This window comes from Pedobacter glucosidilyticus (assembly GCF_002483235.1).
Taxonomy (GTDB): Bacteria; Bacteroidota; Bacteroidia; order Sphingobacteriales; family Sphingobacteriaceae; genus Pseudopedobacter; species Pseudopedobacter glucosidilyticum_B.
On record NZ_DLHN01000035.1, the window covers coordinates 1 to 57671 of the forward strand.

43 protein-coding genes (1 of these 43 running past the window's edge) are annotated in these 57671 nt (G+C 34.6%); 39 read left to right on the forward strand and 4 right to left on the reverse strand.

Going from position 1 to position 57671, the window contains the following annotated elements:
- Nucleotides 1–219: 219 nt before the first annotated feature.
- Entirely contained in the window at nucleotides 220–936 is a 717-nt protein-coding gene (locus tag B2745_RS14520; protein WP_304068124.1) for an RluA family pseudouridine synthase, read from the forward strand.
- 381 nt (nucleotides 937–1317) lie between these two features.
- On the opposite strand, the gene B2745_RS14525 is transcribed toward B2745_RS14520, so the two are convergent.
- Together B2745_RS14525 and B2745_RS14530 are read right to left on the reverse strand one after the other, a co-directional pair.
- Nucleotides 1318–2337 carry a patatin-like phospholipase family protein gene (locus B2745_RS14525; RefSeq protein ID WP_304068126.1) on the reverse strand — a complete coding sequence of 340 codons (1020 nt, stop codon included), beginning with the start codon at nucleotides 2335–2337 and terminating at the stop codon, nucleotides 1318–1320.
- 61 nt (nucleotides 2338–2398) lie between these two features.
- The gene (locus B2745_RS14530) at nucleotides 2399–2893 is read right to left on the reverse strand and encodes a CAP domain-containing protein (protein ID WP_304068128.1); all 495 of its coding nucleotides are present in this window, start codon (nucleotides 2891–2893) and stop codon (nucleotides 2399–2401) included.
- 355 nt (nucleotides 2894–3248) lie between these two features.
- On the opposite strand from B2745_RS14530, the gene mraZ reads away from it, so the two are divergent.
- The 22 genes from mraZ (at nucleotide 3249) to B2745_RS14640 (ending at nucleotide 31877) form a co-directional block, all read left to right on the forward strand.
- On the forward strand, nucleotides 3249–3710 hold the full coding sequence (gene mraZ, locus B2745_RS14535; RefSeq protein WP_026903812.1) for a division/cell wall cluster transcriptional repressor MraZ: 462 nt from the start codon (nucleotides 3249–3251) through the stop codon (nucleotides 3708–3710).
- A complete protein-coding gene (rsmH, locus tag B2745_RS14540; protein WP_304068131.1) occupies nucleotides 3703–4608 on the forward strand; it encodes a 16S rRNA (cytosine(1402)-N(4))-methyltransferase RsmH in 906 nt (301 codons plus the stop codon). The genes mraZ and rsmH overlap by 8 nt, the downstream gene beginning before the upstream one ends.
- Nucleotides 4605–5018, forward strand: coding sequence for an FtsL-like putative cell division protein (locus B2745_RS14545; RefSeq protein WP_304068134.1), 414 nt, complete (start codon nucleotides 4605–4607; stop codon nucleotides 5016–5018). The genes rsmH and B2745_RS14545 overlap by 4 nt, the downstream gene beginning before the upstream one ends.
- A complete protein-coding gene (locus tag B2745_RS14550; RefSeq protein ID WP_304068137.1) occupies nucleotides 5002–7107 on the forward strand; it encodes a penicillin-binding protein in 2106 nt (701 codons plus the stop codon). Before B2745_RS14545 ends, B2745_RS14550 begins: the two co-directional genes overlap by 17 nt.
- Nucleotides 7107–8567 (forward strand): UDP-N-acetylmuramoyl-L-alanyl-D-glutamate--2,6-diaminopimelate ligase, encoded by a 1461-nt coding sequence (locus B2745_RS14555; protein ID WP_304068140.1) that lies wholly within the window; start codon nucleotides 7107–7109, stop codon nucleotides 8565–8567. Before B2745_RS14550 ends, B2745_RS14555 begins: the two co-directional genes overlap by 1 nt.
- Entirely contained in the window at nucleotides 8567–9850 is a 1284-nt protein-coding gene (gene mraY, locus B2745_RS14560; RefSeq protein ID WP_304068142.1) for a phospho-N-acetylmuramoyl-pentapeptide-transferase, read from the forward strand. The genes B2745_RS14555 and mraY overlap by 1 nt, the downstream gene beginning before the upstream one ends.
- A 173-nt stretch (nucleotides 9851–10023) precedes the next feature.
- Nucleotides 10024–11430, forward strand: a complete 1407-nt coding sequence (murD, locus tag B2745_RS14565) for a UDP-N-acetylmuramoyl-L-alanine--D-glutamate ligase (RefSeq protein WP_304068145.1) — start codon at nucleotides 10024–10026, stop codon at nucleotides 11428–11430.
- Between the two features lie 11 nt (nucleotides 11431–11441).
- Nucleotides 11442–12623 (forward strand): FtsW/RodA/SpoVE family cell cycle protein, encoded by a 1182-nt coding sequence (locus B2745_RS14570; RefSeq protein ID WP_304068147.1) that lies wholly within the window; start codon nucleotides 11442–11444, stop codon nucleotides 12621–12623.
- A gap of 193 nt (nucleotides 12624–12816) precedes the next feature.
- Nucleotides 12817–13917 (forward strand): undecaprenyldiphospho-muramoylpentapeptide beta-N-acetylglucosaminyltransferase, encoded by a 1101-nt coding sequence (murG, locus tag B2745_RS14575; RefSeq protein WP_304068150.1) that lies wholly within the window; start codon nucleotides 12817–12819, stop codon nucleotides 13915–13917.
- A 4-nt stretch (nucleotides 13918–13921) separates the two neighbouring features.
- Nucleotides 13922–15277, forward strand: coding sequence for a UDP-N-acetylmuramate--L-alanine ligase (murC, locus tag B2745_RS14580; RefSeq protein WP_304068323.1), 1356 nt, complete (start codon nucleotides 13922–13924; stop codon nucleotides 15275–15277).
- Nucleotides 15270–16139 (forward strand): cell division protein FtsQ/DivIB, encoded by an 870-nt coding sequence (locus tag B2745_RS14585; RefSeq protein WP_304068153.1) that lies wholly within the window; start codon nucleotides 15270–15272, stop codon nucleotides 16137–16139. The genes murC and B2745_RS14585 overlap by 8 nt, the downstream gene beginning before the upstream one ends.
- Before the next feature lie 2 nt (nucleotides 16140–16141).
- Nucleotides 16142–17497, forward strand: a complete 1356-nt coding sequence (gene ftsA / locus B2745_RS14590) for a cell division protein FtsA (protein ID WP_149074791.1) — start codon at nucleotides 16142–16144, stop codon at nucleotides 17495–17497.
- A gap of 126 nt (nucleotides 17498–17623) precedes the next feature.
- Nucleotides 17624–19270: a cell division protein FtsZ gene (ftsZ, locus tag B2745_RS14595; RefSeq protein ID WP_304068155.1), complete on the forward strand. Its 1647-nt coding sequence runs from the start codon at nucleotides 17624–17626 to the stop codon at nucleotides 19268–19270.
- Between the two features lie 159 nt (nucleotides 19271–19429).
- A complete protein-coding gene (locus B2745_RS14600; RefSeq protein WP_026903799.1) occupies nucleotides 19430–20671 on the forward strand; it encodes an aminotransferase class I/II-fold pyridoxal phosphate-dependent enzyme in 1242 nt (413 codons plus the stop codon).
- Between the two features lie 264 nt (nucleotides 20672–20935).
- On the forward strand, nucleotides 20936–21121 hold the full coding sequence (locus B2745_RS14605) for a hypothetical protein (RefSeq protein WP_026903798.1): 186 nt from the start codon (nucleotides 20936–20938) through the stop codon (nucleotides 21119–21121).
- A gap of 100 nt (nucleotides 21122–21221) precedes the next feature.
- Nucleotides 21222–21755, forward strand: coding sequence for a dihydrofolate reductase family protein (locus B2745_RS14610; protein WP_304068158.1), 534 nt, complete (start codon nucleotides 21222–21224; stop codon nucleotides 21753–21755).
- A gap of 139 nt (nucleotides 21756–21894) precedes the next feature.
- Nucleotides 21895–22500 (forward strand): RNA polymerase sigma factor, encoded by a 606-nt coding sequence (locus B2745_RS14615; protein WP_304068161.1) that lies wholly within the window; start codon nucleotides 21895–21897, stop codon nucleotides 22498–22500.
- A gap of 194 nt (nucleotides 22501–22694) precedes the next feature.
- Nucleotides 22695–23837 carry a FecR family protein gene (locus B2745_RS14620; protein WP_304068164.1) on the forward strand — a complete coding sequence of 381 codons (1143 nt, stop codon included), beginning with the start codon at nucleotides 22695–22697 and terminating at the stop codon, nucleotides 23835–23837.
- A 29-nt stretch (nucleotides 23838–23866) separates the two neighbouring features.
- Entirely contained in the window at nucleotides 23867–27457 is a 3591-nt protein-coding gene (locus B2745_RS14625; protein ID WP_304068167.1) for a SusC/RagA family TonB-linked outer membrane protein, read from the forward strand.
- A 54-nt stretch (nucleotides 27458–27511) separates the two neighbouring features.
- Nucleotides 27512–28936, forward strand: coding sequence for a RagB/SusD family nutrient uptake outer membrane protein (locus B2745_RS14630; protein ID WP_304068170.1), 1425 nt, complete (start codon nucleotides 27512–27514; stop codon nucleotides 28934–28936).
- Between the two features lie 14 nt (nucleotides 28937–28950).
- Nucleotides 28951–31392: a zinc-dependent metalloprotease gene (locus B2745_RS14635; RefSeq protein ID WP_304068173.1), complete on the forward strand. Its 2442-nt coding sequence runs from the start codon at nucleotides 28951–28953 to the stop codon at nucleotides 31390–31392.
- 8 nt (nucleotides 31393–31400) lie between these two features.
- A complete protein-coding gene (locus B2745_RS14640; RefSeq protein ID WP_304068176.1) occupies nucleotides 31401–31877 on the forward strand; it encodes a DUF3347 domain-containing protein in 477 nt (158 codons plus the stop codon).
- An 84-nt stretch (nucleotides 31878–31961) separates the two neighbouring features.
- On the opposite strand, the gene B2745_RS14645 is transcribed toward B2745_RS14640, so the two are convergent.
- On the reverse strand, nucleotides 31962–32387 hold the full coding sequence (locus tag B2745_RS14645) for an OsmC family protein (protein ID WP_304068178.1): 426 nt from the start codon (nucleotides 32385–32387) through the stop codon (nucleotides 31962–31964).
- A gap of 245 nt (nucleotides 32388–32632) precedes the next feature.
- On the opposite strand from B2745_RS14645, the gene B2745_RS14650 reads away from it, so the two are divergent.
- Both B2745_RS14650 and B2745_RS14655 read left to right on the forward strand, forming a co-directional pair.
- Nucleotides 32633–34261, forward strand: a complete 1629-nt coding sequence (locus B2745_RS14650; protein WP_304068181.1) for a phosphodiester glycosidase family protein — start codon at nucleotides 32633–32635, stop codon at nucleotides 34259–34261.
- Nucleotides 34262–34265: 4 nt separating this feature from the next.
- Entirely contained in the window at nucleotides 34266–35036 is a 771-nt protein-coding gene (locus tag B2745_RS14655; protein ID WP_304068183.1) for a hypothetical protein, read from the forward strand.
- 29 nt (nucleotides 35037–35065) lie between these two features.
- Here B2745_RS14655 and B2745_RS14660 read toward each other — a convergent pair whose 3' ends face one another.
- Nucleotides 35066–36295, reverse strand: coding sequence for an ROK family transcriptional regulator (locus B2745_RS14660; protein ID WP_304068185.1), 1230 nt, complete (start codon nucleotides 36293–36295; stop codon nucleotides 35066–35068).
- 233 nt (nucleotides 36296–36528) lie between these two features.
- Here B2745_RS14660 and B2745_RS14665 point away from each other — a divergent pair, with 233 nt between their 5' ends.
- The 14 genes from B2745_RS14665 to B2745_RS14730 form a co-directional block, all read left to right on the forward strand.
- Nucleotides 36529–38376 carry an FAD-dependent oxidoreductase gene (locus B2745_RS14665; protein ID WP_304068187.1) on the forward strand — a complete coding sequence of 616 codons (1848 nt, stop codon included), beginning with the start codon at nucleotides 36529–36531 and terminating at the stop codon, nucleotides 38374–38376.
- 58 nt (nucleotides 38377–38434) lie between these two features.
- Complete coding sequence (locus B2745_RS14670; RefSeq protein ID WP_304068189.1) at nucleotides 38435–39715, forward strand: MFS transporter; 1281 nt, start codon at nucleotides 38435–38437, stop codon at nucleotides 39713–39715.
- Between the two features lies 1 nt (nucleotide 39716).
- The gene (locus tag B2745_RS14675) at nucleotides 39717–40400 is read left to right on the forward strand and encodes a GDSL-type esterase/lipase family protein (protein WP_304068191.1); all 684 of its coding nucleotides are present in this window, start codon (nucleotides 39717–39719) and stop codon (nucleotides 40398–40400) included.
- Nucleotides 40401–40421: 21 nt separating this feature from the next.
- Nucleotides 40422–41360, forward strand: a complete 939-nt coding sequence (locus tag B2745_RS14680) for a DUF4434 domain-containing protein (protein WP_304068193.1) — start codon at nucleotides 40422–40424, stop codon at nucleotides 41358–41360.
- 14 nt (nucleotides 41361–41374) lie between these two features.
- Entirely contained in the window at nucleotides 41375–42547 is a 1173-nt protein-coding gene (locus tag B2745_RS14685) for an AGE family epimerase/isomerase (protein WP_304068195.1), read from the forward strand.
- 247 nt (nucleotides 42548–42794) lie between these two features.
- Nucleotides 42795–45068, forward strand: a complete 2274-nt coding sequence (locus tag B2745_RS14690; protein WP_304068197.1) for a GH92 family glycosyl hydrolase — start codon at nucleotides 42795–42797, stop codon at nucleotides 45066–45068.
- Between the two features lie 65 nt (nucleotides 45069–45133).
- The gene (locus B2745_RS14695) at nucleotides 45134–48163 is read left to right on the forward strand and encodes a SusC/RagA family TonB-linked outer membrane protein (RefSeq protein ID WP_304068199.1); all 3030 of its coding nucleotides are present in this window, start codon (nucleotides 45134–45136) and stop codon (nucleotides 48161–48163) included.
- A gap of 19 nt (nucleotides 48164–48182) precedes the next feature.
- The gene (locus B2745_RS14700; protein WP_304068201.1) at nucleotides 48183–50063 is read left to right on the forward strand and encodes a RagB/SusD family nutrient uptake outer membrane protein; all 1881 of its coding nucleotides are present in this window, start codon (nucleotides 48183–48185) and stop codon (nucleotides 50061–50063) included.
- Nucleotides 50064–50096: 33 nt separating this feature from the next.
- A complete protein-coding gene (locus B2745_RS14705) occupies nucleotides 50097–51908 on the forward strand; it encodes a hypothetical protein (RefSeq protein WP_304068203.1) in 1812 nt (603 codons plus the stop codon).
- A gap of 86 nt (nucleotides 51909–51994) precedes the next feature.
- Nucleotides 51995–53125 carry a glycoside hydrolase family 10 protein gene (locus B2745_RS14710; protein ID WP_304068205.1) on the forward strand — a complete coding sequence of 377 codons (1131 nt, stop codon included), beginning with the start codon at nucleotides 51995–51997 and terminating at the stop codon, nucleotides 53123–53125.
- 192 nt (nucleotides 53126–53317) lie between these two features.
- Nucleotides 53318–54520 (forward strand): glycoside hydrolase family 10 protein, encoded by a 1203-nt coding sequence (locus tag B2745_RS14715; protein ID WP_304068207.1) that lies wholly within the window; start codon nucleotides 53318–53320, stop codon nucleotides 54518–54520.
- Nucleotides 54521–54527: 7 nt separating this feature from the next.
- Nucleotides 54528–55928, forward strand: coding sequence for a DUF5009 domain-containing protein (locus B2745_RS14720; protein ID WP_304068209.1), 1401 nt, complete (start codon nucleotides 54528–54530; stop codon nucleotides 55926–55928).
- 338 nt (nucleotides 55929–56266) lie between these two features.
- Nucleotides 56267–56602: a hypothetical protein gene (locus B2745_RS14725; protein ID WP_304068210.1), complete on the forward strand. Its 336-nt coding sequence runs from the start codon at nucleotides 56267–56269 to the stop codon at nucleotides 56600–56602.
- 96 nt (nucleotides 56603–56698) lie between these two features.
- Nucleotides 56699–57671 carry the 5' portion of an ammonium transporter gene (locus tag B2745_RS14730; protein ID WP_304068212.1) on the forward strand. The gene runs 335 nt beyond the window's last position, so the window shows 973 of its 1308 coding nt (coding positions 1–973); its start codon is at nucleotides 56699–56701; its stop codon lies beyond the right edge, outside the window.

A 57671-nucleotide genomic window follows, 5' to 3' on the forward strand; every position in this document is an offset into this window, starting at 1 on the left:
GGTTAGTTGGTTAGTTGGTTAGTTTTTAGGAAAAAGAATACAAGTTAGAGATATTAAATGGAATTGCAAAAGGTCTCTATACGCATATCTCAAATCTCACATCTTTATTTTATGGAATTGAAAGGGTCTCTATACGCACATCTCAATACTCAAATCTATTTGCAAGGGTCTCTATACGCACATCTCAACACTCAAATCTAAAATATCATATCTAAAAAAATGTCTGAATACCCATATCTAAATTATACAGTTACGGATAAAGATGTTCTTTACGAGGATAATCATCTCATTGCTATTTATAAAAAAGCTGGATGGATTGTTCAGGTAGATGATACCGGAGATTTGTCTTTAGATGATATGGTAAAGAAATATATTGCCGAAAAATATCATAAACCTAATGGGGCTTTTTTAGGGGTTGTACATCGTTTAGATAGGCCGGTAAGCGGAGTCATACTGTTCGCAAAGACTTCTAAAGCCTTAGATCGTATCAATAAAATGTTTAAAGAGCGGCAAATGCATAAAACGTATTGGGCTGTGGTTAGGCAAAAACCTAGTAAAATGGAAGGTACTTTGGTTCATTGGCTAGTAAAAAATCCTAAAAAAAATATTACTACAGCTTATGACCACGAAGTTAAGGGTAGTCAAAGAGCTGAATTAAACTTTAAGGTATTGGGTTTTCTGGATGGTTACTATTTAATTGAAGTGGATCCTATTACTGGCAGGCCTCATCAAATAAGGGTACAATTAGCTACTTTAGGTAGCCCCATTGTAGGCGATAATAAATATGGCTACCCACGTGGCAGTCGTAAAAAGAGCATTTGTTTACATGCCAGACGACTTCAATTTATACATCCGGTAAAAAATGAACCTGTGGATATTTTTGCTCCTTTACCTAAAGATGGTTTTTGGGATAAGTTTGAAAGTTTTAATAAATAACTTTTAGTTTGTTATTAACTGTGTTTTAAATACTGTCTGGTTTATTAAAAATACCTTGAGTTTATAAAGCAGTGTAGTTATCTTATACTTAAGCTATAGTATACCTATATTTAGTACTTGCTATAAGGTTGCTATAAAGTTGCTGTAAGGTTGCTATAACCTTGCTGTATATAAACTTAGATTTGGTTGAAGAAGTTGGTGATGGTAAATTGTTAAAAACATTTACAATGCTAAAGCTATAAAAATAATATGTTATTCGATAATTTTTTAGCAAAAAATCATAAAGATATTGCTAGGCAAAACTCATAGATGGGTTTGAATTCGACTAGACATCTAATAAAAAAATATCTATTTTAAAGACGAAATTTATATGAAATGGCTTTAATTAGCTTCTTCTTTAAGTTTTATTAAAGTATCTGCAATACGGTCTAACAATAAATTTCGCTCGCTAATTAATCTGTCGCCCAAAGCCATTAGCTTTTTAATGTTTTTAGGTGTGGCGGCATCCATTCTTTCATCAACACTTTGCAAGTCTTTAGGCTCTAGCCTGATGTATTGATTGGAGATACCTAAAAAGGAAAAAATCTGCATCATATAAAAATGACTGGTTTCGCTAGCACCGCTCATCATCATATCTAATAAGGCTGGCACTACAAATAGTGCCTTAGTTTGGCTCAGCTCATCGCTATCATAAGATTTTTTAGAAACCCCAGTTCCTAAAGATAAAATATGGATGTTTTTTGGAATCTCTTTTTCGGGTGTTTTTTGTATTTCAACAAAGGCACTCATGGTTGGGTTAGTAGCAAAAACACCACCATCCAATAATGGATATCTCACGCCTGCTAATGAATAAATCTCGGCAACGCTAAAAAAGGTTGGTGCCGCTGATGTGGCTCTACAAACATCTCTTAAATAAAAATCTCTGCTATCACCTCTTTCTATAGCTGTTTTTTGTCTGAAAAAATGTGCTTTTCTCAGTTCTATATTATAAGCTGTAATAATACAGGGTTTTATCAGCTGACTTAGCTTAACATCACCAAAGTAATCTTTTAAAATTTTCTCCCAAGCTATATTATTATATTTTTCGGTTACCCAACCAATTTGAGCCAATATCTTTTTAAAGCCTTTATTCTGGAATATTGCAGCTCCATGTTTAATATAAAGGTCTAAAGCTTCTTTAGCGCTAAATTTAGGTTTTGTTGGGTCTGCTTCAGAAGGGCAAAGTAATAAGCCGGTTAATATTCCGCCGGTACTGGTACCTGCAAAGAAATCAAAATATTCTACTATAGATGCTTCAGGGTTGTGGGTCTTTTTTTTTAACCTTTCTTCTAAGCTCACCAAAATCATTCCCGGGATAATCCCTTTTATGCCTCCACCATCAATAGATAAAATTACTTTCATAATTACAATTTAAGCTAATAGGCTAAATGTAATAAACAACAATTAATAATCAATTGTGTTGCTATGGATTTTTGAATAATTGTGTAGTCATTAAGCCATATTTGGAGGCTACAATGCCAACGCCCATTCTTCCTAATTTAGGGTTTAAGATATTGGCTTTATGTTTTGGTGAATTCATTAAACCTTCATGAATTTCTTTAATGGTTGATGCATAAGCGATATTTTCTGCTGCCGCTCTAAATACGATACCCGCTTTTTTCATCCTGTCAAAAGGGTTTTCTTTATCAGGATTTATATGAGAGAAGAAATCTCTTTTAGTCATATCTAGGCTATGTGCTCTGGCAACTAACTGAACTTGTTCATCGTAAACTAAAGGTGCTAATCCGGCTTTTTTTCTTTCTCTGTTCACCAGTTGATGTAATTCTTGTTCTAAACTTTCTATATCAGCAGGCTTGGTGATGCTTGTATTTGCTTTAGCTGGAAGTGTGTTTTTTGAAAAGCTACAAGATAAAACAACTGGAATGATGAATGCTATTTTAAAAATTTGAGATAACATACAGGGAATTTTTTCCTGATAACGTTTAACTTATATCATTTATTTCGTTCAAAACTCGGCTTTAATTTAAGTTTCATTTGTAAAGCTCTCCCACTTTATCCTACTTTTTAGATAAAAATTGGAAAAATCTCCCACCTGATAATTTTGTGGTTATTTAAATAACTGATAATCAGTATGTTTTTAGGTAAGAAGTTAATGCTTTACTGAGGATTTATAAGATAAATAAGACTGTAAAATGCCTGAAAAATCATTTTATAAGCCTTTTCTAAGGTGTTGAAAACTTTTTGTGGTAAAAAGTGGTAAGAAGTGGAACTTATGTTTATTTTTACATTAAGAAAAACTATATACACTTAGCATGTCTCATCTGATTGGAGAATTTGATTGTAAGCTTGATGCCAAAGGACGCCTGATGGTGCCTTCTGGTTTGAAGAAGCAATTGCCTGCGGCAGATGCGGAGGGCTTGGTGATAAATCGTGGTTTTGAAAAGCATTTAGTTATCTACTCTAAAGCCGAGTGGGATAAAGTAACTGCTGAGTTAGCGCAGTTAAATCAGTACGAAGAAAAGAACAGAAAATTTATTCGCTATTTCACTAGAGGGGCTACCGAGCTTTCTTTGGATGCTTCTGGGCGAGTTCTGCTTCCAAAATCTTTATTAGAATACGCTGATATAGGTGCTGAAGTGGTGTTGTCTTGTCAGTTTAACAAAATAGAAGTTTGGGCTAAAGATGCTTACGATGCGCAGTTGGATGACGAGCCAGAAAATTTCTCAAGCCTTGCCGAAGAGGTAATGGGTAAAGGAAGGAGGATAGATGGATAACGTTTATCATGTTCCGGTAATGTTGAGAGAATGTATTGAAGGTTTAGCTATTGAGCATGAAGGTGTTTATGTGGATGTAACTTTTGGTGGTGGTGGCCATTCAAGGGAAATTATGAAGCACTTAGGTGATGATGGGGTTTTGGTAGCTTTTGATCAGGATGAAGATGCAAAGCAGAATATCATAGCTGATGATAGATTTGTTTTTGTTGACCAGAACTTTAGATTTCTAAAAAATAATTTAAGAGCACACGATTTAATTCCTGTTAATGGAATTTTGGCTGATTTAGGTGTTTCTTCTCATCAATTTGATGTTCCTGAACGCGGTTTCTCCATCCGTTTTGATGGTGATTTGGATATGCGTATGGATCAATCATCCGGTTTAACCGCAAAAGAAATTGTAAATACTTATGAAGAAGAAGATTTGCATAAAATCTTTGGGATTTATGGTGAGATACAAAATGCAAAATCTTTAGCTAAAACTATTGTTACAGCCAGATTGAATCATCCTATCGAAACTATCGCACAGTTGAAAAGTGTAATTCAAAAACTAATTCCGAGAGGAAAAGAGAATAAATATCTAGCTCAGGTTTTTCAGGCGCTAAGAATCGAGGTTAACCAAGAAATGGAAGCCCTTAAAGATTTTTTAGAGCAAACAGCAGAAGTTTTAAAGCCGGGGGGAAGGTTGGTCGTGATGTCTTACCATTCTTTAGAAGATAGGTTGGTAAAGAATTTTATGGCTAAAGGTAAGTTTAGTGGCGAGGTTGAAAAGGATTTTTTTGGTAATGAAATTAAGCCTTTTAAGGTTTTAACAAAAAAGTCGGTTACGGCAAGTGAAGAAGAAATCAAATTAAATAACAGAGCAAGAAGTGCAAGGTTAAGAATTGCAGTAAAACAATGATCAATAAAATTAGAGAACCTAAAGTAGAATCTGTAGAGGAAGAAATTCTTCCAAAACAGAAAGAGGAGCCAAAAGAGGTTGCTCCAAGCTTTATAAGCTCTCTTTTTACAAAAGGTGTAGTTTCTAAAGAAGGTGCTACAGAAGCCCTTCCGTTTATTGTTTTTTTGGCTTTTCTAGGGATGATTTATATCGGAAATAGGCATACTGCGGAAAATAATATTAGAAAAATAGATAAGGTTAGTAAAGAAGTGAAAGAGTTAAGTTGGGATTTTAAGACGCTTAAAGCTGACCTCATGTTTAAAAGTAAACAAACAGAGGTGGCAAGTAGGGTAGATTCAGTTTTGGGTCTTAAAGTTTCTTTAGAGCCACCCATAAAAATAAAAATTAGTCCTGATGAATATAAGAACTAACATTCTTCTGCGTGTTTATGCAGCTTTCGGGGTTATTGTTTTGTTTGCATTTGCTGTAATCGCTAAAATGGTTCATGTGCAAGTGGTACAAGGCGATAAGTATAGGGCTATGGCTGATAGTTTAAGTACTAAGTATGTAGAGGTTGAGGCGGCTAGGGGTAATATTTATTCTGCAGATGGTAGTTTATTGGCAACATCGGTTCCTGAATACGAAATCAGGATGGATTTACTGGCTGGCGGCATAAAAGAGGATAAGGTTTTTTACGAAAAGGTAGATTCTTTAGCCTATCGTTTAGCGGCACATTTTAAGGATAAACCAGGTTTTAAATATGCTCGTCTTTTGCGTGATGCCAGAGAAGAAGGTGAACGTTATTTCTTGATTAAAAGAAATGTAAGCTATCAGGATTTAAAAGCGTTGAAGAAATTTCCAATATTTAATTTGGGTAGGTATAAAGGCGGGATGATTGCTGTACAGCAAAACAAAAGAATTTTCCCTTTCAGAGATTTAGCAGCCAGAACTATAGGTTATTATAACGCAAATGCAGGGGCGGCAGTAGGTTTAGAAGGTGCGTATGGAGATTATATCAATGGCGAAACAGGGAAAAGACTAGTACAAAGAATTGCAGGTGGCGTATGGATGCCTATTAACGAGGATGCAGAAATAGCACCAAAAGATGGTGCAGATATTATTTCTACCATCGATATCAATATGCAAGATCTTGCGCAAAATGCACTAAAAAAACAATTGATAAAAAGCGAGGCTGATTTTGGTTGTGTAGTGGTGATGGAGGTAGAGACCGGAAAAATTAAAGCTATAGCAAATTATACCAGGGATGGTGAGGAGCTAGAGTATAAAGAGAAGTTTAATTATGCCATTGCACAAAGTGCCGAGCCTGGTTCAACTTTCAAATTAGCCTCGTACATGATTGCTATGGAAGACGGCAAGTTTGATTTAAACGACCGTGTAGATACAGAGGGAGGAAAATACAAAATTTATCGTCATACGATTAAAGATTCTCATGAAGGTGGTTATGGTGTTATTACCATGAAACAAGCTTTTGAGGTTTCATCCAACGTAGCTATTGTAAAGCAAATTTACAACCATTATAAAGATGAGCCTGAAGAGTTTACCAGTAAGCTTCATGATTTAAAGCTTGGTGAAAAAATGGGTTTACAAATTCCTGGAGAAGGTAAGCCTTTAATCAAAACACCAGAAAGTAAATCATGGAGTGGCTTAACCTTACCTCAGATGGCTTATGGCTATGAGCTAAAAATGACTCCGGTAGAAATTTTAGCACTTTATAACGCGGTAGCTAACAATGGTAAAATGATAAGTCCAATGTTTGTGCAAGAAATTAGAAGATTGGGGTCTACTGTTGAGCAATTTAAACCTCGGGTAATCAATAATAAGATATGTTCTGATGCCACTTTAGAAAAGCTTAAAGTGATGTTAGAGGGCGTAGTGATTGATGGTACCGGAAAGGCTTTAAATAATCCACTTTATAAAATAGCCGGTAAAACCGGAACAGCGCAGGTGGCAGATGGTTCTAAAGGTTATAAAGGTAAAAGACAATATCAAGCATCTTTTTGTGGCTATTTCCCCGCAGAAAAGCCTAAATACTCCATGATAGTGGTTGTTCAAAACCCAACTAAAGGTTCTTATTACGCAGCAGATGTTGCAGGGCCTGTTTTTAGGGAAGTTGCTGATATGGTTTACGCTGGCGATATCCAAATGTACTCTGATATCAAAGCACCAAAATTAGTAGGCAATACTAGACTGCCAAAAGTAAAAGGAGGGCATAAAAAATCGGCACAAAAAGTTTACGGCGCTTTTGGTATTAAACCTTATTTCGCTTCTGCGACAGAAAGTGATATCGATACTAATAATGGCATTACTTATAAAGAAGTAAGAATGAATCGTGGTGTAGTGCCAGATGTAGTTGGAATGGGTTTGAGAGATGCTTTATACGTTTTAGGAAATTCGGGCTTAAAGCCAGTAGTTAAAGGAAGCGGTGAAGTTGTAATACAGTCTTTAGCAAGCGGAACACCTATCATAAAAGGAACTAAAATTTTAATCGAGTTACAATAATGGCAGTTTTAAAAGACATATTGTATGGTGTTGCTTTGGAGCAAGTAATTGGCTTAACGGAGGTTGAGATAACACAAATTGCTTTCGACTCTAGAAAAGTAGCACCTCAAACGCTTTTTGTTGCTATTAAAGGAACTCAAACAGACGGGCATCAATATATCAGCTTAGCTATAGAAAAAGGTGCTGAAGCAATTGTTGTAGAAACCTTGCCAGAAGATATCATAGATGGTATTACCTATTTAGTTGTAGCCAATTCTGCTCAAGCTTTAGGTGTGATGGCTGCAAATTTTTATGATCATCCATCATCAAAACTAAAACTTGTAGGTGTAACAGGTACTAATGGTAAAACAACGGTTTGCACTTTGCTTTATCAGTTATTTAGAGATTTAGGCTATAAAGTAGGTTTGATATCTACGGTAGAAAATAAGATAAATGATGCCATTATTCCATCAACTCATACCACGCCAGACCAAGTATCACTACAATCTTTAATCAACCAAATGATAGATGCTGGTTGTGATTATTGTTTTATGGAAGTAAGCTCGCATGCGGTAGCACAACATCGTATAGAAGGATTAAACTTTGCTGGAGCTGTTTTTACAAATATCACTCATGACCATTTAGATTTTCATCTAACTTTTGATAATTATCTAAAAGCAAAAAAAGCATTTTTTGATGGATTAAGTAAACCCGCTTTCGCTCTTACCAATATTGATGATAAAAATGGGGAGGTAATGCTTCAAAATACCAAGGCGTATAAAAAAAGTTATGCTTTAAAAACCTTAGCTGATTTTAAAGCTAAAGTGATAGAAAACCAATTCTCTGGTTTGCACCTGGATATTGATGGGCATGAGGTCTACATGAAAATGGTAGGCTCTTTTAATGCTTATAATTTATTGGCTGTTTACGCTACGGCCATGTTGTTAGAGCAAGACAAAATAAAGGTTTTAACCATTTTAAGCAGGCTAAGTGGTGCAGAGGGCCGGTTTGATTATATCATGGCGCCAAATAAAGTAGTGGGTATTGTGGATTATGCGCATACGCCTGATGCTTTGAGAAATGTATTGTCTACTATAGATAATATCAGAAATGGAAATGAATCTATCATCACCATTATTGGCTGTGGCGGAGATAGGGATAAAACTAAACGCCCAGTAATGGCACAAACAGCTTGTGATTGGAGTCATAAAGTAATTCTTACTTCAGATAATCCACGATCAGAAAATCCTGAAGACATTATTAAAGATATGCAGGCAGGGGTTACGCCAGTTAACCAACGTAAAGTACTCACCATCCTAGATAGAAGAGAGGCTATAAAAACTGCTTGTCATTTAGCTCAGCCTGGTGATATTATTTTATTAGCTGGTAAAGGCCATGAAAAATATCAAGAAATAAAGGGTGTAAGGACTGATTTTGATGATAAAAAAATATTGTTGGACCAATTTAACCTACTTGCTTAATGTTATACTACTTGTTTAATTTTTTGGATAAACAATTTGATTTCCCTGGTGCAGGTGTATTTCAGTTTATCTCTTTTAGGGCAAGTATGGCCATCATCTTATCCTTAATTATTACTACCGTTTACGGAAGTAGATTGATTAAATATTTAAGATATAAGCAAGTTGGGGAAACGGTAAGAAACCTAGGTTTAGACGGGCAAATACAAAAACAAGGTACCCCAACTATGGGTGGCTTAATCATTATTGCTGGGGTATTAATCCCAACTTTGTTATTTGCCAAGCTAGAAAATATATACATCATTTTAATGATTGTAACTACCATTTGGATGGGAGCAATAGGTTTTTTAGATGATTATATTAAGGTATTTAAGAAAAATAAAGAAGGGCTAGCTGGTAGATTTAAAATAGTTGGACAAGTGGGTTTATCCATCATTGTAGGCTGTACCATGTATTTCCATCCTGGAATTTTGGTAAGACAAACTGTTACAGGTGCCTTGCCGGCAGGAAGTTCTACTACCCAAACAGAAACTGTTTACAATCAAGAAGGAAAGAAGCTGATAAAAGTAGAAAAATCAACAGGTGTACATTACGCAAATGATGTAAAATCTACCATTACCAATATCCCTTTTTATAAAAATAATGAGTTTGATTATGCCAAAGTCTTAAAATTTATGGGCGATGGCTATGAGAAATACGCTTTTCCGGTGTTTTTGCTATTCGTTATCGTGATTATAACGGCGGTCTCAAACGGTGCTAACATCACAGACGGTATAGATGGATTGGCAACCGGAACATCAGCAATTATAGGGATTACCCTGGCTTTACTAGCTTATGTTTCTGGTAACATGATTATTGCAGATTACCTCAATATTCTATACATCCCAAACTCTGGAGAGCTGGTGATTTTTGCGGCGGCTTTTGTAGGAGCTTGTGTGGGTTTCCTTTGGTATAATACTTTTCCTGCTCAGGTTTTTATGGGCGATACAGGAAGTTTAACTATTGGGGGTATCATAGCGGTTTTAGCTATTATGATACGTAAGGAGTTACTTATCCCAATACTTTGTGGTGTTTTCTTGATAGAAAATCTATCGGTGATTATGCAGGTTTCTTGGTTTAAATACACCAAAAAGAAATATGGCGAGGGTAGAAGAATCTTTTTAATGTCGCCCTTACATCACCACTTTCAGAAAAAAGGTTATCACGAAGCTAAAATTGTTACCCGCTTTTGGATTATCGGGATACTACTAGCCATCATCACTATAGTAACGCTGAAATTGAGGTAACTTTTTGGGAGAATAAGGATTGGGGGATAAAGGAATAAAGAACAAAGATTAGGGAATAAAGAATAAGGAACAAAGATTAGGGAATAAAGAATAAGGAACAAAGAACAAAGATCAAGGAACAAAGATTAGGGAACAAGGAATAAGGATTGAAATTTTAGAGAGTTAGAAATTAAATGAATAAGGAAAGCCATCATACAAATAAAGCAGAGCAATCTAGTGCTCCCTCTCCTTCGGAGAGGGCTGGGGTGAGGCTCGTAGTTTTAGGCGCTGGAGAAAGTGGCGTTGGCGCTGCTATTCTAGCCCAGAAGCATGGTTTTGATGTTTTTGTATCTGATTTTGGTGCTATTGCAGATCATTATAAAGCAGAGCTAAACGATTTTAATATCCCTTTTGAAGAAAATCAGCACACAGAAGATTTAATCTTAAATGCTACTGAGGTTGTAAAAAGTCCGGGTATCCCTGACAAAGCTCAAATGATCAAAAAATTAGTAGAAAAGAATATTCCAATACTATCAGAAATAGAGTTTGCTGGAAGATATACCAACGCTAAAACCATTTGTATTACTGGTTCTAATGGTAAAACTACCACCACGCTTTTAACCTATCATATTTTAAAGAAAGCAGGTTTAAATGTGGGTTTGGCCGGTAATATTGGGAAAAGTTTTGCTAAGCAGGTTGCTCAAGAAAACTTTGATTATTACGTATTAGAGATTAGCAGTTTCATGCTGGATAATATGTATCAGTTTAAAGCTGATATAGCCATTTTATTAAACATCACGCCAGACCATTTAGATAGATATAATTATGAGATGCGTAATTATGTGAATTCTAAATTCAGGATTATTCAAAATCAAAAGGAAGAAGACCATTTTATCTACTGTGCCGATGATCCTGAAACGGAAGCAGTAATTACAGATTTTGCTATTAAAGCTCAAATACATCCATTTTCTATCAAGAAAGAAGTTGCTAATGGTGCTTTTGCATCAGGGCAAACCATCACGTTTAATCTAAACCATTCAGATAAATTAACTATGTCATTTTCAGATTTAGCACTACAAGGTAGTCACAATGTTTACAACTCTATGGCTTCTGGTATAGCAGCTAAGATATTAGATCTTAGAAACGCAACCATTAGAGAAAGCATGGGAGATTTTATAAATATTGAACACCGTTTGGAGCATGTTGCCAAAATTTCCGATATCACTTTCATTAATGATTCTAAAGCAACCAATGTAAATTCTACTTGGTACGCGTTAGAAAGTGTTAATACTGATGTTGTTTTAATTATGGGTGGTGTTGATAAAGGAAATGATTATAGCATGATTAAAGATTTAGTTAAGCAAAAGGTTAAGGCTATAGTTTGCTTAGGTAAAGATAATAAAGCGATACATGATGCTTTTGAAGATGATGTAGAAGTTATTGTGAATACATTTTCTGCTAGAGAAGCGGTAGAAGTAGCTTATCACTTAGCTAAAAAAGGAAGCACTGTTTTATTGTCTCCTGCTTGTGCAAGTTTTGATTTATTTAAAAATTACGAAGACAGAGGTAATCAATTTAAAGCAGCTGTTAGAGAACTTTAATATCAACAAACATGATTAAAGATATTCTAAATCATACCCGTGGCGATAGATGGATTTGGTTGATCATCATCCTGCTATCGTTACTTTCTGTATTAGCAGTTTACAGTGCTACAGGTACCTTGGCATACAAGCGTGGTGTAGGTTCAGAGTCTTTAATGTTTAAGCATTTGTTATTTATCATCATAGGTTTTGTTTTGATATACTTTGCCCACTTACTTAATTATAGGTATTACGGTGGGATATCAAAAATTTTAATGATTATCACTATTCCACTATTACTTTATACGCTACTTTTTGGTAGCACCATGAATGATGCAAGTAGATGGATAGCAATACCAGGTACAGGTTTAACTTTCCAAACATCAGATTTGGCTAAGCTTGCTCTCATTACTTTTTTAGCTAGAACGCTTACCAAAAAGCAGGAGAATATTAAGGATGTTAAGAAAGCTTTTATTCCGATTATGGGCTCGGTTTGTTTAGTATTTATTTTAATAGGTTTAGCAAATTTATCAACAGCATTAATGCTGTTTGGGGTAAGTATATTGTTATTATTGATAGGAAGAATTAGTTTTAAGCAAATTGCTATTGTATGTGTTGGTGGTGCAGCTTTGTTGGCGGTATTGGTGTTTTATGGTCCAAGAAGAGAGACTTATAAATCAAGGATTCACGCTTATTTTAATCCAGAAATGCAACATGCTGATAAAACTTTCCAGCAAGACCAAGCAAAAATAGCAGTTGCTAGCGGGGGTATTTTAGGTAAAGGTCCGGGTAATAGTACGCAAAGAAATTTCTTGCCACACCCTTATTCAGATTTTATTTTCGCCATTATTATAGAAGAGTATGGTATGGTTGGTGGTATTCTTGTGGTGGCCCTATACTTATTACTCATGTTTAGGATTATCAAGATTGTGACCCAAGCCCCAAAAGCTTTTGGGGCCTTATTGGCTGCGGGTTTAGGTTTTAGTTTAACCATACAAGCATTGGCTAATATGGCTGTAGCAGTAAATTTATTCCCAGTTACGGGTGTGCCTTTGCCATTGGTAAGTATGGGAGGTACGTCTATATTGTTTACAAGCGTAGCATTCGGTATTATTTTATCGGTTAGTAAAGATGTAGAAGAATATAAAGCAGATTTAAAAGCAACAAATAAAGAAGAAAAAGTAATTGTTGGAGAAATACCGGCGGTAGGATAAATATTTAGTGAATGATAGATGGATTGAATGAGAGATTGACATTAATTAAATCAATAAAGTAAAATAAAATTTAGCAGAGCGATACAGAATCAATCAATCAATCAATCAAAAATCAATCAATCAAAAATAAAAAGGAATGACCAGATAGCAGATGAGTCTCCATACTCAATACTATCTACTCAATACTAAAAATATGGCAAAAAGAATCATCATCAGTGGAGGCGGAACAGGAGGACATATCTTCCCTGCTATTGCTATAGCTAATGCTTTGAGGACTTTGCAGCCAGATACAGAAATATTATTTGTAGGTGCAGCAGGAAGAATGGAAATGGAGAAAGTTCCGGCTGCTGGTTATCGCATTATTGGTTTAGATATTCAAGGTTTTCAAAGAAGTAATTTGGCTAAGAACTTATTATTGCCTTTTAAAATCATTGGAAGTGTTAGAAAGTCGCTACAAATTATTAAAGATTTTAAACCTCATGCTGTAGTTGGTGTTGGCGGTTATGCATCAGGGCCATTGCTTTATGCAGCTTCCATAAAAAAGATTCCTTACCTCATTCAAGAGCAAAACTCTTATGCAGGTATTACCAATAAATTATTAGGTAAAAAGGCAGAAAAAATATGTGTTGCTTTTGATGGGATGGATGCGTTTTTTCCTTCCGAGCGTATTATTAAAACTGGCAATCCGGTAAGAAAAGAGTCAGTTCAAATTGTAGATAAAAGAAAAGAGGCGGCAGCATTTTTTGAATTAGACGAAACCAAAAAAACAATTTTAGTTGTTGGCGGAAGTTTAGGTGCTGGCACTTTAAATAAAAGTATGATGAGTGGTTTGGCTTTATTGCAAAGCCAAGATATACAACTGATTTGGCAAACAGGTAAATATTATTACCGAGGTATTATAGATAGTTACGGCAACCAACCTAAAGACAATGGGATAAGAATTTTTGAATTTTTAAACCGTATGGATTTGGCTTTTGCGATGGCAGATGTAATTATTTCAAGAGCCGGGGCAGGAACTATTGCAGAGCTTTGTTTAGTGCAAAAACCTGTGATTTTGGTTCCATCGCCAAACGTTGCAGAAGACCATCAAACGAAAAATGCTATGGCTTTAGTGAATAAAGATGCAGCCGTTTTAATTGATGATAAACATGCTGAATCTGATTTGGTAGAGCAAACTTTAAAATTATTGAAAGATGAAGCCAAGATGAAGGTCTTGTCTTCAAATATAGCCGGGTTGGCTTTACCATCGGCAGATGAAACTATAGCAAAAGAAGTATTAAAAATTGCCTTATAGCATGATGAAATTGGAAGACATACAAAGGGTTTATCTTATCGGAATTGGCGGTATTGGCATGAGTGGTCTTGCCCGTTATTTTCATAAAAGAGGTTGTGTGGTATGCGGTTACGATAAAACAGCTACGCCACTTACACAAAGTCTTGCAGATGAAGGTATCCCGGTACGTTATGAAGATTTGGAGGAAAATATTCCAATGAATTTTCATGAACCTTCTTCTTCCACTTTAATCATTTATACACCTGCTATTCCGCAGGACAGTGTGGTGTTAAACTTCTTCAAAAGAAAAGGTTTCACACTTTACAAACGTTCGCAGGTGTTAGGTATCCTGTCTGCTGGTATGTATACCATTGCGGTAGCAGGTACACACGGTAAAACAACAACCAGTACTTTAATCACACATTTATTATTAAATGGTGGGAATGACTGTTCAGCATTTTTAGGAGGCATTAGCTCTAATTACGATACCAATATCATTATAGGTAAAAATAATGTGATGGTGGTTGAAGCCGATGAGTATGACAGGTCTTTCTTAACCCTACATCCTGATGTTGCGGTAGTAACATCCATGGATGCAGACCATTTAGATATTTATGGAGATGAAAGCCATTTGATAGAATCTTTCAAACTATTTGCAGGGCAAGTAAAAGCTGATGGTAAATTATTTGTTCGTAACGGCTTGCCATTAGCCGGAACCTCAACTTACGGTTTAACCACCCAAGCTGATGCTTATGCGCAAAACATACGGGTAGAAGCTGGCGAATTTAAATTTGATTTTAAAAATCAAGAGCTAGAAATGCCAAATCTTGTTTTAGGGTTGGCTGGTCAGCACAATATAGAAAATGCAGTGGCAGCTATACAAGTTGCCCTTTTAATGGGAATATCCAAAGAGGATATAAGAGCAGGCTTAGCCAGTTTTAAAGGTGTAAAAAGACGTTTCGAGTATATCATCAAAGAACCAAAAAGAATTTATATAGATGATTATGCGCATCATCCAGAAGAGTTAAGAGCTTGTTTTAAAGCTGTAAGAACCTTATATCCAGATAAAAAGTTAACGGTTGTTTTTCAGCCACACTTGTTTACAAGAACCAGAGATTTTGTAGACGGTTTTGCAGAAGTTTTAGCTACTGCCGATGAATTACTGCTTTTAGATATTTATCCGGCAAGAGAATTGCCTATACCGGGTGTGGATAGTGATTTCTTAGCTAAAAAAATAAATTCTGATAAAGTTATCAGATGCTCTAAAGAGCAAGCTTTACAATTGGTGAGGAGTTTAAACCCCGAATTGTTGGTTACCGTTGGAGCCGGGGATATAGATACATTGGTAAAACCTTTACATACTTTATTTACAAATGCTTAAAAAGATAAAATGGAAATTGGTAGGTGCTATATTCCTCTGGCTGTTAAGCCTGAGTGGTTTAGTGGTGCTGATGAGTTTTATCGAAACTAAGAAGGTAGAAACAGTTTGTAGAGAGGTAAAAGTAATCTTACCCGGAAATCAATATTTTATAGAGCGGGCCGAGGTTGATGAAATACTGGTTTCAAAAAATGGCTTATTAGTGGGCAGAAGATTAGGTAATATAGATTTGCAAAGTTTAGAGGATAGGTTGCAAGCCAATCCTTTTGTAGAATATGCAAATGTTTTTGCTGATATGAATGGGGTAATCCATGCAGATATCAGGCAGCGAGTGCCTATTCTAAGGATGTTAAACATTGCAGGGCAAGATTATTATATAGATCAAAACGGGTTGAAAATTCCATTATCAGAACATTTCACAGCCAGAGTATTAGCGGCTAATGGGATGATTCTAGAAGGCTTTAGTGGTAAAATAGATACCCTAAGAACGGCACTAGCTAAAGATCTTTTTAAAGTAGCTGTACATATTACCAAAGATTCTTTATGGAACGAGCAATTTGTACAGCTTTATATAAACGAGAAAAAAGAAATAGAATTAGTACCTCGGGTAGGTAAGCAAAAAATCATTTTCGGAGATGGGAATGATATTGAAGATAAATTTAAAAGGTTATTGGTTTTTTATAAAAAGGCAATACCTTACGTAGGTTGGGATACTTATTCATCAGTAAGCTTGAAATTTAAAGGTCAGATTGTTTGCGAAAAAAGCGATTCTACCATTTTAAGAAAGCAGTTTGAGCAGCAGCAATTAAAAGATAGCTTACGCAAAGAGAAAATAGCAAAAGATTCAATACAAAATACATTATAGACATGGAAAAAGGCATTACTAAACAATCCAAAGTATCACCCATTGTAGTAGGTCTTGATATTGGTACCACTAAAATTTGTGTTATCGTGGGCAGAAGAAGCGAACACGGTAAAATAGAAGTTTTAGGCTTGGGTAAGGCAGAATCTGCCGGAGTTACCCGTGGCGTGGTTTCTAATATTGCAAAAACCGTTAAAGGTATCACCCAAGCAGTAGAAGAAGGTAGTTCACAATCTAACGTTGACATTAAAATTGTTAATGTAGGTATTGCTGGGCAGCACATCAAAAGCCTGCAACATCGTGGTATATTAACCAGAAAAGACCTCAGTAATGAAATCTCTAAAAAGGATATCGATAGGTTAATAGACGATATGTTTAAACTAGCGATGAACCCAGGAGAGGAAATCATACATGTATTACCACAAGAATTTACGGTAGATAATGAGCCGGGTATAAAAGACCCTGTGGGTATGGCAGGAGTGCGTTTAGAAGCAAATTTCCATATCATTACCGGACAGGTAACGGCCATTAAAAATATCATGAAATGTGTGGTGCAAGGTGGTTTAGAAACTCAGGATTTAATTTTAGAGCCTTTAGCTTCCGCAGAATCTGTATTGAGCGAAGAAGAAAAAGAAGCTGGTGTTGTTTTGGTTGATATTGGTGGTGGTACAACTGATGTGGCTATTTTCCATGAAGGCTTGATCAGACATACTGCGGTTATTCCTTTTGGAGGTAATAGCGTAACCGAAGATATTAGAGAAGGGTGTTCTGTGATGCGTAATCAGGCTGAATTGTTGAAAACCAGATTTGGTTCTGCTTTAGCCGAAGAAAATAAAGAAAACGAAATTATCTGTGTACCAGGATTAAGGGGAAGAGAGCCTAAAGAAATATCAGTTAAAAACTTAGCTTATGTGATACAAGCCAGGATGGAAGAAATCATAGACCATGTTTATTATGAGATTAAATCATCTGGTTACGAGAAAAAATTAATAGGTGGAATTGTTATTACTGGAGGTGGTGCGCAATTAAAGCATTTATCGCAATTGGTAGAATATGTAACTGGTTTAGATTGCAGAATAGGTTATCCTAATGAGCATTTGGCAAAAAATGAAGAATTGCCTAAAAATATTTATGAGGATTTAAAAAGCCCAATGTATGCAACTGGTATTGGTTTATTGATAAAAGGTATTGAGAAAGTAGAAAGCGAATTGCAGAAAGACTATAAAGTTTCATCTTCTGCACCTGTTTCTTCTGTTGCAGAAAGCAGCTCTAAGAAAAACAGAGGCTTATTTGCTTCTTTGCTTGAAGGAACTAAGAAATTTATTAAGGATGATATTAGCGATCAGGATTTTCTTAAATAATTTTCAACAATCAGAAAGTTTTCCACACTATTAACATTTGTGGATAACTGTTGTGGAATATTTTTTAATATTACATGTAGGAATAATTCAATTTTACAAAACGCTTAAAAGCTGATAATAAAGGATATGCAGTTTGAAATGTTAAAAGAAAAATCATCAATAATCAAAGTTATTGGTGTTGGTGGTGGCGGTGGTAACGCTGTTAACCATATGTACAGGCAAGGAATTACTGGTGTAGACTTCATCATTTGTAATACCGATGCCCAGGCTTTAGAACTCAGTCCTATTCCTAACAAAGTACAATTAGGCGCAAGTTTAACAGAAGGAATGGGCGCAGGCTCTATTCCAGAAGTTGGAAAAAACTCGGCTATAGAAAATATAGACGATGTTAAAGAAATGCTTGGTGCTAATACCCGTATGCTTTTTATTACTGCCGGAATGGGCGGTGGTACAGGTACCGGGGCTAGTCCTATCATCGCAAAAGCGGCTAAAGAACTAGATATTTTAACCGTTGCTATTGTTACTACACCTTTCTCCTTTGAAGGTAAACGTAGAAGAATGCAAGCAGAAGAAGGACTAGAAGAATTAAAGAAATATGTTGATTCTTACCTGGTAATTTCTAATGATAGGTTGCGTGAGATATTTGGCAACTTAACCTTAGGTTCAGCATTTGGCCAGGCTGATGATATTTTAACCACAGCAGCCAAAGGCATAGCAGAAATTATTACAGTACCGGGTTATATAAACGTCGACTTTAAAGATGTGCGTACCGTCATGAAAGATAGCGGTGTGGCCATCATGGGAAGCTATGCGGCGGAAGGTGAAAACAGAGCTTTAAAAGCAGTAGAAGGCGCTTTATTATCACCATTATTAAAAGATAATGAAATAGAAGGGGCAAGATATATCCTATTAAATATTAGCTCTGGCGATAAAGAGGTTACCATGGATGAAGTAAGTATTATTACAGACTTTATTCAGGACCAAGCTGGTTTATCCGCAGATTTAATTTGGGGTAATTGTAATGATGCTTCTTTGGGAGATAAAATTTCTGTAACCATTATTGCAACTGGTTTCCAAACCAGAGAGGAAAGAGTACAAACACAACAAAGCGCACCTAAGAAGCAATTCTTAACTTCTGATACTCCTTTAATCAGGCCGGTGAATGAGTTTGTACAAGCTAAACCGCAGGCAGAAATACCTCAGGTAACACCAGAAGTGGCTAAGCCAAAAGAGAGCATTGTGCCTCAGGCAGATTTATTTGGTGGAATGTTTACCCAGCAAGATCAAATACCTGTAAATAAAGAAGTAGAAACCATCAGACATCAATTGATAGAAGATGAACCTGAACAGGTAGAAGCTAAAGAAGAGGAAAATGCTTTTGAATTTAACCTTAAAATAGAAGAACCAACGTATAATTTTTCTGTTCCACAAACCAATAAGGTACAAGATTCTTTTAAAGAAGAGGAACCTAAGCAAGTTATACCAGAGCCTGTGCAGCAGGTAGATGATTATAAAACAGATGACTCTATTGAAGAACAATTGAGGAAATCTAAAGAACGTATTTTAAGATTAAAAGATTTAAGTATGAAGCTAAGATCAACTAGCGGATTACAAGAATTAGAAAATGAGCCAGCTTACAAAAGAAAGCAAATGCAGTTGAAAGATGTGCCACATTCTTCTGAGTCTCAAGTATCAAGATTTACTTTAAGTAATGAAGATGGTCAAACAGAAATAAGACCAAATAATTCATTCCTTCATGATAATGTAGATTAACCTTTGCATTAACCAATTTAAAGCCATTCTGTTAAAGGAATGGCTTTTTAATTTTAATGCCATATTTTATTCATTGCACCAATAGGTTTTGTTTATCAATGAATTAAAGTAAATTTGCAGCAAATTAATATTTTAATAACATACAAAAAATACATCACATTGGATATTTTTGATAAGATAGCTAAGAATATGGGGCCACTTGGTCAACACCAAAAATGGTCTCATGGTTACTTTTCTTTTCCGAAATTGGAGGGAGAGATTGCACCTCACATGAAATTTAGAGGTAAGGAACATTTAGTTTGGAGCTTAAACAACTATTTAGGTTTAGCTAACCATCCCGAAGTAAGAGAGGCTGATGCGAAAGCTGCTGCTGATTACGGTATGGCCTATCCTATGGGCGCCAGAATGATGTCTGGAAACTCTAATAACCACGAGGAATTAGAAAAACAATTGGCAGAGTTTACAGGCTTTCAAGATGCTTTCTTGTTAAACTATGGCTATCAGGGTATGGTATCTATTATAGATACCCTTGTAGATAGAAACGATGTTATTGTTTATGATGCAGAATCTCATGCCTGTATCATAGATGGTGTACGTTTGCACATGGGTAAGCGCTTTGTATATCAACATAATGATATGGATAGCCTACGCAAGCAATTAGAAAGAGCTACAAAACTTACTGAGCAATCTGGAGGTGGTATTTTGGTTATTACAGAGGGTGTATTTGGGATGTCTGGTGCACAAGGTAAAATAAGTGAAGTAGTAGCTCTTAAATCAGAATTTAATTTCCGTTTGTTAATTGATGATGCCCATGGTTTTGGTACAATGGGTAAAACGGGTGCTGGTACTCATGAACATCAAAATTCTATAGCAGGTGTAGATGTTTATTTTGGAACATTTGCAAAATCTATGGCAGGTATTGGTGCCTTTGTAGCTTCTACAGAAGAAATTACCAATTATTTACGTTATAACATGCGCTCTCAAACCTTTGCCAAATCTTTACCGATGCCAATGGTAATGGGTTTATTAAAACGTTTAGAGCTGTTAAAAAGCAAGCCAGAGTTAAAGGATAAACTTTGGACAATTGCAACTGCCTTACAGAAAGGCTTAAGAGAAAGAGGTTTTGATATAGGTAATACAAACTCGGTAGTAACACCTGTATTTTTAAAAGGCGAACTTTCAGACGCTACAGCTATCACCATGGATTTAAGAGAAAACTATGGCATCTTCTGCTCTATTGTAGTTTATCCTGTTATTCCTAAAGGACTCATTATGTTGCGTTTAATTCCAACAGCTATGCATACTTTAGAAGATGTAGAGCGTACATTAAATGCCTTTAGTGAGGTTGGAGATAAGCTTAATAAAGGTTTATATAAAGAAAAAAAGGCTGTTGAAGCTTAAAAATGTTTAAAATATATAAATGCCTCTACCATAAACGTAGAGGCATTTTTTTGAAAATGTTTTTTTGTATTGTATTGATTATGAGGTTTTTAATTTGTTTTTGTTGATGATAAATTGTTAAAACCTTGCTGTTTGTGGAAAAAAAAGCATTTTAAGGGAAATAATTAGCTGGGATAATATTTTTTTTTACAAAAAAACATTATACATTAGCTATAAGTAAACAATATTACTAACCATCATAAATAAAAAAAGGAGTATTTTAAAATGAAACAATTTGAAGAAGTAAAAAGATTAGTAGCAGAACTAGAAGGTGATGCAGACAAATTTTACAACAAAGGTAACAGCGCTGCTGGTACAAGAGTAAGAAAAGGAATGCAAGACTTAAAAAACTTAGCTCAAGCTATTCGTTTAGAAGTTCAAGAAACTAAAAATAAAGCTGCTGGTAAATAATTAACCAATTACTTTATTTATAAAACCCAAAGACGCATGTTTTTGGGTTTTTTTGTTTGAAAGCTCTTTATTTGAGTGCATATTTAATCTTTTATTTGTAATGATGAGAAAAGTTAACCTTTATATAGCTATGAGTTTAGATGGATATATAGCTACAGAATCCGATAATATTGATTTTTTATCCATGGTAGAATCTGTTGGGGAAGATTATGGTCACCAAGCTTTTATGGATAGTATTGATACTGTGATTTGGGGTAGAAAAACATTTGATAAGATATTAACCTTCGGGGATACGCTGATGTATCCTGATAAGAAGATATATGTAATGTCTAAGCAAAGAAAGGGAGACATACAGCATATAACCTACCGAGATGATGTGGTGGTATTAATTAACGAGTTAAAGCAGCAAGAAGGGAAGGATATTTATTGTGATGGAGGTGCAGAAATTGTGGATGAATTATTAAAGCACCAATTGATTGATAGAATTATTGTTTCTATCATTCCGCATTTACTAGGAAGTGGAAAAAGCCTGTTTAAAAATGGTAGATTAGAACAGAGGCTAAAATTTAAAAAAAGCGAAACCTACCCAACAGGTTTAGTACAACTTTGGTATGATGTAAAACCAACATCATAATTTACATCCTTCTTCTTCACAATTTTAAATTATCATTAAATTTAGATTCTTTATTTAAAGTGTTGAGGATTTATGAGTTAAGATAGCCTTTATTCTGTTATTTATTCCTTAATTAGCGAGAATATTTCGATTGATGAATATGTCTCATATTATTAAAGCTTCTGGAGATGATGAGCGTGAGCTGGTTAAAGACTTGGTTAACGGAAACCAAAATGCTTTTAACCAGCTTTATCAGAAGTATAGCGGTCTTATTTATCAAAAGATATTTTTAATGACTAAGTATGAGCATATTGCTGATGAATTGCTTCAGGATATATTTCTTAAAGTTTGGTCAAATAGGGTGAGCATAAACCCAGATAAATCTTTTAAAGCCTGGTTATATACCATAGCCCAAAATGTGGTGTATGATTATTATCGTAAACTTGCGCATGATAAGAAAATGCAGGATTACTTTATAGAAAGCTTTACTAATCTTTATTCAGAAACCGAAGATTATTTATTGAATAAAGAGCGTAGTGCCATTTTAAATGCTGCTTTGGAAACACTTAGTCCTAAAAGAAGAGAAATTTTTAGGCTCTGCAAATTTGAAGACAAAAGTTATAAAGAAGTGGCAGATTTATTACAAATAAGCCCATCTACAGTAAGTAATCAGCTGGTTGCAGCAACAAAAAGTATCAAAGAGTATGTTTTTTTACATGCTCAAGAGTTTTTGATGATTTGCATCAGTTTATATCTAAAAAAGTAATTTTACTAACCATTTTATTAAGCCAGAAATAAATTTTTTGGCTATTGTATGGGTTTTTCTTGTTTTTTTAAGCTGATTTTGTCTTTTAAAAAGCTGCTTCTTCCCTCAAATCAATTTTTTTTAAAAAAATATGCAATAGCAATAGTGTATTTTTTCTTTTCGAGCGTATTTAGTTTATATCATGTTAAGATAGTATGAAATTTAAAGCACTTTACCATAAATTCTTATATAACACCATCACCAAGCTTGAGCTTGAAAAATTGATGCAACACTTTAAAAATGAAAGTGAAGCATCTCTTAAACATGAGATTAACGAGGTTTTCCAGTCAAATCAAAATCAAGCTAAACCTATAAATGAACAGCATTTGGAGCGCTTACGTTTGCAAATCATTCATAAAATAGAAAAAGATCAAATTGTTATACAAGAAACTCAGCAGTTTATAATTCCTATTTATTTAAGAGTTGCTGCAGTTTTAGTATTGATAGGCTTAGCAGCTTATTTGTTTTATCCTAAAACTCAAAACATAAATCCTATTGAGCCTGGAAAAAATGTGGCCTTATTAGAAATTAGTGGTAAAAAAATTCCTCTGGATGATGAGCGAGAAAGTGAAATTTACAAGCAGGCTGGTATTTCTATCATCCATCATAAGAATGGGTCTATTACCTATCATATCAATGAAGGGGCAGACAGTACAGAGATTGTTGCTTTACAAACCATTAGAACACCTAAAGGTGGGCAGTATAAAGTTACGCTAAGCGATGGAACAAAGGTGATGTTAAACTCGGCATCCAGATTATATTTTCCGGCAGGTTTTAGAGGCAATACGAGAAGTATAAAGTTAGATGGAGAGGCTTATTTTGAGGTGGCACATCAACCTAAAAGACCTTTTATAGTAGATGTTAATGGTATGCAGGTAAAAGTTTTGGGTACCAAGTTTAATGTGAGTAATTATCCAGAAGATAAAGGAATTAAAACTACGCTATTAGAGGGTAGTGTGGCTATAGATTATCCGGGTAACCATAAAACTAATCTTTTAAAACCCAATCAGCAAGCTTTATTTAATAAGGGTGGTTTAACCATTTCTGATGTGAATACAGAAGAATCTGCCGCATGGACAAATAATTTATTCTTATTTAACAATGTGCCGTTTGACGTAGTGATGCAAAAACTTGCCAGATGGTATAACATAGAAGTAGACTATGAGAGTTTACCAAAAAGAAATCTATACGTGAAAATTAATAGAAATGTAGAAATGCAGAAAGTTTTAGAAATGATATCACTTACTACCGATGTGAAATTCAAGTTTGAAGGGAGGAAACTTAGCATAGCACAATGAAGAATTAAAATTTAACCAAAACGTATGATATGAAACAAACCCACAAAACCTATTCACTTACCACTAAACTATGTTTGCAGTTCTTACTAGTGCCGCTATTCTTAGTTTTAGTAACGTTAAAATCAAACGCTCAAACTTATAGCTTTGATTTTAAAAATACTCCTTTTAAAACGGTTATAGCCGAAATCACATCAAAAACTAATTATCAGTTTGTTTTTGATGCAAGCTATTTACAACAAGCCAAACCTGTAACTTTAACAGTAAACAGTGCTAGTATAAACCAAATATTAGATGCTGTTTTTCAGAACCAGACTTTTAGTTACACACTATCAGAAAATACGATTGTAATGGTGCCCCAAAAAGCATCAACTAAAGAAAATTTTACCGCTAAAGGATTGGTGATAGATGAAAATAAGCAACCTATACCGGGTGTAGTTGTTAAAAATAAGAGCAGCAATAATTTTGTTCTTACTGATGCTAATGGGAATTTTTCTATCAATCTTACTGAAAGCCCGTCTACACTGGTATTTAGTTATTTAGGATACGCTACAGAAGAGCGTTCTGTAACAAAAAATCCAGCGTATGTTTCTCTGCAAATGCAGGTTAATGCAGAAGAATTAAGTGCTGTAGTAGTAAATGGTTATCAAACCATCAGCAGAGAGCGTTCTACAGCAGCGGCTACCATTTTAACAGAGAAAAAGTTAAATGAAAATATCAACGTAGATTTACTAAGTGCCATTGAGGGTAGGGTAGCAGGCTTGGTGTATAATAAAAATCCAAACGGTTTAGGTGCCGACCAACCAGAAATAAGAGGTAGAGGTACTTACTCTGTCCAGTCTGGTGATTTTGCCCCATTGATTGTGGTTGATGGTTTGCCTACAGAGCTAACGCTTGACCAAATTAACCCTTACGATGTAGAATCTGTAACGGTACTAAAAGATGGTGCAGCAGCTTCTATTTATGGTGCCCGTTCTGCTAATGGTGTTATTGTGGTAACTACAAAAAAAGCACAAGGGGCTACAAAAATTTCTGTTAACTCAGATTTCTTTATCAACACGAAACCAGATTTAGATTTGCTTGGTTTAGCATCTACAGCTCAAGTGATAGATTATGAAACACGTCTTTACAACCAAGAAAGATCTAGGTTTGCAACTACAGAAGCTATGTTTCAATCTTATGGTACGGTAGCTAATGGAAGTATCAAATATTACTCTCCATTATATCAATTATATAGAGATAGAGATGCAGGTTTGCTTACTCAAGCTGCGGTAGATCAAACATTGAACAATTGGGGGCAAAACGACTATATGCAAGAATATAGAGATCAAGTTTGGCAAAACGAATTTAGACAGCGTTATAACGTTTCTTTAAGTACCGGAAATGCCAAGAGCAACACTTTTGTGTCTTTAAATTACGATAAAGGAAAAGAACGTGTTGTAGGTAATAACAACGAAAACTATAACCTTTATTTCAAAAATAGTTTCAAGCCTAAAAAATGGTTAGATGTTACAGTTGGTTTAAACGGTCAGTATCAATTAGCTGATGATACTGATGGTTCTTACAATAATATATTTCTGCAAAACCGTTATGAGCGAATCATTGGCGAGAATGGTAACAGAGAGCAGGTAGACTATGTTAATTTTGCTGATAACTTTGCTGGCGCTACAGCTATTAATGGTGCTGTTGCCAGAATTTTAAATGCCAACCCTGCTTTTAAATCTACCCGTTTTAATGTTTTAGATGCTTTAGATGAAGGTGTTACCAATAGTAAAAGAATTGGAATAAGAGCGTTTACCAATTTGCAATTTAATATCACTAAAGCCATCAGTTATAGCACTCAATTTCAGTACGAGCTGAATGAGACAAGAAGAGAAACTTATTTAGACGTTAACTCTTACAAAGTACGTAGTGCTGCAAATGCTTTAACTAATTTTGCTAATAATACTTATACCTATGGCTTACCTGTTGGCGGAAGGTTTGAGCAGTTTAATCGAGCATCTAATGCTTATACTTTTAGAAATCAATTAAATTTAGATAAGAGTTTTGATGAAGGTACCCACGCAATTTATGCTATTGCAGGTTTTGAGATGAGACAAACTTTCACGCCAAGATCTGTTCAGGATATTCGTTATGGTTATGATCCAGTAACCTTGACTTCCACCATCATCAATGAAAATGAATTAAGTATAACAGGTTTACCAAGTTATATTTACGGAGGCAGGAAAACTTTAAGTGTTGTACCAAGAACTCAAGAAGAATCAAAAAATAGATACGTTTCTTTCTATACCAATGCAGGTTATACTTTTAAAAACAAGTATAACGTAACAGGTAGTTTCCGTATAGACCAAACCAACCTTTTTGGTGTAGAGTTTAATGATAGAAGCAGACCTTTATGGTCAGTTGGTTTAGGCTGGAATGCCAGCAATGAAGAATTCCTAAGTAACATCAGTTGGTTAGAAATGCTTAAAGTTAGAGGAAGTTATGGTATAAACGGTAGAATAGATAGAAACACCAGTAAATATGCAACTTTTAGGTTAAGAAATGATCAATTATTCCCATCGTTGCAATACCTGGACTTACTTAGCGTGGCAAACCCTATGTTAAGATGGGAAAAAACGGCTACAACAAATCTTGGAGTTGATTTTGCCTTATTTAAAAATCGTTTGTTTGGAACTATAGATTTATACAACAGATATAGCTCTGATTTAATTGTAAGTACAGAATTAGACCCAACTATTGGTGCAATTGGCAATCAAATAACTTTAAACAATGGAGCTTTAAGAAATAAAGGTATAGAGATTACTTTAGGTGGCGAATGGTTGCGTACTAAAGATTGGAAATTAAGTTCTACTTTGGTTTATGCTTATAATAAAAACATTATAGAGGATGTAAATAAAGCCATATCTACTCCGTTTTCTTATATCCAATCTCCAAGTTCTAATTTCTTCGAGAATGATGCTTTTAATAGTCTTTACGGTTTCCGTTACGGTGGTATTGTTAATGGTTACCCTTATGTTTTAGATGAGAATGGTAATCCTAGTATACAATTTGATGCTAACGGACAACCAATTGCTGGTACTATAAAATCTATTAATGATAACAGAGCGTTGGTGAATTTAGGGACATTAATCCCTAAGTTTAATGGTTCTTTCTCGCAAAGAGTGGCTTATAAACAATTTGAGCTAGGGATGTTATTTATATACTCAGGAGGTAATAAATTACGTAAAAACCCAGTTCAAGATAATGTTAACAATATTAGAGCAGCTAATATAGCCTTGAGTGATGGTACTACGCCAAGATTACCGGCAGATTATCCTATTACTACTCACATATTTAGTAATATGAATACCATCAATTCTCAGTTTAGAGCTGCTGATATAAATGTTTTCTCGGCCGATTATATCAAATTAAGAAATATTTCATTGGCTTATAGCTTACCAAAAGCAGTGGTTACAAAAGTAGGCTTAGCATCAGCTCGTTTAACCGGACAGGTTAATAATTTATGGTTCGCTAGTGCTGCTGGTGATGATATAGACCCAGAAACTTATTCATTAAATTCTGGTAGCTATAGCGTTCCGCTTCCAAAATCATTTTTATTAGGTGTAAATGTAACTTTCTAATTATAAAACAATTATGATTGATTTATCATCATAAGGAAATAAAAAATTAAACAAATGAAGAATAAAATATTAGTATTTGCATTGGTTGTCATGGCTTTACTTCCATCATGCGAAAAATATACAGATATTACCCCAACAGGTGCGGTTATCTTAAATTCAACAGAAGATTATTACAAATTGGTTTCTTTCCCTAATAGAGCTTATTTTAATGCTAATTTTCAGTATTTGGTAGACGATCAATGGATGAAAGAATCTGATGTAGTTGGAATTAATAAAAATATTAATATCATCAATTTTACTTTTGATGAGCAAGCAGACAGGGTATCTTTGCTTACAGCTTCAACCTTTTACGATAGAGCATATTTTTATATTAACCGATGGAATACCATTATCTCTGGTATTGATTTTACAACTGGTGAACAACGTATCAAAGATTTAGCTAAAGCCGAGGCTAAAATTTTAAGAGCCTTTGACCACTTTTTATTGGTTAATGTTTATGCCAAAGCTTATGACCCTACAACAGCTGCTACAGATGGTGGTATATGTATCATGGATAAATACGATTTAGAAGCAAAACCTAAAAAATCTACTGTAGAAGAAGTTTATCAATTTATTCAAAAAGATATTGATGAAGCTTTACCTTTATTAGAAGAAAATCCGGTTGATCCTTATCATCCTAATATTGCTTTTGGATATGCGTTAAAAGCTAAAGTACATTTGTTTAAAAGAGAAATTGCACTAGCTAAAGAGGCTGCTTTAAAATCTTTGAGTTATAGAGATGAGATTTTTGATTTGGTAGATTATGCTCAAAAGGGAGGTCCTAGTGCTATTGCTATTGTGCCACCTAATAACCCTGAGATTTTAAGCTATATGTACATGACTGGTAATACAGAAATGAATTTTGCATATACCAATAGCATAAGCCCCGAATTAAGAAATTTATTCGGAAATAATGATGCAAGGTTTAATTTATTCTTTGTTAATAACAGTGCTAGCTTTGTTGATGTATTGTCTGGGGCAGCCTACTACAACATAAGAGCCAATAGGTTTTTCTATGGCACAGTGGGTTTAAAAACAACAGAAGTACATTTGATGTTAGCAGAATGTTATGCTCGTGAAAATAATTTTGCTGATGCCGTTGCTATTCTTAATAAATTAAGAGCAAAAAGAATTCTGACTGGAACCGTAAATTTAGATGTTCCAACAACCAGAAAAGCAACTATGGAATTAATCGTAAATGAAAGACGTAAAGAACTACTTTTTGGTTTTCATCGTTTTTTTGATTTAAAGCGTTTAAATAATGAGCCAGAGTATGCTAAAACTTTAACCAGAAGGTATCCGGTTGTAAGAACAGATGTTCCGCAACAAACATATACTTTAGCGCCAAATTCAAGGTTATATATCATTCCGTTCCCATTAAATGCGATGAAACTTAATCCTAATTTGAGGCTTAATACAGACGAAAAATTACCCTTTTAACCCATAATTATTATATGAGATTAATCATCAGTATCGTTTTCTTTTCTTTTTTAACCCACATTGGTTTTGCACAAAGTGCAGAGACAAAAAGTGATAGTACAAAAACAAGTACCAGCACCAAAGGAAAAAAGAAATACGAAGACATTATTCCAGACAAGGCGATTACTACAGAAGGATTATTTACCGTTAAAAACTTTGACGGTAAGTACTTCTTCGAGATACCAGATAGTTTGTTTAACAGACTTATCTTAACCATTACCAGATTAACCGCTACACCGCAAGGTTTTGGTTTATTTGGTGGAGAAAAAGTAAACGAGCAAACTATTTATTTTGAAAAAGCTCTAGACAACAGGATTTTTATCAGATCAGAAGTTTATAAGCAAGAGAGTAAAGATTCTACTCAGGCTATTTACAGAGCCGTTTCTGCATCAAGGTTAAACCCTATTGTAGCTGCTTTTGAAATCAAAACTGTGAATCCTAAAAATAACAGACATGTTATAGAGGTGACAGATTTTTTCAAAAAAGATAATCCTATAGTTTCACTTGCTGCAAGTATCAAAACAGATAAAAAGCTATCTGCTTTAGCTGATGATAGATCTTTTATTAATAGTATTCATGCTTATCCTATCAATCTGGAAGTAAGAACAACTAAAACTTATAACGCAAGTTCATCACCGGTAGGGGCTGGTGCTTTAACAGGTAATATCACCTTAGAGCTAAATACATCCATGGTATTGCTACCTAAAGTACCTATGATGAAGCGTATTTTTGATGAACGTGTAGGCTATTTTGCTAATAAAATTCTCACTTTTAATGATGATGACCAAGGCAGTAAAAGTGCCGAGTTTATCCAGCGTTATAGGTTAGAACCTCGTGAGCAAGATATGCAAAAGTATTTGAGAGGCGAATTGGTTGAACCTAAAAATCCTATTGTTTTTTATATAGACCCAGCAACACCTAAGAAATGGAGACCTTATTTAATGGCTGGTGTTGAGGATTGGCAAGAAGCTTTTGAAGCTGCCGGCTTTAAGAAAGCTATCATTGCTAAAGAATGGCCAGAAAACGACCCTACCATGAGTTTAGAAGATGCTCGTTTTTCTGTCATCAGGTATTATGCTTCTGAGACTCCAAACGCTTATGGGCCTCGCATTAGTGATCCTAGAAGTGGAGAGATTATTGAAAGCCATGTGGGCTGGTTTCATAACGTAATGAGCCTTTTACATGATTGGTATATGATACAGGCTGGTCCGCTAGACCCCAGAGCCAGAAGAATGGTTTTTGATGATAAATTAATGGGCGAGCTGATACGTTTTGTGTCATCCCATGAAATTGGGCATACCATAGGTTTAAGGCATAATATGGGCGCTAGCAGCCAAACTCCAGTAGAATTATTGAGAGATAAAAAATGGGTAGAAGCTAATGGACATACCAATTCTATTATGGATTATGCCCGTTTCAATTATGTAGCACAGCCAGAAGACCAAATAGGGCCAAAAGGTATTTTCCCAAGAATAGGTGCTTATGATAAGTGGGCTATAGAATGGGGTTATCGTATGTTTTATAAGCCTTTAGAAGAGGAAACTAAAATTTTGAATAAGCTTACCATCGATAGGTTAAAGAAGAATCCGAAATTATGGTTTGGCGGTGAAGGTAAAGATGCCGACCCACGTTCGCAACGCGAAGATTTGGGAGATAATGCTGTGAAAGCAAGTAATTACGGCATTGAAAACTTGAAAAGAGTAGTTGAAAACCTACCACAGTGGACGTATGAAGATGGTAATTTGTATACCAACTTAGAACGTATGCACAAACAGGCGGTTACCCAATATTCTAGATACTTGTATCATGTAATGAAGAATTTTGGTAATTACTATATCAATTTAAAAACTTACGAGCAAGAGGGGCCAGTTTATACGCCTATCCCTAAAAGTATGGTAAAAGAGGGGCTAACTTATTTAGATAAGCAGCTGTTTAACTCTCCTTTATGGTTATTTCCAGAGGCTATAAGTTCTAAAATTGAAGCAGATCCGTTAAAGAAAATACCTGAAATACAAGGACAAATTGTTAATATGCTTTTAAGTGCTGGTTTAATCATTAACATCAGTAAACCAACAGCTCCAGAGGCTAAATATCCGGCAGATGAATATTTGAATGATTTAATTCCTATCATTTGGAAAAAGGAAACTGTTGCTGAGGCTGCTATGTATAGAAGGGCTTTCCAGAGATTATATGTAGACAGGTTAAGAGTTTTGCTAAACCCAGAGGTAAAAGATATGAAGGAGTCTGGTTTTGTTTTTAAAAGTGATGTACCGCTTTATGCAAGAGAACATGCTTTGAAGCTAAAAGCACAAATTCAAACTTTAAATGCCAGTACAACTGTTAAGCTTGATAATCTGCACTATCAGGCTTGTTTGAAAGAAATAGATAAAATTTTAAATCCTAAAGAAGATAAATAAGTATTGATATGAAAAAAATCTTGATCGTAGCTTTTTTGTTTGCTACACAATTGGTAATAGCACAGGATAAAAGTGTAAAATCTGGGGCTTTAAATGCTTACCTACAGTTGAAAGACCAGTTGGTAGTTTCTGATTCTCTTGCGGCTAAAACTTCTAGCGCTACATTAAGCAAGTTATTAAAAGATATGCCTGTTAAGGCTAGTCATCCTGATACTTTAGCTAAATTAAACTCGGCGAAAGCTAAAATAGTTAAGTATGCTGCTGCGCTATCTAAAACAGGAAATATTAACTTACAAAGACAGTATTTTGAAGGTATTTCGGCAGAAATATGGCCATTGGTAAATAAAACTAAGGGGTCTACTCTTTATTTACAGAGGTGCCCTATGACAGGTGTTAAATGGTTAAGCTTATCAAAAGAAATCAAAAACCCATATTACCCTAAAAATATGTTAGGCTGTGGGACAGTTATTGCTACCTCCAATTGATAAAACAATAAAGTGTTAGTTAAACCCAATGAATCGTTAGTGTATTGGGTATTAAACGCAGCTTTTAAAGCTGCGTTTACTTTTTTAAGATAATTCTTGTAGCGTAGTAACTAATTGAATTTCCGTATTTAAAAGTTTAGAAATAGGGCAAATTTCTTTCGCTTTTTGCGCTAATTGCTCAAACTCTTCTTTAGATATGCCAGGTATAGCGCCGCTAAGTTCTAAGGTAATGAGGTTTACGCTACCATCTTCAAATTGTACATGAGCGATAGTGTCTAGATTTTCTGGTGTAAAACCTGCTTCTGATATTAAAAAGCTTAGTTGCATAGTAAAACAACCCGCATGAGCTGCTGCAATTAATTCTTCTGGGTTGGTACCAATACCATCCTCAAAACGAGTTTTATAAGATAATTGGGTGTTATTTAATACTGTACTTTCAGTACTAATGGCTCCATTGCCCTCTTTACCTGTACCTTTCCAGTTTGCTGATGCTTTTCTTGTAAATTTCATAATGATATATTTTGATTTTAATTGACTATTTGTGGTTTAGCTATCAAAAATTTAGCCAAGTGAGAAGTATGATTTTTTAAACTTAATTAATCATAAACCACTCGCTGTATCATAACAATTAGATCATAATCACATTTCTTAAAAAAAGATTGATAATCATGAGAAATGTCATTATTAATATTTTTTAATAATTTTATTTTGTTAATAAAATAAAATTAATAACTTTAATTTATTAATAAATAATTATGAATTACTTAAGAGGATTTTTAATGTTTTGTTTTTTACTATTAAGTTCTGACATTTTAACTGCGCAGAGCTTAATAGTAAATAGATACTTTAATAGTGGAACAGGAGATGGAACAGGTGACGTGGTAGAGCTTGTTGTAATCACAGATAAGTTGGACATTAGGAAATGGTTTATAAAAGACCATGGTAATGGTACTGCGGCAGTTGGAGGTAGATTGGATGAAGGCGGAGCTAAAATTCGCTTCAATGATATTCCCTTGTGGTCTAATTTAAGATCGGGTACTGTAATAGTTCTTAGGAGACTAACTGCTACACAGGCACAAACTTTTGTATCAGATGCTGATGCTAGTGATTATATTATTGATTTGTCTATCAATGATTCTAATTATTTTACGGATTTGTTGGGGAATGCGTTTAATGTAACCCCCCATGAAGCTGTTATGGTTAGGGCTGATGTTACAGATATTACGCCAACTATGACCTTAACTGAAAAAAATGCGATTCTTAATGGTGCAAATAAAGCTGTTCATGCCTTAGCTTATGGAGATTTTATGACTACTGCTTTAAATTCTTGGAACAATATCAGAAGTCCCAAAGCTATTTTTAGTAATGGTACAATTAGTACAAATTATGTAGGAAATGGTACTATTGGCATGGTATCATTAACAAATCCTAATCAGCCAAATTATACAACTCCATTAACAAAAAGTACTCCTTTAATTACCGGCTTACCTAATTATTGGATACAGGAAAGTGCTTTAACTGCTAATATGCCTTATGGTATAGAAGTTTATAGATCTACTACTGATTATTCTTTTAACGGCGGGCCTACAAGAAAGATGAATGCTTACATGGTAGTTGTAGATCCTAAATTTGTAGATTTTAAACCTACACATAGCGTAATTAATAAAACTGCTAGTGCTTTTGTGAATGATGAGCCAGGCACTGTTTTAGCCGTTATGAACGCTGGTTTTTTTCAAGCACAACAAAATCCTCCACAATCAAATAATTCTTTTAGTATGTTGAGGTATCAAGGCGTAACCCCAGCTCATAATATAGGTAGCTTAACAAGAAGTTTTAATGGGAGTAATACATCTTACTTTCCAACTAGGGCTGCTTTTGGTTTAGCTCCAAATTTATTGCCGGATGTAGCTTGGGTTTATAATATATCTGGAGTAGTATATTCTTATTCAACTCCTAGTCCTAATCTTATTAACACTGCCCCTCAGCCGCAACCAACTTCCACGGGTGGGGTTATATGGAATAATGTTACTGCAGTGGGTGGTGCGCCTATGTTGATTAAAAACGGGAATGTAAATGTTACAGATGCAGAAGAGTTAATTGTTATTGATAATACAAGTGCTAGGGCTAGATCCGCTATTGGTTATACAGCAGACGGTAAAATTATAATGCTCGTTGCAGAGGGTGGTAATTCTGGTGTTTCTGATGGATTAAATTTAGTAGAGCTAGCAAACTACATGAAAGATATAGGATGTGTGGGCGCAATTAATCTAGATGGAGGAAGCTCATCAACCTTACGGGTTAACAATCAGCAAATGATTAGACCTTCTAGTGGAGGTAATGAGCAACCTATGCCAGGCGTTATTTTAATTAAAGCTAAAAACTAGAATCATGATGATCAAAAAATATATAAGTGCAATAGCATTGATGTTATCTTTTTCCCAATCTTTTGGACAAGCCAAGTTAGATTCATTACAAATTTTAAAAGATGTTAACGGAGGCGGTGTTGTTTTTACTACAGTGCCATCTACGGAAGTAGCAACTTTATCTTTCGGGAACGGCTTTGGTGTTAATAATATGGCTTTTATTGCGTCTTTAAGAGCCTATACCAATACCGTTTTACCTATAACATTATCGTCTTTTAAGCCAGTTAAAGAAACCAATTCCATAAAGCTTATATGGACAACCAGTTCAGAAAGTAATTCAGATTATTTCGAAATCTTAAAATCAGTAGATGGTAGTAAATTCAATGTTGTGGGGCTAGTAAAAGCGGCTGGAAACTCAAATCAAATTTTAACTTACAGTTTTAATGATATAAATCCTGTTAAAGGCAATAATTATTACCAGTTAAAAATGGTAGATTTTGATAGGGCTTTTGAAAAATCAATTATTGTTTCATCTAGTTTTGATTTTGAAAAAGAAGATTTCTTCTTGCAGATGAATACTGAAAGTGGAATTTTATCATTAAATATATTAAGTGATAAAGCTAAAATAGCTTTATTTGAGGTGTTTGACTTAGGAGGGAGAAAACTCTTCACAAAGAATTTAACACTACAAAATGGAGTAAATAATTTTGATTTTAGTTTAAATACAAACTCAAAAGTAATTATTGTTAATTTAACTAGCGAGGGCAATAGAAAGGTGAAAAAGCTAATTAATTAACCAAGAAAATTTAGCAAGATAAATAGCCATCAATCTAAATTCAAGAGTCTGTTTCTAGCTAATAAACAAGCTCCAATAACTCCTGATTTTTCACCAAGTAAAGAAATTTTAATCTTAGTATCGCTATTTACCAAGCTTAAAGAATATTTGTTAATAGCACTTTTTATAGGCAAAATAAGGTATTCTCCGGTTTTGGCTAAACTGCCGCCAACAATAACTAATTCTGGATTAAATATGTTTATAAGGAGTGCTATTCCTCTACCTAATTTATCTCCTAAATCTGCTATTAAATCAATAGCTAAAACATCATCTTTATTTGCTGCATCTATAATGCTATCCATATCAATTTGATTTAAAGAAAAAGAAGGATCATTCTTTTTAACTAAAATACTGGAAGTACCAGCTTCAACTTTTTCTTTAAAGTTTCTGGTGAGCGCCCAGCCAGAACCTTCTGTTTCTAAACAGCCTTTTTTGCCACACTGGCAAATAATATTATTGTTAAAAAGAGGTATATGTCCAAATTCACCAGCAAATCCTGATTTTCCATAATATAATTGGCTGTTGATCATCACTCCCATTCCTATTCCATGGTCCAAATTTAAGAAGAGAACATTTTTTTCTTCTTTCACGAGGCCCGAATTAAATTCTCCATAAGCCATCGCTCTAGAATCATTTTCTAAAAAAGTTTTAATGCTAAGCTCCTTTTCTAAGGATTTTGCTAAAGGCTCTTCATTAAAATTAAAAAAACTATAACTGTAGCCGGTATCATGGTTAATTCTTCCAGATAAATTTACACCTAAGCCTAAAATTTTTTCTTTTTTAATGCTTAAGTTTTTAATGAAATTTTTAATGATGTCTATCAGGTCAATTAAAGCTTCTGGTGAATTGGTAAGCTTGTATGGAATGTTTTCTTTTATTTCGATAAGATTTTTTTGTAAATCTGTTAAACCAATATTGATATGGTTTTGCTTAATATCAACCCCTAGAAAAAAAACAGAATTGCCTACCATTCCGTAAAGATTGGGTTTTCTTCCTCCTGTAGACTCAACCTTACCTAAATCTTCTACTAAGCCATCTTGAATAAGTTCGCTTATTAAGTTGGTTACCTTAGGAACACTTAAATTTACTTCTTTGCAAACATCAGCAATAGTATAGCTGCCATTTCTGCATAAAAAAGATATAATATTCTTTTTTAATTGGATGTTTTTTAAAGCTACGCCGTACGTGTTTTCATTATTCAGCTCTTCAAAAAATGTCATAAGGTTGATTATAAAAATTATTAATAACTAAAATCAAAAGTACAATAAGTTAAGCTAAAGAATAAGTATTTGTAAAGCATTTTTTAAAAAGCAGAGAGATGGTTAAATTAGTGTTATAGCTTAGCCCAATAAAGAAGTAATTATCTAAAAAGCCTGAATCTCTGATTTTAGAATTTATTATTAAAAAAAATTAAAAACTTTTGATTTGTTTATAATTAAATTTATATTCGTATATGAATTATAAACAATCCCTCTTACTGGCTATTTTATTTTCATTTAGTTGTCTTACTGTTCAGGCTAAAAAGATAGAAGTATATAAAACCTCGGTGCTTATTGTTGGTGGTGGTGCAAGTGGTGTTACCGCTGGTTTACAAGCGTCTAGATTAGGGGCTAAAACTTTGATTATTGAAGAAACAGATTGGCTGGGAGGGATGTTGACTTCTGCTGGTGTTTCTGCTGTAGATGGAAATCATCAACTACCTTCAGGTTTGTGGGGAGAATTTAGGCAGAAGCTATATGATTATTATGGTGGGCCAGCTCAATTAGAAACTGGCTGGGTTAGCAATACATTGTTTGAACCTGAAGTTGGGAATCAAATTTTTAAACAAATGACTGCCAAGACTACTGAGCTAAGTATCTGGTATCAAACTAAATTTTCTAATGTTAAGAAAATAGATAAAGGCTGGGTGGTGCAGGTTACCAAAGGAAATAAAAGCTACTTGATTCATGCGGATGTTGTGATTGATTGTACAGAGTTGGGCGATGTGATGGCAGCAGCCGGAGCTGTATTTTATGTAGGTATGGACAGTAAAAACAGAACTGGAGAAGTTTATGCGCCAGAGGAAGCTAATAATATTATACAAGATTTAACTTATGTAGCCGTATTAAAAGATTATGGTAAAGGCACTGATAAAACTATTTCTAAACCTTCGGGTTTTGATCCTAAAGAATTTGAAAACTCTTGTGATGTATCAGACCCTTCTTCTGGTCATATTTCTGCCAATATAGATTGTGAAAAAATGTTGACTTATGGCAAATTGCCTAATGGTAAATATATGATTAACTGGCCTAAAGAAGGTAACGATATTTATCTGAATATTATAGCTAAAACGTCAGCAGAACGCGAGATTGAATTAAAAAAAGCTAAATTACATACACTTAGGTTTATTTATTACATACAAACAGTGTTAGGTTATAAAAACTTAGGATTATCTGATGAATTTGGTACTAAAGATCAACTTCCTAAAATTCCATATCATAGAGAATCAAGAAGGGTAGAAGGATTAGTTAGTTTACCTGTACATTATCTAGAGAAACCTTTTGATCAAGAGTTTCCACTTTATAGAACTGGTGCTATTGTTGGTGATTATACTATAGATCATCATCACCTTAAGAACCCTAATGCCCCTCAGATAGATTTTATTAAAATTAAAATTCCTTCTTATAATGTACCGCTTGGGGCATTAATTCCTAAAAATTTATCAAATTTTATAGTTGCAGAGAAGAGTATAAGTGTATCAAATATTGTAGCTGGCGCAACTCGTTTACAACCTGTAGTTTTAGAAATTGGACAGGCAGCTGGTGCCTTAGCTGCTCTATCTGTAAAAGAAGGTAAAGATCCAAAGGATCTAAATATTAGAGATGTACAATCTAAACTTTTGGATGCCCAGGTATATTTAATGCCTTATCTAGATGTTAAACCTACTGATTCATATTTCAAAGCTGTACAAAAGATAGGTGCAACAGGAATTTTAAAAGGAACCGGAAATCCTTACAAATGGGCAAATCAAACATGGTTTTATCCAAATCATCCTGTTAGTGAGTTTGAAATGGTTAAAGGCTTAAAGAGCTATTATCCGGCTTTAGAAAATTATCAAGCAAGTGGTGCTGATTTAACTATTTCTGAATTTATAAAAATGTTAATTGCCATTGATCCTAAAATTTCTAAAGATACAGTAAAGCAAAAATATGCGCTTTTGTCTAATAACGAAGTTATGAAAAGAAGCGAAGTAGCTGTATTAATTGATGCATTATTAAATCCTTTTGACCAAGCAATAGATTGGTTTGGAAATCTGAAATAGATTTTAAAAATCTTTAAATATCAATATAAGCGGTAATAATTTTTTTGATAAACACTATATGGCTCAAAACAAACTCACTCAAAGAAGTCCAATTTATTGGATTCCATCAACATGGTTTGCTATGGGCTTGCCTTTTGTTGCATTAGCTGCTGCGAGTGCTATTATGTACAAAAACTTAGGAGTTTCGGATTCTCAGATAGCCTTCTGGACTTCATTAATTATGCTTCCCTGGACTTTGAAACCTTTATGGGGGCCATTTTTGGAGATGTATAAAACCAAAAAGTTTTTTGTATACGCTACACAAATTTTAACAGGCTTATTATTTGGTTTGGTAGGATTATCATTACAGTTAGATCATTTTTTTAGTGTATCTATTGCGGTATTGGCTATCATAGCTTTAAGTGCATCTACCCATGATATTGCGGCAGACGGCGTTTATTTAAACGAGTTAAATGCAAAGTCACAGGCCACATTTGTAGGCTGGCAAGGCGCTTTTTATAATATAGCTAAAGTTTTTTCTGGGGGGGTATTGGTTTATTTAGCTGGCGAGCTTGAAAATAAACTAGGAATTGCTAACGCTTGGATGATTGTGATGTTTGCTTATGGCATCATCATGTTGTTACTAGGCTTTTACAATATGAAAATGCTTCCTGATAGTGAGAAAGTGCAAAGTGTAAATTCAGCAAAAGAAAGCCTAAGTACGCTTAAGGATGTTATCATTACCTTTTTTCAGAAAAAGAATATTTGGTTTAGCTTGGCTTTTATTGTTTTCTATCGTTTTGCCGAAGGGCAAGCTATTAAGATTACGCCTTTGTTTTTTAAAGCAAGTAGAGCCGAAGGAGGTTTGGGGTTAACCACTTCTCAAATAGGGGTGCTGTACGGAGTTTTTGGGGCTATTGCATTTGTACTAGGCTCTATTGCAGCAGGTTATTTTGTGTCTAATAAAGGTTTAACAAAAAAGACTTTACTCATATTATGCTGTTTTTTTAACCTTCCTTTTGCGGCATACGCATTTTTAGCCATCACTTTACCCACAAGTCAGTTAATTATTGGTACTGCCGTAGCCATAGAATATTTTGGTTATGGTTTCGGTTTTGTTGGTTTGATTTTATTTATGATGCAAAATATTGCTCCCGGAAAATATAAAATGGCACATTATGCTTTTGGTAGTGGATTAATGAATTTAGGATTCATGATTCCTTCTATGGTAAGTGGCTTTGTAAGTGATTATCTAGGTTATAAAGAATTTTTTATTTGGGTGATGATAGCTACCATACCCGCATTTTTAGTAACCTGGTTGGTGCCTTTACAAAAAGTTGAAGAAGAAGTTGAGGATTAAGATGAAAAGATTGATTGAAATTTTTATGCTGCTATTGATTTGCCTTTCGGTATACTCAAGCTTTGCACAAACTATTGATACTAGCTTTGCCGGTCCTTATTTTTTAAAAAGGGAAGCTTATTTTAAAGCTTTACCAGTAAAAAAGAATGCTATTGTTTTTTTAGGTAACAGTATAACAGAGGTTGGTGAGTGGACAGAACTGTTTGATGCTAAAAATATCATTAATCGTGGTGTAAGCGGTGATGTTACTTATGGTGTTATCCATCGTTTACCTGCTATATTGGCTCATAAACCTAAGAAAATATTTTTAGCCATTGGCGTAAATGATATTAAAAGAGGTGCAAGTATAAAAGATGTTGGTATAAGTTACGAAAGAATCGTCAAACTTATAGTGCAAACATCTCCTAAAACTAAATTATATGTACAAAGCATATTGCCTGTAAATGAGGGAATGTTAGCTGCAATTTATGCTAAAATCACGAATGAGCGTATCCATAAAGCTAATGAAGAAATTCAGAAGATAGCCAAGAAGTATGGTTGTACTTATGTAAATCTCCATCAATCCGCATTAAAAGGAAAAGATGGGCAATTAGAAAAAGAACTATCAACTGATGGATTGCACTTACAGCCCAATGCTTATATCATTTGGGCAAATTATTTAAAGTCTTTAAAATACATCAGATAAAACAAGATTAAAATTTTAAAAATGCAAATAACCGGAACTTTTATAGATGAAATCTCGCATGATATTCCTCATCAAAACTGGGGTGAGAAAGAGTGGGAGCAAGATTTTATCTATATGAAAGCTATTGGTATTGATACGGTCATCATGATCCGTAGCGGCTACCGAAAATTTATTACTTATCCCTCTGAATATTTGATAAAAAATTACAGTTGTTATAAGCCTTCTATAGATCTGCTAGAACTTTTTCTGAGCCTTGCTGATAAGTACGAGATGAAATTTTATTTTGGTTTATATGATAGCGGTATTTTTTGGGATACTGGCAATTTACAAGCAGAAATAGATGCTAACCGATACGTAGTAGATGAAGTTTGGACTAAATATGGGCATCACAAAAGCTTTAGTGGTTGGTATGTGAGTACAGAAATTAGTCGTAAAACCAAAGGTTCTATACAAGCTTTTAAAACCTTGGGAATGCAGTGCAAAGATATAAGTAATGGTTTACCTACATTAATCTCTCCTTATATAGATGGCAGAAAAGCTGTTATGGCTCATACTTCGGGATTGAGTAAAGCCGATGCCATTTCTGTAAAAGAGCATGAAGAAGAATGGGGTGAAATTTTTGAAGGTATTTCTGGGGCAATAGACGCTGTCGCTTTTCAAGATGGACATGTTGATTATCACGAGTTACCTGCATTTTTTGAAGTCAATAAAAAACTTGCAGATAAGTTTGGTCTGCAATGCTGGACTAATGTAGAATCATTTGATAGGGATATGCCTATCAAGTTTTTGCCTATTAAGTTTGATAAGATGCGTTTGAAACTAGAAGCAGCGGCAGCCGCGGGATATGATAAAGCCATTACTTTCGAGTTTTCACATTTTATGAGTCCGCAATCTGCTTATTTACAAGCAGGGCATCTTTATAACCGCTATCATGAATATCGAAAAACATTATTAAAATAAATACACACAAATACATGGATAATTATAGTAAAGTTTATAAAAAAGAGCTCATAGAAAGTATTATACCGTTTTGGATGAAGCATTCTAAAGACGAGAAGTATGGGGGCTTTTTCACCTGTTTAGACAGGTACGGTAATGTTTTTGATACAGATAAATTTATGTGGTTGCAAGGCAGGCAAGTATGGACCTTTGCAACACTTTATAATAAGCTGGAAGCAAATCCAGCGTATTTGGCAATGGCGCAGCATGGTGCCAACTTTATGCAAAAATATGGTAGAGATGCGCATGGAGATTGGTATTTTTCTTTAAACCAAGAGGGGAAGCCTTTGGTGCAGCCTTATAATATTTTTTCAGATTGTTTTGCCACTATGGGGTTTGGAGCGCTATATACTGCTACCGGTAAAGATGAATATGCAGATATCGCTAAAAAAACCTTCGAAAACATTCTTAAAAGAAGAGATAATACAAAAGGTAAATACAATAAAATTTATCCGGGAACACGTGAATTAAGGAATTTTTCTTTACCGATGATTCTTAGTAATTTATCATTAGAGATAGAACATTTGCTTGATAAAAGCTTGGTAAACAATTTAATAGCAGATGTGATAGATGAAGTTATGAATGTGTTTTACCAACCAGAATACGGAGTGATATTCGAGAATGTTAATAAAGATGGGTCTTTCTCAGATACTTTCGAGGGGCGTTTGTTAAACCCAGGTCATACCATTGAGGCTATGTGGTTTATGATGGATTTAGGCGTTCGTTTAAATGATAAAGATTTGGTTAATAAGGCTATAGAAATTGCTATAAAAACTTTAGAATATGGGTGGGATAAAGATTTCGGTGGCATATTTTACTTTCTTGATTTTAAGGGGCATCCGCCATTACAGTTAGAGTGGGATCAAAAATTATGGTGGGTGCACCTAGAAGCCTTAGTTTGTATGGCTAAAGCATGGGCTTTAACAGGCAATGCACAAGCTAAGTATTGGTTTGAGAAACTTCATGAATATTCTTGGAAGCATTTTAGAGACGAAGAATATGGCGAGTGGTACGGCTATCTAAACAGGCGTGGAGAGGTTTTGATTAACCTTAAAGGTGGTAAGTGGAAAGGTTGTTTCCATGCTCCTAGAGCAATGTTCCAAGTTTATAAGACCTTTGAGCTCAAGCAATCGCTTCAGCTCGTTTAAATCATCAGAAATTTTAATACACATGATTGCTTCATGGAATAAGTGTGTTAAATAACTTTTTAAAATAAAATATTAAAGTAATTTTATATATTAAAAAAAAATAATATCTTGTGTTATAATTGGTAGCCCTTAATTATTAGTGTTTTAGCAATAAATACCCAATAATTATCTTTTACAGAATTAGATAAAAGAAAATCAGTCATAAATTAAGAGCATTATCTTTTTTAATTTTTTAACTAACAAATAGATGTTTAAACAAAAAAAACATGTTTTATTAATTATTTCACCCATCTTATTGTTTTTGGCCTGTCATCCTAAAACATCTGAAGTAAGGGAAAATAATTATTTGAATTTTGTTAATCCACTAATTGGTTCTGGCGGGCATGGACATGTTTTTGTAGGAGCTTCTGTGCCACATGGTATGGTGCAATTAGGACCTAATAATTTAACTAAAGGGTGGGATTGGTGTTCTGGTTATCATGATTCTGATTCTACCATTATAGGTTTTGCGCAAACACATCTAAGTGGTACTGGTATAGCAGATTTGGGAGATATAATCTTTATGCCAGTGGGTAAGCTGCCTTCTCGGCCTATGAAAGATACGGCAAGTTTTGCAAAGACTTATTTCTCTACGTTTGATAAAAGTACAGAAATTGCAAAGCCTCATTATTATCAGGTTAAACTTAAGCGTTATCAAATAGAAGCAGAGCTTACTGCCAGCCAAAGAGTTGGTTTGCAGCGATATCACTTTCCTAAAAATAGTGAAGCCAACGTTATCGTGAATCTTGAGGAAAGTGTACAATCTATCCTTTCCAGAAAAGGAACCTTAGATGCAGGTATTAAAATTTTGAATGATACTACTATATCCGGTTACCGTATTTCTGATGAATGGGCAAAAGACCATAAGGTTTATTTTACTACAGTTTTCTCTAAACCCATTTTAAAACATCAAATTTTATCAGGTGCAGATACCGTAAATGCTAAAGAAGCAAATGGGATTAGGCTCAACACCATATTAAATTTTGAAAATGATAACCAACCTCTTTTGTTAAAAACAGGTATTTCTTATGTATCTGAGGCTGGAGCAGCATTAAATTTAAAAACTGAGATGCCAAGTTGGGATTTTGAACAAACTAAAGCTAAGGCAGAGGAAGCCTGGAATAAATCACTATCTACATTTGATTTTGAAGCGCAAGATTCAACCATTGTTACGCAATTTTATACCGCATTATATCATTCGCAAATAGCTCCATCTGTGTTTAGTGATGTAAATGGAGACTATCGTGGTGCAGATGGTAAGATATACCAAGCAAAAGGTTTTACACCTTATACCATTTTTTCTTTATGGGATACCTATCGGGCTGTACACCCCTTGTATACTTTAACAGATGAGCGTGTTGCTGACTATGCTAATAGTTTATTAGCTATTCAAGAGCAGCAAGGTACTATGCCTGTATGGCCTCTGGTTGGAAACGAAACGGGTACTATGGTAGGTTTTCATTCTATCCCAGTGGTTGTAGATGCCTATTTAAAGGGTTTTAATCTTAATCAAGAAAGGGTTTGGAATGCAATTAAAGGATTTGAAGACTATAATCAATTAGGCTTAAAAGATACACGCAAGCAAGGTTATATTTCTGCTGATCAAGAACCTTGGTCTGTTGCTAAGGGTTTAGAATATGCTATAGATAGTTATGCTATAGCAAAATTTGCTGCGCAAACAGGCAAAAAGGAGGTTTTCAAAACTTATTTTAAATCATCTCAGAATTATAAAAATTACTTTGATAAAAGTACAGGTTTTATGCGTGGAAAGTTATCTGATGGTAGCTGGCGGGCAAATTTTAATCCGTATCACAGCATACACATGGAGGATGATTATGTTGAAGGTAATGCTTGGCAGTATACCTGGTTGGTGCCACATGATGTTGAAGGATTGATAAACGTATTTGGAGGCGAAAGTAAATTTATTACCAAGTTAGATAGCCTTTTTACAGTTAAATCAGATTTAAATGAAGGTGCTTCTATAGATATTACAGGTATGATAGGGCAATATGCTCATGGAAACGAGCCTAGCCATCATATTCTATATTTATACCCTTTTGTAGGGCAACAATGGAAAACAGCAGAAAAGGTTCGTGAAGTTTTTGATAAATTTTATAAAGCCACGCCTAATGGTTTAATAGGTAATGAAGATTGTGGACAGATGTCTGCATGGTATATTTTCTCATCTATGGGTTTTTATCCTGTAAATCCGGTTAACGGAATGTTTGTTTTCGGGTCTCCATTGGCAGATAAAATAAATATTACGCTTAATAATGGTAAAAAATTCAAAATTATTGCACTTGATAATAGTGCAACTCATAAATATATACAATCAGTTAAACTCAATGGCAAAGCATATACAAAATCTTACATCATGTATGATGATATCATGAACGGTGGAACATTAGAATATACCATGGGTAGTAAGCCAAACAAAACTTTTGGTTTAGCCAAAACAGATAGGCCAGTATCCAATCCTTAAAAATTAAACCTAATTATTATGAAATATCTCAAACTCTTTAAACTAATCAATAAATGTTAAACCAAATGAAAAGAACCATAACGCTTATCTTATTCCTTTTGGTAGCTGCTGTATATGTACATGCACAAAGCACTATGTTAAAAGGAACAGTATCCGATGAAGTAGGTGCTTTACCTGGAGTTTCTGTTACAATAAAAGGAACTCAGAAAGGCACCACGACAGACCAGCAAGGAAATTTCCAGTTAGCAGTAGAAAATGGTCAATCCATTGTTATTTCTGCTATAGGTTATGAACCTCAGACTATTGTTTTTTCTGGTCAACAAAATTTAAATGTAAATTTAAAATCAGTTTCTATTGCTTTAAATGAGACTGTTGTTGTAGGTTATGCTACACAAAGAAAGGCAACGCTAACAGGGTCAGTATCTGCTATTACGGGTACAGAACTTAATACACGTAGTGTTGCATCTTTGTCTACAGCATTACAAGGTAAGTTACCAGGGGTAACGGTACAGCAAGAATCTGGGCAACCTGGTGCTGATGGATCAAGAATCAGGATTAGAGGAGTAGGCTCTATCAATTCAAATACTGATCCTTTGGTTTTATTAGATGGTATTGAAACCAACATCAACCAAATTGATATGAACACGGTTGAATCTGTTTCTGTACTAAAGGATGCAGCATCTGCTTCTATTTATGGGTCTAGAGCTGCTAATGGTGTTATTTTAATTACCACCAAAAAAGGTAAGGCAGGTACTATTACAACCAGTTATAATGGCTACTCAACCTTACAAAGACCAACAAATTTGCCAGATCCTGTAAGTGCTTATGAATATTTACAGGCAGAGCTTAATGCGTTTGACAATGCTGGCATTACGGTATCTCCAACTCAAAGACAGCAACAGTTACAATTGATTGAAGAACAACGTACTTTAAAGCCTGATAACTGGAATAGATATGATACCGATTGGAAGAACGAAACTATTTCGAATAATTCCTTAATGCAAAACCATAACGTATCTATTAGCGGTGGTAGTGATAAAATATCATTCTTTGGTTCTGGTACTTTTTTAGGGCAAGACGGATTAATTCCTAATAATAATTTCAATCGTACTAATTTAATGCTTAATGCTGATGCAAAGATTAAGCCTTGGGCTACTTTTTCATTAAATACTTCATTAAGACAATCAAATGAATTAAGACCTGGATTAGGTACTCCAAAAAATATTATTGGTAAAGCTTTATATATGCTACCAACTCTTTCTGCTGCCAGAGAGTTAGATGGTAATTGGGGTTATGGTAAAAATGGTGATAACCCTACTGCTGCGGCTTATGCTAGTGGAGAGAATAGAAATAAATCTTCGGAGTCTATTGTAAACGGAACTTTAACTTTAACGCCCGCTAAAGGTTTTGAGGTATTAGGACAATACTCTTTAAGAACCGTTACCGGTAGAAATAGAAGTTTAATTATTCCTTATACAGTTTCTTTAAAGGGACAAGTTTTGGGTCAATTTCCTGCACAAGATGGCTTAACGGAAAGCTGGAACCAAACTGTTCGTAATTTTTATAGATTTCAAACTTCTTATACCAAAAGCATTAATAAACATAATGCTAAAATCATTGCTGGTTATCAAGCAGAGGATAATACCAATACTTCGTTTTTTGGAGCTAAACAAGGCTTCACTTTAGGACGTTATTATTTAAATAATGGTTTAGGTGCATCAGCTACTTCTGGCGGTGGCGCTAATGAGTGGGCTATGGAATCTTACTATGGTCGTATCAATTATGATTTTAGCCAAAAATATTTGCTAGAAATTAATGGTAGATATGATGGTTCTTCCCGATTTAGAGGGGATAATATCTGGGGCTTTTTCCCTTCAGCCGCCGCAGGATGGGTAATTTCTGAGGAGAACTTCTTAAGCAAAAGTAAAAGTTGGATTGATTTATTAAAGCTAAGAACTTCTTACGGATTGCTAGGTAATCAGGATATAGGTAATTATCCATTTGCAGCAACCATCAATAATGGATATAGTTATTACTTAGGAGACGGAAAAGAGCTGGCAGATGGGGTTGCACAAATTGCACTTGCTAATCCTGATATTTCATGGGAATCATCAACTCAATTTAACGTAGGTATTGATGGAAGTTTTTTTAGGGATAAACTAACAGTTACGGCAGAATATTACATTAGAACCATCAATGACATGTTATTACGCTTTCCTCCACCTTATTATGCCGGTTTACAGCCTGCATTTACCAATGCAGGAAGTATGGAAAATAAAGGATGGGAAATTTCTTTAGGCTATCGAAATAAAATTAAAGACTTTAATTACGGTATTACTGTTACGTTAAATGATAACCGTAACGAAATCACTGATTTAAATGGCTTAAATTCTCAAGACCGTACGCAAGTTGTAGGTTATCCTAACAATGGTATTTGGGGTTATTTATCAGACGGTTATTATGTTGATTTAGATGATGTAGCTAACTCACCTAAGTTAAGTGGTGCGGCTCGTCCTGGGTTTGTTAAGTACAAAAAAATATTCCAAGGTGAAGGTGTAGATCCATTATTGATTGATCAAAGAGATCAGGTGTATCTAGGCGATCCTTTTCCACATTATGAGTATGGTATAAACTTAACCGCAAGCTACAAAAACTTTGATTTTATAGCTTTCATACAAGGTATAGGTCAACGTTCGGCATTTTTAAGTGGTGTAGGTTTAAGACCATTTGCTAATGGTGCTAACTTATTCCGTCATCAGGTTGATTATTGGACACCTGAAAATCCTAATGCAGAGTATCCAATCTTAGTTCCAGAGGCAAACTCTGCTGACAACTTTGTAAGGTCTGATAAATGGGTGAGAAATGCGGCTTATGGCAGGTTAAAAAATGTTGTATTAGGTTATACCTTACCTAAGCAACTTTCCCAAAAATTAAAACTTAATAATTTAAGATTTTATATCAGTGGGCAGAACTTATTTACCCTAAGCAATTTTTATGACGGTTATGATCCAGAGGTTACCTATGATGGTTCTGTAGGAGGGGAGTTTTACCCAATCATGCAAACCTACACTTTTGGTCTTAATATGAATTTTTAATCACTAGAGCTAAAGAAAAATGAAAAATAAAATAGTTAAAAGCGGTTTTGCAATAGTATTGATTGCATTGCTAACAGTTTCTTCTGGCTGTCAGAAAGATTATTTAGATAGACAACCTTTGAGCGAATATTTATCATCTAATTTTTATAATAATGAAGGTGCTATAGCACAAGGGGCAAATGGCTGCTATATGATGTTGAAATTGAATCACGCGGCTCCAAATAGTAGTTTAATTCCTTTTTCAATTTTATGGGATATGTATACACCTTTTGGAATTGAAAGGGCTGATAATAGTTCTATTGGTGTAGGTAATCTAGATCTTAGAACTAATTTCCCTATTGAGTTAACGTATGCCAATTTGTATACTGCTGTTGCCAGATGTAATTCTGTTATTAGTGGTGCCGAGCCATTTTACGATGATTTAAATGACCAAGCAAAGCAATATGTTAGTGAGGTTAGGGTGTTAAGGGCTTATTTTAATATCTTGTTAGTTAGCCTGTTTGGAGATATACCTTATTTTGAACAACCAGTTACTGAGGCACAAATTAGAGAACTAACACGTACACCTTGGGAAACTGTGGTAGAAAGAGTAATAGCTGATTTAGATGAGGCATCAGTTAATCTTCCTTGGATAGCCACAGAGTTTGGTAGGGTTGATAAATCAGTAGCATTTGGTTTAAAGGCCAGAATTGCTTTGTATGCGGCATCATGGCATAAATTTGGTTTTGGCAGAGATGCAGTTAAAGACCAAACTAAAGCTACTGCATATTTTAGAATATCAGCAGATGCTGCTAAAAGAGTTATGGATGAAAGTGGTCGTGGGTTGGCTAATAATTATAATGAGATTTTTACTAGAGTTGGACAGCTTAAACCAGATGTGAAAAGAGAAACTATGATGTTTATGATGTTCTCTGATGTAGGAGAAAGAAATTACCATTATATGTCTTTTGGTGAGCATGTGCGTATGATTGGTCAAAGTGGAAGATTCCCTACTCAGCAATTGGTAGATACTTATGAAACCATCAACGGTAAACGAATAGATGAAGCTGGTTCAGGCTATAATCCACGTAATCCTTTCGTAAATAGAGACCCGAGGTTAAAAGCTACGATTTACACTCAAGGAGATACTATTATTGGTAATACAGGTAGCAATAAGCGTAAGTTTTTAATGCAAATTTATAACCCTCGTACAACGGAGTTTGATGCTCAAAATAACCCTAGATTGGTTGATAATACAGATTATGTTGGAGCAGTTGCTGCATTTGGCTATGTACAAAGTGGAGTAGGTTTTGCGTGGAAAAAATATAATCATTTTGATGATGAAGTAACTTCACAGGCAACCTATAACATTATGATTATGCGTTATGCTGAAATTCTTTTGACTTATGCTGAGGCAAAAATTGAATTGGGAGAGTTGGATGCTACCGTTACAGATGCTATAGACAGGGTTAGAGCAAGGGTTGGTATGCCTGGTATTTTAACAGCAGACCCTTCTAGGGCAGGTAATCAGGATAAAATGCGCCAAATAGTACGTAGAGAGCGTAAAGTAGAGTTAATGAAAGAATCACTTTATTTCTTTGATATGCGCCGTTGGAGATTAGGAGCGTTACAAAATGCAGAACCTACTTACGGTTATCCTTTAGCTACAGGTGTAAACCCTGCAACCAATACGTATCCAAATGGTTATGACCAAGCCACGCCAGACATGGTGCCTTCATTTGGTGGTCCAGGTTCAGAACGTGATTTAAATGATGTAGCCAGTTATGCTGCATTTGCCAATAAGTTGAGAAGCAGAGACAGAGATCGCCGATGGGAAGATAGATTTTACTTATGGCCAATACCACAAACTGAAGTTAATAAACAGCCTACTTTAGGGCAAAACCTAGGATACGGAAATTAACAGACCTGTTTTACAGATATAAATAATAAAATTATGAAAAGTATAAATTCTTTAACCACTAAGGTTGCTTCATTGCTACTGCTGGTAATGATTGCATTTAGTGCTTGCGAAAAAAAGGATGAGCTGGATAGGCTGTATGAGGGAGCTAAAATTGTAGGTGTAAAAGTTGATGGGCAATTGTATCTACCTACTTACACTAATAATGATGTTTTAGTTACCGTTCCGGCTGGTAGAGATTTGTCTAAAGCAAAAGTACAGGTATTGGTTGCTAATGGAAATCTGCAAAATTTTAATAATGACGAGATTATGGATGTGCGAAAGCCCTTACCCCTTACTTTACTTGGCAGTGATGGTGAAAGGTTAGACGTTGTTTTAAAAATTCAATCGCCACCATCTTTATCTAATCTTATTGTAGAAGGATTAACCATTCCGGCATCAAATATTTTCTTCAGCGCAAATTCTTTAATTGTACAGGTTCCAGAAAATACCAACTTAACTAACCTTAAAGTAACTTTGGGTTTTGTAAACGGTACTTTACAGGATTTTACAAACGGAGTTGCAGCAGATTATACGAACCCTAGAACCTTTAGAATTCTAGGTGTTGATGAAAGCACTATTTACAATTACGATTTTATTATTACTTCAGAAGAAGTAGGGCCAGCTTCTGTAAGATCAATGACTATAAATGGTATTGCAACAGACTCAGTAGTTGTTGTTGCACCATCTACATTGGTGCCTTATGTAAAAGGTTTAACAGATTTTTCTAATTCTACCGTTACTATAAGTGCTGGTTTTGGAAACCGTATAGACCCTACATTTACAGGTACTAATCTTAATTTGTTGACAGGAACTTCGAAAGTGAAAATAACAGGTACAGATGGTATAGAAAAGGAATTCACTATTGGTGTACCTAAGTTATCTTTAACACCAATATTTGAGAGGTCTTATGCTAGTTTTGGCTTCCCAATAAATGATTTAACGGGTGTAGCTATTAGTGGAAACAATATTATTGTTCCTAACTACTCGGCAACTCCACCTACTGTTGTTGGTCCAAATTACTATAATTTAGCAGGTGTACAACAAGGTGTTCTTAACAGAACAGGAACTACCATAGCAAACAGTATTCGTAAGATAGCTACAGATAGTAAAGGTGTTATTTTAAGTGTTTCTTTGGGCTTAACAACTGCTGACCAATTTATTTATAAATGGGATAATGTAACTTCTGCCCCAGTGCCTTATATCACATATTCATCTGCATCATTAGGTTTGGGAGCTACAGCATTTAGAGCTGCAGGTATTAATGTTCAAGGTAGTTTAGATGGAAATGCTATTATTACTGTTGGAAGAGCGCAAAGTACAGATGTTTTTGTTTGGACGGTTACAGGAGGTGTCTTAAACCCTACACCAACTAAATTAACACATCCTATAGCTAGCCCTGGTTTTTATTTTAGTTTAGAACCTATGCCAATAGGTACATCAGGTTATATAGGTACGCTTACGAGTGCTGCCTTTAATGGTATTGTAAGCTTAACTGGTACTTTAGGAGAAATAAGCAGAGTACCTAGTACCCAAACAACGGATGCTAAAGTATTTAGACATAATGGTAGAACTTATCTGGCGTATACCGTATTTGTGCCAAATAGAGGTGCTGCTTTTAGGGTTTCTGATATTACTGATAATCAATTGGCATCTATACAAAATCCAATTATGGACGTTTTAATGCCATCTACTCAGGCCAACGGAAATTTAACCATGGATGCAGATATGGCCATTATCAATGGTAAGTTACATGCGGTGTTTGTTTGTACCAATATTGGTATGCGTTTTTACCAATTAGAGCAATAACTTATCTCAACAATCATAAGAGCTTGTTTCTAAAGCATTTTTTTAGAAACAAGCTCTTATATAACTAATTAAAAAATACAAACAAAATGAAATATTACATTTTAACATTAGCTTTTACCATATTTTTAGGTAGCTCTGCTTGCGAGAAAGAAATCAAAAGGCTGCCTACTAGTAACGTCAAAAAAGAAGTACATTTTGCCGGTACTTGGGTTACCAATGTAGCCAGTGATGCACTGAATTCAAGAGCTAATATTATACAAACAGTAGCTACTTGTAAAGCCAGTGGCGTTAATAATATTTTTGTGGTGGTATGGAACCAGGGCAGAACTTTATATCCAAGTGATATTATGCAAAATACTTTTGGTGTAAGAATCATGGAAAGATTTGCTGGTAGAGACCCTTTACAAGAAATGATTGAAGAAGCGCATAAGGAAAACATAAAAGTACATGCTTGGTTTGAGTATGGTTTTGCGGCTTCAAACAACCAAAATGGAGGGTTAATTATTCAAACAAAACCAAATTGGGCAGCTAGAGACTTTAGTGGTAACCTATTAAAGAAAAATGGTTTTGAGTGGATGAATGCGTTTTTACCAGAGGTGCAGGATTTTATGACTTCCTTGATTTTAGAAGTAGTAAACAAGTATGATGTTGATGGTGTGCAAGGCGATGATAGATTACCAGCTTTACCTTCTGAAGGTGGTTATGATACTTATACTGTTAATTTATATAAAGCTCAGCACAATGGGGCTAATCCTCCGGCAGACTCAAAAAATGCAGCATGGTTAAATTGGAGATCTGATTTGTTAACAGAATATTGGGGTCGTGTATATCAGCAGGTAAAAGCCAGAAAACCTAATGTTATGGTTACTAATGCACCAAGTGTTCATCCTTTTGCAAAGAACGAATATTTGCAGGATTGGCCTGCTTGGTTAGATAAAGGCTACACAGATATGGTACTGCCCCAAGTTTACAGATATGACTTTGCTGCTTACAGAGCTACTTTAGCACAACAGCTTACTTATCTAAAACCACAGTTTAAAACTAAGTTTTATCCTGGTATTCTGATGCAAAACGCTGATTATAATCCATCAGAGCAATTTGTTATTCAAATGATTAATGAAAATAGGGCTAGTGGCATCACTGGTGAAAGCTTTTGGTTTTTTGAAGGCATCAAAAAGTTTCCTAGCTATTTTGAAACTTATAACAAAGGAAAATAACCTTAATATTAAAAGAAGTCTCTTATGAACAAAGATGTTAAGTGTTTCTCTTTGAGTGGAATTTAATATGTTCATAAGAGTAAATGTTCTTATAAGTGAAGACGATAATATCCTGAATAGAGTAGAAGGATGAATACGGGCTTCATATTAACCTGATGCTGTTTGAGATTGAGACAGCCTTATTTTTATGATATGAGAAAGAAAGTATGGGTTTTATTACTCATTACCATTGCTTTGCATGCTAACGGCCAAGTAAAACAAATAGAAGCTGTAAGAGGTGTTTGGGTACCAGCACCACGTTTTACTAAGGTATTACATAGTTATGAAAATGTACAGAAATTTGTAGGATTACTGGATAGCTTGAATTTTAATGCGGTCTTTCTGGTTTCTTATGCACAAACGCAAAGTATTTATCCTAGTAAAGTAATTAAGGAATATACCGGTTCAAAAAATTTAGCTGCAACCAGTATGTTAAGTCCGTATCTGAGTCAATATCATCAACCCTTAAAAAGCCCTACTGGTGACCCTGTAGCAGATTTAATTCGCCTAGCGCATCAACGCCATATTAAAGTGTTTTTTTGGTACGAGTATGGATTTATGGGAGATACTAAACCTATTACCGATAAAAACCCTTTGTTAGCAAAAAATCCTGATTGGCTGGGTATAGGTAATGATGGTAAGCCAGCAGCCTATCATCAGAAAGATTTTTATTTTAATGCATATCATCCAAAAGTTCAGGATTATATGATAAAATTAATTGAAGAAGGAATAAAATTATATCCTGAGGTAGATGGCGTACAGGGTGATGATCGTTTACCGGCTATGCCTAGAAATTCTGGTTACGATGCTTATACAATAGCTAAATATAAAGCTGAACATCAAGGAAATCTTCCGCCTCAAGATTTTAATGAAAAAAGCTGGGTAAATTGGCGAATTGCTATTTTGAACCAGTTTGGGAAAAGATTATATAAAGCTGCACATGCTTTAAAAAAGGATATCATGGTAAGTTTTGCTCCAAATCCTTATCCATGGAGTAAAGAAAATTTAATGCAGGATTGGCCTAACTGGGTAAAAGAGGGTATTTGCGATTTGCTGGCAGTACAATGTTATAGGTATAGTGCTGATGCTTATAAAAATACAGTATCAGAAGCGCTATCTTATGTTAATAGCAATCGTCCAAAACAGCTTTTTGCCCCTGGCATCATCTTAATGGAGGGTAATCAGATTAAAATGTCTGCTGATTTATTGAAACAACAATTGAAAATTAATAGAGATTTGAATATTAACGGCGAAATATTTTTCTATAACGAAGCTTTAAATAACAAAGAAATACAAAGTGTTTTTAAAGAAGTTTATCCATATAAAGCTAAATTTCCAGATGATCATCATCGCTAACTTTTAAATGAAAGTAGTTCATCATGATATGACCAGTCGTTTCTTATCCTTAGATGTTTTAAGAGGGTTGGCTATTTTACTGATGGTATTATCAGGAAGTATCGCTTTTGCAGATTTTATGCCTGCATGGATGTTCCATGCACAAGTGCCTCCGCCAAAGTATGTGTTTAATCCTGAAATAGCGGGAATTACCTGGGTTGATTTGGTTTTTCCTTTCTTTCTATTCTCTATGGGGGCAGCTTTTCCACTTGCTTTAAGCAGTAAGCTAGAAAAATCGAGTATTTTTATTGTTTTATTGCAAGTAGTTAAACGTTATGTTTTACTTGTCTTTTTTGCAATATTTATCTTTCATGGTAGGGCTTGGGTAATGAGTGAGCGTCCCGGGATGACTGAAAACTTACTTTCTGTAGGCTGCTTTATGCTTCTTTTTTTATTGTTTTCTAAAACCAATTTTGAAAGTAAATCTTTTTCCATAGGCAGGCAAATTTTTGCTTTTTTTATCGCCATGCTTTTTCTTGTTTTTTACCCTTTTAAAGAAAATGGATTTGATTTTTACCGTAGTGATATTATTATCATTGTACTGGCAAATATGGCATTGTTTGGTTCTACTATCTGGATTTTAACTCAGTATAAACCTGGATTAAGACTGGCCATACTTCCGCTTGTTATGGGTATATTTCTTTCTGCTAAGGTTGATGATAGCTGGGTAAGTCAGGTATTTAAGTGGTCGCCTATACCTTGGGCCTATAGTTTTTATTATCTCAAATATTTATTCATCATCATACCGGGTACTTTTGCGGGCGATTGGCTTTTGGAAACTAAGCAAAAGCAAGTAGTTATAAAATCATCAGTTATAACTTTAGCGATAGCTGCTTTATCTATTTTATTGGTAGTTATAAATGTTACTTTATTGTTCTCCAGAGCGCTTGACATAAATATTTTAGTAACTATAGGTTTTTCGTTACTTATTATTCTCTTGAGTAGAAAAGCAGCGTTACATTTACTTTTTCAAAATTTTATAAGATGGGGTGTTTTCCTGCTTATTTTGGGTTTGGTTTTTGAACCTTTTGAAGGGGGGATAAAAAAAGATCCATCAACCTATAGTTATTATTTTATTTGTAGTGGACTAGCTTTTTTAACTCTTGTAAGTTTTATGTTTTTAGAATCAGGAGGTTATTTTAAAAATGTTTTTAGTTTTATTGCCAAGGTAGGGCAAAATCCTATGATTGCATATACCTGTGGAGCTCTTTTTTTACTCCCTTTATTAAAAATTAGTCATACAGAAATACTTTTAAATGCGTTAAATTTTAATGCTTGGGGTGGCGTTAGCAGAGGATTCATATTTACAACGCTGGTAGCCTTAATAACCTCATTTTTTACTATCAAACGTATTTTTTGGAAAACTTAATTTTCATTTCTTTATAGAATAATCTTTATGAAGATGCTGCTTTTATCAAGGCAGTTTCTAGGTTTATATTATACATCATTTCCTTTTTCTATAATCATTTTCTGCTCATTAGTCTTATTACCTGATTAAATTCACGAGTTATTAAAGCTAAACCCTTAGGTTTTTAATTTATTTGTTGGTTATTTTTTAAATTTTTATATCAATTTACTGATTTTATTGTGTTGAACGATTGTTTTTGCTAATTTTTTAGTTTTTTGTGTATATTTTTTATGTAATTATTATAAATTTTCAATAAATATTATACTTTTGATGATTATATACTGATTTATGTCATATTTATGAGATTTTTTGCCTTGATTTTATTAAAAATTTTATTTTTTTGCATTGCTTTATGTCTTTTTGTTTGTTTAGAAAGAAATTCAAATAAGAAAATTCCTTCTGAAGTATCTTTTTATGAAGAAGTTTCTTTAGCTGGACATATTCAAGAGGCTATTCTTGAGACTACTTTTGTTAAAAACTTTGAATTTAGGCTACAAGCGCAGGTTTTAAAAAAAGTAGGTTACAGGCTTGATATTTCTTCTCTAAGTTTTAGTTGTATTGGTCAAGCATCCATGCAATTTGTTCTTTCTATTTTTCAAAAGTTATTTCTATTTCCATTTCATGTATTTTTTTAGTCGACTTATCATTAACCTACCTGATAAACATTTTTAGCAGATGATAACATTTAGTATAGTTATCTGTCCATTGGTTTTAACTTAAAATATTTTAAAATGAAAAAGATTTTACCTTTTGCCGTATTGGTTGTTGTGCTTTTACTGGCTTTAATTTTCCCTTCTGTTGATGTTAGCAATGTTGAGAATTCTACATTAGATACTGGAGATACCGCATGGTTACTTGTTTCTGCAGCTCTGGTTTTATTAATGACGCCTGGCCTTGCTTTTTTTTATGGGGGTATGGTAAGAAAGAAGAATGTAATTTCAACCATGTTACAAAGCTTTGTTTGTATGGGTGTAATTACGGTAATTTGGGTGGTTTTTGGATTTAGCCTTGCATTTGGGGAAGATATTGGTGGTGTTATTGGTAATCCATCAACATTTTTTATGATGAAGGGTATGCTAGGTAACACTTCCTGGTCATTAATGCCTACAGTTCCTTTGGTTCTTTTTGCTATGTTTCAACTTAAGTTTGCTGTTATTACTCCTGCTTTAATTACAGGTGCATTCGCAGAGCGTATACGTTTTAATTCTTATCTTATTTTTATTTGTTTATTTATAATTTTTATATATGCTCCTTTAGCGCATGCAACTTGGCATCCTATGGGGATTTTGTTTGAAAAAGGTGTGTTAGATTTTGCAGGAGGTACTGTTGTACACATGTCTGCAGGTTGGGCAGCCTTGGCATCTGCATTATATTTAAAAAGAAGAAATACGCCAGATCATACACCTGCCAGAATTAGTTACGTTATTTTGGGTACTGGTTTACTTTGGTTTGGCTGGTTTGGATTTAATGCAGGTTCAGCAGGTGGTGCGGGTTCTTTAGCGGCAACTGCTCTTGCAACTACTACTACCGCTTCTGCTGCTGCTGCCATAGCTTGGGTGTTTTTTGATATTATGTTGGGTAAGAAGCCTTCTGCTGTGGGAACCTGTATTGGGGCAGTAGTTGGTTTGGTAGCCATTACCCCTGCAGCAGGTTTTGTTACTGTTTCTAATGCTTTGGTTATTGGAATTGTAGCCGCAGTAGTAA

What these genes read in the sequence shown, in the direction of transcription:
- B2745_RS14520 (WP_304068124.1), top strand. Translation starts at nt 220, where the DNA reads ATGTCTGAATACCCATATCTAAATTATACAGTTACGGATAAAGATGTT.
- B2745_RS14525 (WP_304068126.1), bottom strand. Translation starts at nt 2,337, where the DNA reads ATGAAAGTAATTTTATCTATTGATGGTGGAGGCATAAAAGGGATTATC.
- B2745_RS14530 (WP_304068128.1), bottom strand. Translation starts at nt 2,893, where the DNA reads ATGTTATCTCAAATTTTTAAAATAGCATTCATCATTCCAGTTGTTTTA.
- mraZ (WP_026903812.1), top strand. Translation starts at nt 3,249, where the DNA reads ATGTCTCATCTGATTGGAGAATTTGATTGTAAGCTTGATGCCAAAGGA.
- rsmH (WP_304068131.1), top strand. Translation starts at nt 3,703, where the DNA reads ATGGATAACGTTTATCATGTTCCGGTAATGTTGAGAGAATGTATTGAA.
- B2745_RS14545 (WP_304068134.1), top strand. Translation starts at nt 4,605, where the DNA reads ATGATCAATAAAATTAGAGAACCTAAAGTAGAATCTGTAGAGGAAGAA.
- B2745_RS14550 (WP_304068137.1), top strand. Translation starts at nt 5,002, where the DNA reads ATGAATATAAGAACTAACATTCTTCTGCGTGTTTATGCAGCTTTCGGG.
- B2745_RS14555 (WP_304068140.1), top strand. Translation starts at nt 7,107, where the DNA reads ATGGCAGTTTTAAAAGACATATTGTATGGTGTTGCTTTGGAGCAAGTA.
- mraY (WP_304068142.1), top strand. Translation starts at nt 8,567, where the DNA reads ATGTTATACTACTTGTTTAATTTTTTGGATAAACAATTTGATTTCCCT.
- murD (WP_304068145.1), top strand. Translation starts at nt 10,024, where the DNA reads ATGAATAAGGAAAGCCATCATACAAATAAAGCAGAGCAATCTAGTGCT.
- B2745_RS14570 (WP_304068147.1), top strand. Translation starts at nt 11,442, where the DNA reads ATGATTAAAGATATTCTAAATCATACCCGTGGCGATAGATGGATTTGG.
- murG (WP_304068150.1), top strand. Translation starts at nt 12,817, where the DNA reads ATGGCAAAAAGAATCATCATCAGTGGAGGCGGAACAGGAGGACATATC.
- murC (WP_304068323.1), top strand. Translation starts at nt 13,922, where the DNA reads ATGAAATTGGAAGACATACAAAGGGTTTATCTTATCGGAATTGGCGGT.
- B2745_RS14585 (WP_304068153.1), top strand. Translation starts at nt 15,270, where the DNA reads ATGCTTAAAAAGATAAAATGGAAATTGGTAGGTGCTATATTCCTCTGG.
- ftsA (WP_149074791.1), top strand. Translation starts at nt 16,142, where the DNA reads ATGGAAAAAGGCATTACTAAACAATCCAAAGTATCACCCATTGTAGTA.
- ftsZ (WP_304068155.1), top strand. Translation starts at nt 17,624, where the DNA reads ATGCAGTTTGAAATGTTAAAAGAAAAATCATCAATAATCAAAGTTATT.
- B2745_RS14605 (WP_026903798.1), top strand. Translation starts at nt 20,936, where the DNA reads ATGAAACAATTTGAAGAAGTAAAAAGATTAGTAGCAGAACTAGAAGGT.
- B2745_RS14610 (WP_304068158.1), top strand. Translation starts at nt 21,222, where the DNA reads ATGATGAGAAAAGTTAACCTTTATATAGCTATGAGTTTAGATGGATAT.
- B2745_RS14615 (WP_304068161.1), top strand. Translation starts at nt 21,895, where the DNA reads ATGTCTCATATTATTAAAGCTTCTGGAGATGATGAGCGTGAGCTGGTT.
- B2745_RS14620 (WP_304068164.1), top strand. Translation starts at nt 22,695, where the DNA reads ATGAAATTTAAAGCACTTTACCATAAATTCTTATATAACACCATCACC.
- B2745_RS14625 (WP_304068167.1), top strand. Translation starts at nt 23,867, where the DNA reads ATGAAACAAACCCACAAAACCTATTCACTTACCACTAAACTATGTTTG.
- B2745_RS14630 (WP_304068170.1), top strand. Translation starts at nt 27,512, where the DNA reads ATGAAGAATAAAATATTAGTATTTGCATTGGTTGTCATGGCTTTACTT.
- B2745_RS14635 (WP_304068173.1), top strand. Translation starts at nt 28,951, where the DNA reads ATGAGATTAATCATCAGTATCGTTTTCTTTTCTTTTTTAACCCACATT.
- B2745_RS14640 (WP_304068176.1), top strand. Translation starts at nt 31,401, where the DNA reads ATGAAAAAAATCTTGATCGTAGCTTTTTTGTTTGCTACACAATTGGTA.
- B2745_RS14645 (WP_304068178.1), bottom strand. Translation starts at nt 32,387, where the DNA reads ATGAAATTTACAAGAAAAGCATCAGCAAACTGGAAAGGTACAGGTAAA.
- B2745_RS14650 (WP_304068181.1), top strand. Translation starts at nt 32,633, where the DNA reads ATGAATTACTTAAGAGGATTTTTAATGTTTTGTTTTTTACTATTAAGT.
- B2745_RS14655 (WP_304068183.1), top strand. Translation starts at nt 34,266, where the DNA reads ATGATGATCAAAAAATATATAAGTGCAATAGCATTGATGTTATCTTTT.
- B2745_RS14660 (WP_304068185.1), bottom strand. Translation starts at nt 36,295, where the DNA reads ATGACATTTTTTGAAGAGCTGAATAATGAAAACACGTACGGCGTAGCT.
- B2745_RS14665 (WP_304068187.1), top strand. Translation starts at nt 36,529, where the DNA reads ATGAATTATAAACAATCCCTCTTACTGGCTATTTTATTTTCATTTAGT.
- B2745_RS14670 (WP_304068189.1), top strand. Translation starts at nt 38,435, where the DNA reads ATGGCTCAAAACAAACTCACTCAAAGAAGTCCAATTTATTGGATTCCA.
- B2745_RS14675 (WP_304068191.1), top strand. Translation starts at nt 39,717, where the DNA reads ATGAAAAGATTGATTGAAATTTTTATGCTGCTATTGATTTGCCTTTCG.
- B2745_RS14680 (WP_304068193.1), top strand. Translation starts at nt 40,422, where the DNA reads ATGCAAATAACCGGAACTTTTATAGATGAAATCTCGCATGATATTCCT.
- B2745_RS14685 (WP_304068195.1), top strand. Translation starts at nt 41,375, where the DNA reads ATGGATAATTATAGTAAAGTTTATAAAAAAGAGCTCATAGAAAGTATT.
- B2745_RS14690 (WP_304068197.1), top strand. Translation starts at nt 42,795, where the DNA reads ATGTTTAAACAAAAAAAACATGTTTTATTAATTATTTCACCCATCTTA.
- B2745_RS14695 (WP_304068199.1), top strand. Translation starts at nt 45,134, where the DNA reads ATGAAAAGAACCATAACGCTTATCTTATTCCTTTTGGTAGCTGCTGTA.
- B2745_RS14700 (WP_304068201.1), top strand. Translation starts at nt 48,183, where the DNA reads ATGAAAAATAAAATAGTTAAAAGCGGTTTTGCAATAGTATTGATTGCA.
- B2745_RS14705 (WP_304068203.1), top strand. Translation starts at nt 50,097, where the DNA reads ATGAAAAGTATAAATTCTTTAACCACTAAGGTTGCTTCATTGCTACTG.
- B2745_RS14710 (WP_304068205.1), top strand. Translation starts at nt 51,995, where the DNA reads ATGAAATATTACATTTTAACATTAGCTTTTACCATATTTTTAGGTAGC.
- B2745_RS14715 (WP_304068207.1), top strand. Translation starts at nt 53,318, where the DNA reads ATGAGAAAGAAAGTATGGGTTTTATTACTCATTACCATTGCTTTGCAT.
- B2745_RS14720 (WP_304068209.1), top strand. Translation starts at nt 54,528, where the DNA reads ATGAAAGTAGTTCATCATGATATGACCAGTCGTTTCTTATCCTTAGAT.
- B2745_RS14725 (WP_304068210.1), top strand. Translation starts at nt 56,267, where the DNA reads ATGAGATTTTTTGCCTTGATTTTATTAAAAATTTTATTTTTTTGCATT.